Raw genomic sequence first — 57,671 nt, 5'->3', positions numbered from 1 at the left:
ATCGTCATGAAAAAGATAATTGCCGTTGCGGTTAACATAGTAGATGTAAGGCACAACGGTAAACAGGTTAATGACCACCCACACCATGCCAAAGTGAGCCAGCCAATTGAACAAAATTTTACGGATGCGGAGTTTCATTTGCTTTCTTTTACCTCAAAGTAAACGAACCAAACAGATACCTTATAATTTATGTGGTGAAACACCCCAAATTTGTGGTGAATGGCGATGATATGTGGCTTTGTTTGTGACACCCCACACTTAAGTCATAAACATACGCTTTTGTCAGGGTGATTTAATCTTTCAGTTTAAAACCTTGCGGTTCAATAAGCAGGTATTAATCTTGCATAGTAATTCAAAAAATCAGATATAAATACAAGTCATATGGATCTTCAACTTAACGGCAAGGTTGCTTTGGTAACCGGCTCAACTGCTGGCATCGGCTATGCCATTGCCAAATCATTAGCAGCCGAAGGCGCCCAGGTATACCTCAACGGCCGCGATCAACATAAAGTTGATGCGGTTGTTGATAAACTGATCAACGAAACCGGCAACAAAAACATTAAAGGCATCGCAGCCGACTTTTCGGATAAACAGCAAATTCAAAACCTACTGACGCAATTACCAGAGGTTGACATCCTGGTAAACAACGTAGGCATTTTTGAGCCGAAAGAATTTTCGGCAATTACAGATGAAGACTGGTTTAAATTTTACGAAGTAAATGTGCTGAGCGGCGTTCGTTTATCACGTGCCTATTTTGATAAAATGATTGCCAAAAACTGGGGCCGCATCATTTTTATTTCGAGTGAGTCGGCGCTGCAAATTCCCGCCGAGATGATTCATTACGGAATGACCAAAACGGCACAAATAGCAATTGCCCGCGGATTGGCCGAACTGACCAAGGGTACTGCAGTTACTGTAAATTCGGTATTGCCAGGCCCAACTCTATCTGAAGGTGTTGGCGATTTTATCACTGCCCTGGCCAATGACCAGGGGCTGACGGAAGCCGAAATTGAAAAGGAGTTTTTCACCAGCATGCGGGGCACATCCCTCATCAAACGTTTTATAACCCCCGACGAAATTGCCAACCTGGTAACTTACGTTGCCAGCCCGCTTTCGGCCGCCACCAACGGCGCAACTTTAAGGGCCGACGGTGGGGTTATAAAAACTGCATTTTAATTAGGCTGAATGTCAATAAAAGTGTAATAAAAATACCATAAAAGTTCCCGGATTTCCATGAAAACCCGGGAATTTTTACGGTAAGACTTAACGAATAATTACTGCTTTTTAGAAGTATCTTTTTTGGCGGTGTCGGTTTTAGCGGTATCGGTTGCTGCCGGGGTTGTTGTAGAAGCTGAATCCATTTTTGTACTGTCAGATGCGCTGGCATCTTTAGTTGAACTACATCCTGTTGCAATTGCGGTTATCATGGTTGCGGCTAATGCGAGACTTAAAATTTGCTTTTTCATAGTTATTGATTTAATAGTGTGTGTCGTTTTTAATGAACATAGTTATTAACCCGATAAGTGTTACATTGTTTAAACAAGTTTGCGCATTAGTTGAAAATAGTTATATTTTTTTGTGAAATAAGTTGAAATTAATTGACATTTTTTGTTTCATTATTGAACTATTTCGCCATAAAATTCAGATATTTAAAAATATGGTCGTATCCGAAAGCCTACTAAAGTGGGCAATGCGCATTTACCCTCCCCTCCTTTTCCAACGAATTTGGGTTGTGCAATTTGATAAAGATTTTAAAGGGGTAGAAGTAAAAATCAAAAAGAGTTTTTTAAACAAAAATTACAATAACTCCATTTTTGGCGGTACCATTTTCGCAGCCGCAGATCCGTTTTATCCGCTGTTATTTCACCAGGTGTTTATCAAAAAGGGGTATCGTTTAAGAGTATGGTCAAAATCGTCTACGATACAGTATTTAAAGCCTGGTTCAAGTGATTTGCATTTTAAAATTATCTTAGGCGAGGCTGAAATTGCTGAGGCTGAGGACATATTGAAGAGTACCGGAAAATACACGGGCCACCACCCTATCGACATTTATAATAAAGATGGTGAAATATGTGTTTCATTAATGAATGAGGTTTATGTGCGTAACCTCGATTTTATCGATCAGAATTTATAATTTTAGCTGATGACTACTTTTATGGATGATAAGCCTTTTATTGAAAAAGGCTTTATGATATCAACAGACAAAAAACTGTTGGATATTGAGCTTATATACAGCTATTTAAATAACGACTCCTATTGGGCGCAAGGCATTCCGCGGCAAAAACTTGAAAACGCTATCGAAAACTCTATGTGCTTTGGCGTTTATAGTCATACTACATTTGCCGGGTTTGCGCGGGTTATTACAGATAAAGCCACTTTTGCCTACCTTTGCGATGTATTTATTTTACCCGAATTCAGGAAAAAAGACCTGTCGAAATGGTTAATGCAAACCATCGTTAAACATCCTGATTTACAAGGATTAAGACGTTGGTCGTTAGCTACAGCGGATGCTCATGGCTTATACGCACAGTTTGGATTTTCGCAAATAAGCAAGCCCGAAAACTGGATGGAAATATTTACACCTTATATAAAACCTCAATAATTAGTTTAAGGAACCGGAGCTTATAATGAATATAAAAAAACTGATTTTTGAGGGCGAGAGTGTTAAGCTCGACTTTAAAAAAACGATTACCAGCTGCGAAAAGATAGCCCGTACTATGGTATCGTTTGCCAATAACAAAGGCGGCAAATTATTAATTGGCGTTGCCGACGATGGCACCATAAAAGGCGTAAAATCCGAAGACGAAGAGCGTTACATGATTACGCGGGCCGCCCACATGTTCATCAGGCCTGCACTGGAGCCTACTTTTGAAGAAATTTATGTTGACGATAAAATGGTTTTGGTAGTGGATATCCCAGCCAGCGATCTTAAGCCACATTATGCTCTTGCAGATGATGGTAAATGGTGGGTTTATGTAAGGGTAAAAGATAAAAGTGTATTAGCCAGTAAAATTGTGCTGGAGGTACTTAAAAGGTCGGCAAGTGATCAAGGCGTTTTGATAGCGTATTCAGATAATGAGAAAACCCTTCTCAGCCATCTGGAGAAGTCAAACCGGATAACTATCAAAGAGTGTAGCGAATTGCTGAAAATGGGGCGCAGACGCACACAACGCATCCTGGTTGACCTTATTCTGTCGGGGCTTATTCGCATAAATACAACCGAAAAAGAGGAATATTATACGGCTTGCTAGTTCGCTCTTTGTCGCCTCCAATCGTTACTTTTGCACCCCTGCAAATAAGTAATGAAAGGCATATACTATAAATACCGGCCATTTTATAACGAGAGTTTAAAGCTGGCTATTCCCGTCATGATATCACAACTTGGCCATATTATGGTTCAGATATCAGACTCAATCATCATTGGCCATTTTACAAATAAAGTATCATTAGCCGCGGTTTCGTTGGTAAACAGCCTGTTTATGATACCACTTGTGGTTGGTATGGGGATATCATATGGCTTAACCCCGCTTATCGCTCAAAACAATGCACGCAAGGATTTTAAGGAGTGTGGTTTATTACTATCAAATAGCTTAATGTTAAACCTCCTGACCGGCGTTGTCTTGTTTTCGGCGATATACTTCGGTACGTTGCCGTTAATTGGCCATCTTGGGCAGGCGCCATCAGTTGTAAAAACGGCTACACCTTATCTTTTCCTGCTAAGTTTGTCAATTATTCCGCTGCTTATCTTCAACACATTTAAGCAGTTTGCAGAGGGTTTAGGCTTTACCAAACAGGCCATGAAAATATCTATTTGGGGCAACGTGATCAATATCTGCCTTGGGGTCATATTTGTTAAAGGCTTGTTCGGTATTCATCCTATGGGTATAAAAGGAGTTGGTTACAGCACACTGATTGATCGTTGTGTTATGGCAATTGTAATGTCCTTTTATGTATTCAAATCCCCCATATTTAAAGATTATTTAAAGAGTTTTGCCGTCAAAAATATCGACCGCCTACGTGGTTTGCAAATCTTGAAAATTGGTGCTCCGGTTGCCCTGCAATACATTTTTGAAGTCAGCGCGTTTGGCGGTGCATCTATTTTAATAGGCACCATTGGTGTAAACCAGCAAGCTGCGCATTTGGTTGCCCTGAACCTGGCCTCGGCCACTTATATGATGGCCACCGGCGTGTCCGCCGCCGCTGCCATAAAATCCGGCAATTACTTCGGGACTAATGATCATAAAAATTTGCGGCTTGCGGCTATATCAAATTATCATATCGTATTGATATTGATGAGTATAACGGCAGTTATCTTTACCGTTGGCCGAAATTATTTACCATGGATAATAACATCTGAAAAAGATGTTATTCTTATTGCTTCACAATTACTGATCATTGCTGCCTTCTTTCAGCTATTTGATGGAACTCAGGTAGTTGGCCTGGGCGTACTGCGGGGAATGGGCGATGTAAATATTCCTACACTTATCACTTTCCTGGCTTATTGGGTAGCCGGTTTGCCAGTAGGTTACCTACTTGGCATTAAATTGAAAATGGGCGTTTACGGCGTTTGGTACGGACTTGTATTAGGATTGGCTATCGCTTCTATCCTGCTTTTTTTCAGGTTCAACGTGATCAGCAAACGTCATAAGGACATAACAATACCAATATTGGCAAACGATTAAAAATACAAGTCAATAGCAGCTTTAAAGGTATTGCAATGTGCATCTACAATATCTTTAATCTGTGGCGAGTAACCACCTCCCATGCTTACTTGCACCGGTAAATTATTGCTGATGCATTGTTCAAAAACAAATCTATCGCGTTTTTTACAGCCATCTTTGCTGAGGGATAACTTGCCCAGTTTGTCGGTGCTCAAAATGTCAACACCCGACAGGTAAAAAACAAAGTCCGGTTTATGTGTACTGATTAACTTTGGCAGTGTTTTATGTAAGATATCCAGGTATTCTTCATCTCCAACCCCATCGGCTAATGGAATATCAAGATCAGATCGTTCTTTTCTGAAAGGGAAATTTTTATCACCATGCATCGAAAATGTGAATACCCTGGCTTCTTTTTCAAATATCTGCGCCGTGCCATTGCCCTGGTGAACATCTAAATCAATAATCAAGATAGAGTTTGATAAGTTACTATCTAGTAAATAGTTAGCAGCAATAGCCTGGTCATTCAGCATACAAAACCCTTCGCCCCAGTTTGTACCGGCATGATGTGTGCCACCGGCTACATTAAAAGCAATCCGGTTATTTAAAGCGGCTAAACAACCATCAATAGTTCCTTTAGCGATTCTTACTTCACGCTCAACCAGTTGTGCCGATAAAGGGAAGCCTATTCGCCGCTGTTCTTTTGATGGGAGCGTTAAATCGCGGAGTTGTTTCCAGTAGCCTTTATCATGAGTTTTGATTATAATATCATCCGATAAAAGTCCCGGGGAGAAAATGTCATCGGGTTTAACAAGCCCTTCGTGCACTAACTGTGCCGGAATCAGTTCATACTTCAACATCGGGAAACGATGCCCTTCGGGCAGCGGATGTGCGTATATCGGGTCGTAGGCTATCTTGAACATGGTAATTAACCCAGGATCTCTCCAACGTGTTTCTGGATATTTTCGCAAATATTATCCAGGGGCAGATCATTGGCATCGTATCCAAACGGGTCTTCAATTTCTTCGGCAAGTAACTCAATACTGGCAAAAACAAATAGTACAAAACCAATAATTGGTATAGCAAGATATTTCATCTCAAATGCCCATGTAAATGGAAGCGTCATGATATAAGTAAAGATGAACTTCTTGATAAAAACGTTGTATGAGAACGGTATCGGGGTTTTCCTGATCCGCTCACAGGCACCGCAAATATCTGTAAATGAAGTAATTTCTGTAGTTATGCTAAATAATTGCTCCGGGTTGATATTACCCTGTTTGTTAAGTGCATAAATACGCCCGATAATGGCAGATGCCACCTGGTTAGGCACATGTTTTTCGGCGTCGATAACAATAAAAGCTTGCTCTTCTGATATATAGATATCCCGAAGATGATTCCGTAACACTCTTGCGTACAACGGGATCAGGTAGTTAAAAAACGCCCACTCATCTTTACCTACCAGGAATTTTAGTTTTATTGCCAGGTTACGGCTGCTATTTGTCAGGCTGCCCCATACCTTCCTGCCTTCCCACCAACGGTCATAAGCCGAATTAATCCGGAATGCCAGCAGTAACGATAACACAAATCCTACGGTTTGGTGCACAAAACTTACTTTTTTGAGCAGGCTGCTATCTGGCAGGTGCCAAAAATCTATCAGTAAATAAATAACCACCCCTGCATAGGCGCTAACTGCAATTATCAGTGGCAGAAGTTCACGTAAGGTATCGGCTTTGTTAAGCTTAAAAATAAAAGAAAACCACTCTTTGGGATTGTAATAAACCATATCTCAATAATCTATTTTACAGCTTCGATGGCACTTGCCAGGTGTTTTGCTGTATGATAAACGTCCTGGAAAGAATTATATAATGGCACAGGACTTAAGCGAATCACATCCGGTTCACGCCAGTCGCCAATTACGCCATGATCTGCCAGGTATTTAAAAATCGCTTTGGCATTTTGGTTGCAAACTACCGATAGCTGGCAACCCCGCATAATTTCATCTGCCGGCGTAATGATGTTAAAAACATTACCATTAAGCTCTTTATTAATCTCCCCGATCAAAAACTCCAAATAGCCCGTTAGCGCAACACTTTTCTTGCGAAGGGCATCAATATCACCCACATCGTCAAAAATCGCCATAGAGGCCTTAAATAAAACCAAAAGGATTATGGGGCTGGTGCTCACCTGCCAGCCATCGGCACCTGATGCTGGATCGAAGCCGGGGGCCATCAAAAAGCGTTTATCGGCACGGTAGCCCCACCAACCGGCAAAGCGGTTCATTTCCTTATCTGTAAAATGTTTTTGATGTACAAATATCCCGCTAATGCCTCCGGGGCCGGAATTCATGTATTTATACGAGCACCAGCAGGCAAAATCAGCTCCCCACTCGTGCAACTTCAAAGGCACGTTACCGGCTGCGTGCGCTAAATCGAACCCGGCGTAAGCGCCGGCTTCATGGGCAGCCTCAGCTATAGCCTGTAAATCAAAAAACTGGCCCGTGTAGTAATTAATCCCGCTAAACATCACTAACGCCAATTCATCAGCGTGCTCTTTTATGCAGCTTAAGATATCTTCGGCACGTAAAGTTACTTCGCCCTCACGCGGAAAAATTTCTATAATAGCAGTTTTAGGATCAAGGCCATGAAACTTTACCTGGCTTTCCATGGCGTATTGATCTGATGGAAAAGCTCCGGCTTCCATAATAATCTTAAACCTTTTACTATTTGGTTTATAGAAGCTTACCATCAGTAAATGAAGATTTACTGTAAGTGAATTCATAACAGCAACTTCATTTTCATTTGCACCGACTATAGCAGCCACTGACTTTGCAAGCGGCTTGTGGTACTCCAGCCAGGGATCATTTCCCTGAAACCAACCCTCAACCGCAAGGTTTTGCCAGTTTGCCATTTGATCGGCTACATATTGAGCAGCAGATTTTGGCTGCAAGCCAAGAGAATTACCACAAAGATAAATAGCGTCTCTTCCCCTATGTTTCGGGATCAAAAAACGATCTCTGAACTCTTTCAATGGATCGAGTTCGTCCTGCTGAATTGCAAATGCTAAGCTATTTTGGTAGTTCATCGCCCAATATTACAAAAAGGCTATTTAAAGTGGGTTATTTATTGGGTTTACTCACGTATTTATTGCCTTTTATGTAAAAACGATACGGTAAAAACGCATCTTCCCCCGCATAACTTACGCCAATACGTGGGCCAATGGCAATCTGGTCATCAGTAAAATTAAGTCCACGGTCTTCTATCCAAAGCGTATCGCTTTGCAGGCTTATCGCATTAATATTTCGGGAGATACCTAATGCCTTAGCCACCGAGCCTGGCCCCGCAGTAATAGTGGGCTTAAGTATGGGCATATTGCGCCTAACCTGCATGGCCTCAATGCCTTCGGTAGGGTTTATTGCACGAATAAGTATAGCATGGGGTGTACCCTCAACAGAAGTAACTATGTTAAACATCTCATGAATGCCATAGCATAGGTAAACATAGGCTATACCACCTTGCATAAACATAGTTTTGGTACGAGGGGTTATCCGGTTGCCGTAGGAGTGAGAAGCCTTATCAATAACTCCGTTATAAGCTTCTGTTTCAACAATATAACCACCGGTAGTTACACCGTCTATACAGGTAAACAGGTACTTGCCAAGCAGGTTTTTACTGATGGCAACTACATCATTCCCGAGGTAATAGTACTCATTTAGTTTCATTGTTGATAAAGGATTGGTTTTAATAACGTGTTTATTTCACCGGCTTTATCAAAAATCATAATATGGGTGCCGCCTTTTACAATGGTGGCGCCTTTTATTTTTTTGTAATCGAAAACCAAATCTTTATCGCCGGTAATGTGGTAGGTATTTGGTGGGACAATATCATTTTTCCATGCTAAAATAGCACCCATCGCCCATTCGATAAACACCGGTGAAGTACCTTTCAACATCTCCATGAACACCCTTGCATCATCTTTAGTCATCCCTCCGAACACCGGCCTGATCATAGAACCCATCGAAGTCATTAATTTGCCCGGGACAAGTTTTTGAATCGGCACATTTTTGAAAAAGCTAAAATAGCCTGGCGCCTCATCGCTGGTTTTGATGCTGGATATCAGGATCACCTTTTCCATTGGTAAAACCTTGGCAATTTCTACCGCCAGCATCCCTCCCAGCGAATTGCCGATCAATACCGAATCTGGTTTTATATTATATTGATCGATAAGCTTTTGGGCGTACATAGCTAAAGTATCAGCTTTGCTTGGCTCTATCCAGTTTATCGGGATAACTTCATGGCCGTGCAGGTCGATATTCTTGTAAATCCGGGTGTCGGCACCAAGTCCGGGAATAATATAGATCTTGCTCATTAAAACTTAATCAGCTTTACTATTTGCTCAAGAAACAAAGCATCGGTTTCATCAAACTGATCCAATAATTCGCTATCAACATCCAGCACACCTACTGCTAAATCGTTATTAAATACCGGCACCACAATCTCCGACCGGGAAAGCGAGCTGCATGCAATATGCCCGGGAAACTCCTCAACATTCGGCACTATTAATGTTTTGGCCTGCTCCCATGCCGCGCCGCAAACACCTTTGCCCAATTTAATGCGGGTGCATGCCACAGGCCCCTGGAAAGGGCCTAAAACAAGCTCGTCGTTTTTTACCATGTAAAAACCCACCCAAAACCAATTAAACTGCTCTTTTAAAGCTGCGCTGATATTGGCCAGGTTGGCCACCAAATCAGTTTCGCCATCAAGCAAAGCTGCTATCTGGGGTAGCAACGTGGTGTATTGTTCTGTTTTATCGGTCGATGTGGTTATGTTTAAATCCTCTGCCATAACGCAAAGATGGATAATTTGATAGCAAGTATTTTAGTGAAAAAGTCAATTTTTGCATATTATTTACAATGCAAAAAGCACCGACAATACTACAACTATCAAACACCCATCTTCAAATTTTCAAATCAATTAAATATTCCCTTTCTTCAACTCGTCGGCTGCAAAATTTGCTGCCCGGGCGGTTAACGCCATATAAGTTAAGGATGGATTTTGGCATGCCGACGAAGTCATGGCCGCGCCATCGGTAACAAAAACATTTTTGGCATCCCAAACCTGGTTATGTTCATTTAATACCGATGTTTTAGGATCGCGGCCCATGCGGGCGGTGCCCATTTCGTGAATGCCATCGCCTATGTTATGCCCCCTGTCGCTCGTTTTTACGTTTTTAACGCCGGCACTTTCCAGCATTGCTTTAGCTTCTTTTACAATGTCGATACGCATCTTCATTTCATTTTCCCGGATAACCGCATCCATAGATAAAATTGGCAGCCCCCATTTGTCTTTGCGGGTTTTATCAAGTGTAATTTTGTTATCGTGATACGGCAGCAGTTCGCCAAATCCGCCTATACCTATTTGCCAGTCGCCGGGTTCGGTAATAGCTTCTTTATATTGAGCGCCAATATTCATCTCGGCAATCTCACGGCTCCAGCCGGTACGGCTTGCCGCGCCCTGGTAACCAAAGCCACGCAGGTAATCGCGCTTATCGCCAAATAAATTGGCAAAGCGCACAATATAAATGCCATTGGCACGCCTGCCGTAATAATACTTGTCTTCAAACCCTTCAACCGAGCCTGATGCACCCAAGTTATAATGATGATCCATAACATTATGACCCAGTTCGCCACTGCTACTGCCCAATCCATCGGGCCAGATATCGGTAGCAGAGTTCATCAATACCCATGCACTGTTCAGAGCCGAAGCGTTTACAAACACTACTTTGGCGTAGTACTCATACGTTTGGTTGGTTTCGGCATCCAGCACCTCTACCCCTTTGGCTTTTTGGGTATCTTTATCATATAATATCCTGGTGACTATACTGTATGGCCTTACGGTTAAGTTACCGGTAGCCAAAGCGGCGGGCAATGTTGATGATTGCGTACTAAAATATCCGCCAAAAGGGCATCCCTCCCAGCACCTGTTCCTGAACTGGCATTGGGTGCGGCCAGGTATGGCGGCTGTTAAGTTTGCAGTCCGGCCAATAATCATGTGCCTGGTATCGTTATAATTCTTTTTGAGCCGCGCAGCTACATCTTTCTCAACCCAGTTCATGTCCATCGGTGGTAAAAAATGTCCGTCGGGTAATTGTGGCAATCCTTCTAACGACCCACTTATGCCGGCGAATTTCTCCACGTGGTCATACCATGGCGCCAGGTCTTTATAACGGATAGGCCAGTCAATAGCCCAGCCATCTTTTGCATTGGCTTCAAAGTCAAAATCGCTCCAGCGGTAGCTTTGGCGCCCCCATAAAATAGAGCGGCCACCCATTTGGTATGATCGCCACCAGTTAAACGGCTTAACCTCATGATAAGGCGCTTCCTGCTCATTAACCCAGTAATCCATAATAGCCTCCTGGGCGCCCCAGTTGCGTGAAATTACCGGGCGGGCCTTCCGCTGTTCCTGGGTTACGGATCCGCGATGTTCAAAGTCCCAGGGGTCTTTGGCAGCTGTTTTGTAATCTTTAATGTGATCAAACTTTCCGCCCCGTTCAAGCATAATGGTTTTTAAACCCCTGCCTGTTAATTCTTTAGCCGCCCAGCCGCCGCTGATGCCCGAACCTATAACAATAGCATCATAAGTATTACCGGCTTTAGCGCTGCCGTTTACATTGTTTAATGGCATAATCTCAAATTGGTTATGAGTAAAATAAGAAATGGTTTCTGTATTGGATAAAACAATATTATCAATTAATATTAACTAAAGCAATCGATTGAAATATTTTTTATCTGAACCTGAATGGAGTGCCGGTGCTTTCACGCAGACTTCACATTGAGGCCAAAATTTTCTATTTTTACCGTGTCACATTAGTCTTTTATGCTTCACATCAGCCAACTCTACATATACCCTATCAAATCCCTTGGCGGCATCCCGGTTAATTCGGCCGAAGTTACCTCACGCGGTTTTAAATATGACAGGCGGTGGATGCTGGTTGACGAACAAAACCGCTTTCTTACACAACGTGAGCATCCCCGGATGGCCTTAATAAAAGTAGCTATTGAAGCCGATGGCTTATTGGTTAGCCATCAGTTATATGGTTCGATAAAAGTGCCTTTTATATACAGCTCAGTTGCTAAACAAAGTGTAACCATTTGGGACGACATTACCACCGGCGTGTATATTAGTAATGATATTGATCATTGGTTCAGTACCGTTTTAGGTATAAAATGCCGGCTGATTTACATGCCCGACGACAGTGAACGTGAAGTTGACCAACGCTATGCCCAACCGGGCATGATCACTTCTTTCGCGGATGCCTATCCCTTTTTACTCATCGGCCAGGCTTCACTGGAAGATTTGAATAAACGCCTGCCGGCTGCTTTACCGATGGATAGGTTTAGGCCCAACATTGTTTTTACCGGCGGCGATGCCTTTAGCGAAGACGTAATGAACCATATTACCATCGCCGGCATCAGTTTTTATGGCGCTAAACTTTGCTCACGATGCGTAATGACTACCATCAATCAGCAAACGGGCGTAAAAGCTAAAGAACCGTTGAAAACGCTGGCTACCTATCGCTTAAAAAACAATAAGATCCTTTTTGGGCAAAACCTGGTACACCGGGGCGCGGGGATTGTTGCCGTTGGCGATAACCTTGATGTGTTAAGTACGCATAACGAGGACAGATTTATAATAGAAAAAAAGAAGTCAGTATTATGAAGCCAACCGTCACCATTGAATATTGCCCCAAATGCGGCTGGATGCTACGGGCAGCCTATATAGCCCAGGAGCTGCTTACCACTTTTACTGATGATATTTATGGTGTAACCCTGCACCCAAGCGAAATAAGCGGAAGATATTCTATTTTTATTGATGGCGATGTAATTTTTGACAGAAAAAAAGAGGGGCGTTTTCCTGAAATTAAAGAATTGAAGCAATTGGTGCGTGACAGGGTTAATCCCGAAAAAAACCTTGGACATTCGGATAAAAAATAAAGATTTATCAAAAAATATCGGGGTTTATTGCAATTGTGTATTCAATTAACAGCGCTTTTTTTCAATAAAAAGAAATACAATACATCATATCTCCCCTTTTTCCGTCTTAACATCCATTGATTTTACATATTTTTCTGCAAACTGTAATTTTATTATAACAAAAAAGGTAAATAAGATAGTATCGTTGTACTCTATAGTTTTAGTGGAATATTTTATTTAATATTGTTTAACTTTTTGAGTTTTTATCTTTTAAAATGCTTTCCAAAAAAACAAAGTACGCTATTAAGGCATTGGTGATCCTGGGCAAAAACATAGATCAACCGCCGATGCAAATTTCGAGAATCGCCGAGGCAGAACGAATTCCCAAAAAATTCCTGGAGCAAATCCTGCTCGACCTGCGCAACGCTGGTTTCCTGTATAGTAAAAAAGGGGCAGGTGGCGGCTACAGCCTAAACCGCGATCCGAAAGAGATTTTCCTGGTAAGCATTATGCGCATTACCGATGGCCCCATAGCTATGGTGCCCTGCGCCAGTCTCAACTTTTATCACAAGTGCGATGAGTGCCACCAGGAAACCACCTGTGGTATCCGCGATGTGTTTGTTGATGTGCGGGATGCTACGCTAAAAATCCTGAGCGAGACCAGTATCGCTGACATTATCACCCGCGAGCAGACGCTCATCAACGTGTAATGTCATCATAAAACTGTCAAATAACAGTTTTTTCAATTAAATTCTACCATTTCCCTATACTATGTATATATTTGTGATATAAAACATAATGAGCCCTATTAATACACACACTTATATCCACATGTACTGCTGTTTAACCGGCGACAGGACACGGCTATAATTTGTATTACCCACATACGCCTCTTTAGCCAAAGCCAAAGGGGCTTTTTTATAATTGATTAAAAAAATAGCTTATGCAAAGCTTCAGAACAGAACTGGAGAACCCAATAGTAGAGCAGGATATCATTGACCTGGAAAAAAAGATCAGAGCTTTTCGCGAAGGTAAAATACACGACGAAAAATTCAGGAGCCTTCGTTTGGCCCGTGGCGTATATGGCCAACGCCAGCCAGGTGTACAAATGGTGCGTATTAAGCTGCCATTTGGTAAGATAACCTTTAAGCAACTGCTTAAAATTGCAGATATATCTGACGAGTACGGAAGCCGTAATTTGCACCTTACCACCCGCCAGGACATCCAGATCCATTATGTAAGCCTCGACCGTACACCAGAGCTTTGGGCCAGGCTGGAGCAGGATGACATTACACTGCGCGAAGCCTGTGGCAATACCGTAAGAAATGTTACCGCCTCTCCTACCGCCGGCATCGATCCGTTGGAGCCGTTTGATGTTTCGCCTTATGCACATGCTACTTTTGAGTACTTTTTGCGTAACCCTGTTTGCCAGGAAATGGGCCGTAAATTTAAAATCTCGTTTTCGTCAAGCGATGCCGATACCGCTTTCTCATATATTCATGATATTGGCGCCATTCCTAAAGTAAATGCTAATGGCGAACGTGGCTTCAAGATCCTTTTAGGCGGCGGCTTAGGTGCACAACCTATATTGGCAAGCATTGTAGAAGAGTTTTTACCGGAAGATCAGCTGATCCCTTACATCGAAGCCATCATTCGGGTGTTTGACCGCTATGGCGAACGTAACAACCGTAATAAGGCCCGGATGAAATACCTGATCCAGAAGATTGGATTGGAAGAAGTTTTACGTTTAGCTAAAATTGAAAGGACTGCCATTAAAGTAAAAAGCTATCCTGTTAATCGTGATACCATTGCGTTACCCGCGTTGTCGGCAACGGCCGAATACCCTGATGTAGAAATCAGCAACCCATTCCGCTACGAACAATGGTTGGCTACCAACGTTTTTGAACAAAAGCAAAAAGGTTTTTACGGCGTGTATGTTAAAGTGCCGGTGGGTGACATCCCATCTGATACTGCCCGCGCCCTGGTAAAGGTTTTAGAGCCGTTAGTGGCTAACGAAATCCGCATTACCCAAAACCAGGGTTTACTATTAAAATTTGTACGTAAAGAAGCGTTGCCTGCTTTATATGAAGGTTTAGCTAAGCTGGAGCTTGCAGCGCCTGGCTTTGATACCTTAGCCGATGTTACTACCTGCCCCGGTACCGATACCTGTAACCTGGGCATCAGCAACAGCATGACCATGGCTCGCGTGCTTGAAGATTTAATTTACAATGAATACGAAGAGTTCATTTTTAACCGCGACATCAAAATAAAAATCAGCGGTTGTATGAACTCCTGCGGTCAGCATGGCTTGGCACATATTGGGTTTCATGGCAGTTCGCTTAAGGCTGGTACAAAGGTATTGCCCTCGGTACAGGTAATGCTGGGTGGCGGCACCGTAGGCGATGGTGTAGGCCGTGCGGCCGAAAGAGTAGTTAAAGTACCGTCAAAACGTGCAACCGACGTATTAAGAAAGATCCTTGACGATTACAAAGAGTTTTCGCCGGAGGGTGAAACTTTCCACGCCTATTACGACCGCCAGGGTAAAGATTATTTTTACCGCCTGCTGAAACCGCTTGCAGATTTAACAACCCTTACCGATGATGAATTTGTTGACTGGGGCCACCAGGAAACCTATGTATCTGCTATTGGTGTAGGCGAGTGCGCCGGTGTGGTTATTGATTTGGTTGCTACCCTTCTTTTTGAATCGGAGGAAAAAATGGGCTGGGCAAACGGTTCATTTACCGAAGGTGCATGGTCTGATGCTATTTATCATTCGTATAATGTGTTTATCAGTTCGGCAAAAGCTTTATTGCTTGATAAAGGCACCAACAGCAGCACGCAGGCTGGTATCATTAAAGAATTTGACGCACAGTTTGTGGCAACCGGCGAGTTTGATTTACAGGGAACCTTCAATGATCTGGTATTACAGATTAACCAAAATGAGCCATCGGCCGAGTTTGCTGCGGCATATTTAGCGCAGGCCGAGGAATTTTTAGGAAAAAGCAAAGCGCAAAGAGAGGCATTGGTACAATAATGACTGATAATACAAAACAACCCCAAATAACTTTGGTGGGCGCAGGCCCCGGCGATGCCGACCTGATTACCGTTAAAGCCATTAAAGCGTTAAAAACAGCCGATGTTGTTTTATACGATGCCCTGGTGAACGAGGAATTATTGGGCAATGCGCCCGAAGCTTCGGTGAAGGTATACGTAGGTAAACGCTCCGGCGATCATACTTATTCGCAGGAAGCCGTAAATAAACTGATGGTTGATTATGCCATCAATTACGGGCATGTGGTAAGGTTAAAGGGCGGCGATCCATTTGTATTTGGCCGCGGGTTTGAAGAATTGGATTTTGCCGCGTCTTATGATATCCCAGCCTCGGTGGTCCCTGGTATCTCCAGTTCCATAGCGGTAGCCGAACTACAAAACATCCCGGTAACGCACCGTGGTTTAAGCGAAAGTTTCTGGGTGATTACCGGTACTACAGCAAACGGAAACATCTCTCCTGATTTGTATGATGCTGCCAAAAGCAAGGCAACGGTTGTTGTGCTTATGGGCATCAGTAAATTGGTCGCGATTACCGAAATATTTAAAAGTGAAGGAAAAAGCAAGCTGCCGGTAGCAGTAATTCAAAGCGGCACTACCGCAGACGAAAAAGTTGCCATTGCAACCGTTAATACCATTGTTGACGCGGTTAAGGAAAATAACATCAGTTCGCCGGCTATTATAGTGCTGGGCGAAGTGGTTTCATTGCACCCAAAATTTCAGTTGATTAAAGAAATTTATGACGTTGTTGCCAAAGGATAAAAGCTTAAATAAGATTGAGCACGAAGATATCGGCGGAAACCAATTGTTCCCTGTATTTTTGAAGCTGAATACCCTGCATACGGTATTGGTGGGTGGCGGCAATGTGGGCCTCGAAAAGCTAACAGCTATTTTAAACAATAGCCAGCTGGCAAGAGTAACCGTAATATCAAAAACATTTTTGCCAGAGATTCATGAACTTACCGCACGGCATAAGGGGTTAAACATTGTTCAGAAATCATTTACCGACAACGACCTGGATGCTGCCGAGGTGGTAATTGCTGCTACCAATGATAGCGAACTTAACAAGTATGTGCGTCAATCGGCACATGACCGCAAACTGCTCATCAACGTGGCCGATAAGCCCGAACTTTGTGATTTTTATTTAGGTTCGATAGTGAAAAAGGGCGATCTGAAACTGGCCATATCAACCAACGGTAAATCGCCCACAGTAGCCAAACGTTTAAAAGAAGTTTTAAACGAAAGCCTGCCCGATGAGCTGGATGCCACCCTTCAGCAAATGAGCGAGCTACGGAACACTTTAAGCGGCGATTTTGCTGATAAAGTTAAACAACTGAATGATGTAACTTCAGTATTGGTTAAGCCAAAATCGGTTGTCATCAAAAATTTTATCTGGCTTATCTGGTTAACCATTATTGCTTCATTAGCTATTGTTATAACCGCTTTATACTTCAAGGAGCCGGCTTTTAAAACCTTTGTGGAAGGTGTGAACCCACAATTCTATTACTTTTTAGGTGCAGGGTTTGTGTTCGCAATGATAGATGGAGCCATCGGTATGTCGTATGGTGTTACATCAACCACATTTTCCCTTTCTATGGGTATCCCTCCTGCTTCGGCAAGTATGGGCGTCCACCTGTCCGAGATCATGAGCTGCGGTATTGCCGGATGGATGCATTACCGTATGGGCAATATCAACTGGAAGTTGTTTAAGCTATTGGTGATTCCGGGTATTATCGGTGCTGTTACCGGCGCTTATCTTTTATCGTCGCTTGAGCATTACAGTATGTACACCAAACCCGTAGTATCCGTATATACCTTAATACTGGGCATTGTAATACTATCTAAAGCGTTTAATGTAAAACGTAAAAAATCAGCAGATAAGGTAAAACGGATCTCGTTACTGGGCTTAGGCGGCGGCTTTATCGATGCGGTTGGCGGCGGCGGCTGGGGTTCAATCGTGTTATCTACTTTAATTGCAGGTGGCCGCAGCCCGATATTTTCTTTAGGTACTGTAAAGTTATCGCGTTTTTTTATAGCACTGATGGGCTCCATTACTTTCATTGCCATGGTAAGCAGCGATCATTGGCAGGCCGTAGCTGGTTTAATACTGGGCAGCGCGTTAGCAGCGCCAATAGCGGCAAAAATTTCAAATAAAATTTCAACAAAAACCATCATGGTGTCAGTAGGCATTATTGTGATTTTGGTAAGTATTAAATCAATTGTCGCCTTTATTACAAAGGTTATCTGATATGGACCAAACATTTGAACATATAAATAAGATTACATCAGGCATTGGCCCTGTTGAAGCGCTGACTAAGCTGGCTGAGCTTTATCCCGGCGAGATTGTATTTTCGACCAGTTTTGGATGGGAAGACCAGGTGATCAGTCACATGATCTTCGCCAATAAGCTTCCAATCAAAGTATTTACTTTAGAAACAGGCAGGCTTTTCCGCGAAACCTATTCGGTTTGGGCCAGCACTATGGACAGGTATAAACAACCTATTCACGCCTACTACCCTAACCACGAACTATTGGAGCAAATGGTAAACGCTAAAGGCCCAAACAGCTTCTATGAGTCGGTAGAGAACCGGAAAGAATGCTGCGGCATCCGTAAAATAGAGCCGCTTAAACGCGCTTTAAAAGGCAATAAGGTGTGGATTACCGGTATCCGTGCCGATCAATCGGCCAACCGCCACGATATGCACGATGTGGAGTACGACGAACAAAACCAACTGGTAAAATATCACCCTATTTTCCATTGGACGCTGGATGACGTAAAAGCCTACGTTAAACAATACAATATCCCTTACAATTCCCTGCATGATAAAGGCTTCCCGAGCATAGGCTGTATGCCATGCACCCGCGCTGTTGCCGAAGGCGAAGATTTCCGCGCCGGTCGCTGGTGGTGGGAAGATCAATCCAAAAAAGAATGCGGGTTGCATGAGGTGACTGCAAAATAAAACAAGCCCTGATAATAATATACTTACGCCAATCGGTCAGATGACAGGTTGGCTTTTTGTTTGCTTTGTTTTAACTAATAGAACGTTTACCTTTAAACATTCTTGTAAAACCATGAAACTGATTAAAATATTATACCTATTCGGGTTGTTCAATTTTGGGAATAGGTCGCACCTGCCCCATGCTAATATTCAAAAGGCGCAGCAATCGAAAACCTTTCCCGAATCGTTGAATACGGCCGTTTTTACAACAAAATTTGTTATAGCAGATCATCATGATATTACAGTTGTGAGACGTGAGGCGGAAGATGGTGCACTAATGTTTTTTAGCGCAGACAAATATGAAAATTATGAAAGTGTTGCCAAAATAGTAGGTCTTGGCCAGTTGATAAAAATCGACAATACTATTCTGCAATTAAGCGATTTAAAAAGAGGGTACTATGCTCATCGTAAATCCAAAAAAGATGCATGGATAACAGAAAAAATAAGGCCTTAATGTACAAGGGCAGGATCTTTTAATGCTGATTATTCATAAATAACACTAACGGCTAAAGAAATAGAAAAATTATAAACAAAACCGTTATGAAAGTTCAAAAACAGCCTATGTTATAGCATGCGATCTCAATGATAGAGCCCGTCCTTATTAAAGTACGGGCTCCGTTGTTTGTTTACTTTGGCCTTTTTTATAAATTGTCATAGCTTTGATAAAACCGGGCTTTATAAGTAAACATATTTTTCTATTATTGTTTAATGAGAAGAAAAGACGACATTCTTTGGAAAGGGATCCTCGAAGATGTTTTTGATGATTTTCTGCGGTTTGTAAATCCTGATGCCGTTGACGTATTTGACCTGGACCGGGGGTTCGAATTCCTGGATAAGGAATTGGAGCAGGTTTTCCCGCCTGAAAACAATGAGTATTCCCCAAAGGTAATCGATAAGCTGGTTAAAGTATTTACCAAAGCAGGCAAAGAAGAATGGATTTTGGTGCATGTGGAAGTACAGGGCCAATATCAAAAAGATTTTGCCAGCCGCATGTATACTTACTTTTACCGGATACTGGACAAATATCAAAAGCCCATAGTTGCCTACGCCATATTTACCGAAGCCAATACAAAAGAAAGGCCAAACCATTTTGCTATAGACTTTATGGGCACCAGCTTACGTTACACATTTAATACCTACAAAATAGCCAGCCAAAGCGATGAAGCACTGCAAGCCAGCGATAACCCTTTTGCCCTGGTAGTGCTTACAGCAAAGGCGGCGCTTGCAGGCAAAGACCTGAAAAGCAGCAGGGAGCGTGACGAGTTGCTACTGAACTTAAAGCTTAACCTGACCAGGTTATTGTTGGCCAAACAGATAGCGAAAGAAAAAATACGGGTGCTGATGAATTTTTTAAGGTATTACATACGCTTTGAAAATCAGGATATAAACACTAAATTTGAGCAACAGGTAGAAATTTTAACAGAAAGGAGCAACACCATGGGCATAGAAGAACTTTTATTGGACAGGGCTGAGAAAAAAGGTAGAAATGAAGGTAGAAATGAAGGTAGAAAAGAAGAAGCTGTTGCTATTGCCCGCGAAATGAAAAAGGAGGGTTTGCCTGTTGCCCAGATCAAAAAATTCACCGGGCTTTCGGTTGAGGAAATAGAAAAATTGTGATATACTCTCAATTGAGAATGAGCAATCCTTTGTAATGGATACCTTCAGGGCGTTTTAAATCTTCCTGATATCCCAAACAACCACATACCAGTCGCCAAATTCATCGCGGTGGGTGCCGGCTATTTCGAAACCCATTTTTTGATGCACTTTTAACGAGTTGACGTTTCTTACTGCTATTTCGGTAATGCAAAGTTCATAATCATCGCCTACCAGGCTGGCTGTTGCGTTATAAAGTTTGCTTAAAAGTCCCAGCCTTCTGAAATCTTTATCAACACACACCTGGCCTCCCACAAAAAATTTGTACGCGGTTAAAACTTTGCCCTGAAACAGGCTTTTATTAAATTCCCTGAACATAGGTTCAAGACTGGGCAATTGTTTTTCCATAGCCGCTGTCATGGCCAGGTTATAACCAATCACTTTATTTTGATGCAAAGCAATAACCTGTGGTATTTGCGATGCCATTTGCTGTAATAGTTCAACTGTATGCTCGGCAAAAACAAAGCCTTGCTGATCCTGCTCCTCGGCAGTTAATGATTTGTATAGATTTTGATTTTGAAGCGCTATAATTTGTTCAAAATGTTCGGTTGTAGTAGCTGCCTGGAAAGTTATTGCCGATAGGATATCCTTATTCATGATTTGGTAAATTTCTTTATTTTAATTGATTTTTTACAACTATAGCAAAATTGAACCATCATATGGGGCGTGTTCAATTTGTATCAATTATAAAGAATAGCAAAAATAAAGTTATTGTTATTTCACCCGGTCTTCATCGGCCATTTCGAGCCGTCCATCCTTATTTACAAGATATTTAGAAAATTTTTTAGGCCGTTCGGCTTTATTGTTCCGGGGTGAAGGCCCGCGCAGAATTAGTATCAGCACGCATAACAGTGCAATGGTAGTTAATACAGCAATCATTATAGAATAGATTTTTGACCACAACCGCGAAGGTTGCAATTGCCTTATTATAAAACATAATGATTGGTAGAGACCTTTTGTAGTTTAATACCGGGGCGATTAATTCCGGCAGTTAAACTATCTCATACCCTAAAATACAAAATTGGAGCAAAAGTAAAAAGGGCGTATGACCATATTTTAATTAATAAGAATAAAAATGGCTTTTTTATAGCTTAAAGCCTTAAGTGCCTGCTTAAAAAAAGATCATTTTTGACTTTTGAGTTTCGGCTAATATGGGCAATATATTCTTGCCGCATAGGTAAGAATGTAATAACTGCTGATTAACAACCAATTAGAGCCTGCCGGTTATAAAAATATAAATTGCGGGTGTATACTTTAATTTAGGTAGCTTTGAATTGTTATGCGGTAATATTATTCGCGGGAGTAGCTGTCCCTTATTACCTTAGTTTCAAAACAACAAATTACATAAATAAATAAGATCAGGGTATATTGTTTCCCTGTTCTTAAAAATCTTAAAAGCCCCTGTAAACGATTACCTACAGGGGCTTTATTTTTTATATAGATAAGCATATCATGGAAGAAAGAAAGTATTTAACTACCTGGAAAAGGTACATGCCGGTTATTCGTTTACATTTGAAGAAAAGCCTGACCGAGGATCAGCAATTCAAGTTAAACATCACCGATTTTGAATCGGCCGGCGATCGCGGGAAATCCGGTTACACGTTCAACATCAACATGGAAAACGGTAAAGTTACCAACAACATCAGCGGATCGGCCGTGGCGCGCGATCTTTTTGAAGCCATCAAAGGCGATGATGCGGTTAAGGCTATGTTATTAGATAAAAACGTTAAAATAAGCGTTGGGAAATCTTTTGTATTGAGCATTAAAACCACTCACCTATCTACCTACCGGTAGAATAGGATAAGCCAAAAGCTACTGAAAATCAGCAATTAACACGATAATATTAAGGAAGTAACCAACAGGCTATTTCCTTTTTTTATGCGATTTATTTTTTGTTGATTTAGCTTTTGATGACGATTTATGGGATTTAACCGAAACCTTCTTTCCCTTTTTAGATACTTTTGAATGGGCTTTACGATGACGGCCGTGCTTTTCGGCCACAGGCATTTTCCTGGCAATGGGAGCAAAATCAACCGCTTCCGGGTGCGCCTCCAGATCGAATGGGTTAAAATAGTAAATATCTGCCGCATCCCAATTTTTTAGGCCTGCCCGCACCCTTTCGGTAAATGCCATTTCATTTTTGACCTCGGGTGCAGCCCATCCGGCCTCAGCCAATCCGGCTATACGTGGGAAAAGCATAAAGTCAAGACGCTTTTCTGATGCTATTTTCTCTGTCCAGATATTGGCCTGCACGCCGATGATTTGGTTTGACGCAAGCTGATCTGCAGCCAATTGCCTGTCGGGGAAGTTATAAATATCTGTATACCTGTTAAATACACCTTTCCAGTTGCGGCCGGAAATGTGGCTGCCATCCTGCAAAAAATCAAAGTAAAGCGGCAGGCGCGGACAAAGCACTACCTGGTAATTTTTTTGCAAGGCAAGGCTTAGCTGACCGGGTAAATTTTGTCTCCACCAAAATATGATAGTTTTGCCGGGCGGAAGATCTGTTTGAGCGGCCTCGTCCCAGGCTAATATTTTGCTGCCCAGGCTGGTAACGGTATCTGTCATCCGTTTAAAAAAGTAACGTTCCAGGGCGCCTACATCCTCAAAGCCTTTATTTTGCATCATGCGGGCAATGGCAGTATCCAACGACCAGGCTTTTATACCCAAAACTACCTCATCGCCGCCCAGGTGCATCATTTTTGACGGAAAAATAGCGGTTGTTTCCTTAATGATATTGGCTAAATACTGGTAAGTTTCTTCTTTGGCCGGGTTAAAAGTGAAGTTTGGATAACCAGCTACGCTCCCACCCGAATATTCGGGATAAGCTTTATTAGCGGCGGTGGCATGGCCGGGCATATCAATCTCAGGAATAACAGTAATAAAGCGTTGTGCTGCATAACTAACTACCTCCTTAATGTCATTTTGTGTATAATACATCGCTGGGGCTTCTGCCGATGTATCGCTGTAATCACCTGATCCGCCAACGGAGGTTAACCTGGGATATTTTTTTATTTCGATGCGCCAGCCTTGTACATCGGTTAAATGCCAGTGGAATTTGTTGAGCTTGTAGTAAGCCATCCAATCCAATATTTGCTTAACCTTTTGCTTACCAAAAAAATGCCGCGATTCGTCCAGCATTAAGCCACGCCATTGGTAACGGGGCGCATCGGTTATTTCTGCAGATGCAAGGCCGACATTCTGATACTCACGGGCATCCGTTGCATCTGTTGACGCAAGGGTAAGGTTATCACTTTCTTTTGGATGATCTTTAATAATCTGCAACAGCGATATTAACCCGTAAAATATACCTTCTTTACTTGACGATGATATGGCTACCCGGCCGGGTGTAATTTTTAATGAGTATGCGCCAACAACCTGGTTTGCGTTGGTCAATACAAGCTTAATGGTGCTTTTTGAATCCCCGTTATTTATGCCTGGCGATAAGCCTTTTGCCTTAAACGTTTCTTTTTGAAAGTAAACGGCTAAAGCGGTTAATGAAGTATCGCTTATACCGATGGTAGTATGGCTGTTAAAACTAAAAGTCCCGGTACCATTTACAACCGACCGTGGCTGAGGGATTACATTAAAATTTTGTGCTTTTAGATATCCGGAAAAAAAGAGCAGCGCTGCTAAAAATTTAAATTTCATTAAAAATAAGTCAAAATTATTCAGGGCCTGCTATGATAGCGATTTTATGCTAAATCGGGGTAATTTATTTGCAATATGTGAATTTGGGCACTTGTCTGCTTTATTTAAACACATAGCGTAAACTTAAACGCGGGAGACGCAATTATGCGCCTCTACAAAAAAGGGGCTGGTCGCATTATACGACCGGCCCCAATATTTGGCAATAAGCTGATGAAGCTAAACTACCCTCCTAATCAACTTAATCAACCATTAACCAAATTATTTCCATCCGCCACCTAATGAGCGGTAAAGCTCGGCGGTTGCACTTAACTCGTCTCTTTTAATAGAGGCCAGTTCCAACTCGCCTTGTAGTACATTGCTTTGGGCTGTTATTACTTCAAGGTAATTGGCCAGGCCGTTTTTAAACAACATGCTGGCGTTGGTTGTTGCCTGTTGCAGTGTTTTTACACGGTTTGCGGCCATAGCTTGCTCCTGTTTCAGCTTATCAATTTTAACCAGGGCATCAGATACTTCGCCAACAGCATTTAAAACCGATTGCCTGAATTGCAGTACTGTTTTTTCGCGGTCAATTTGTGCAACTTTGTAAGTGGTACTTAATTGTTTGTGCTCCAATAATGGTGTTACAACACTACCAGCAACTATACCAAATAACGACGCAGGAATATTAAACCAATTGCTGGCCTTAAAGGAGTTAACGCCACCGCTTGCAGTGATCCGTAAAGCAGGGTACATTTCGGATTTAGTAATGCCGACTTTGGCGTTGGCAATGGTTAAAGCCAGTTCCTGTGTCCTGATATCTGGCCTGCGGCTGATGATAGCCGATGGTACCCCGGCAGTTAAAGTCTCGGGGAACTTAACATCATTTAATGTGCCGTTGCGTTCGATAATATCTGGCAGTTTGCCTGCCAAGATACTAAGGGCGTTTTCCTGTACGGCTACATTACGTTCAAACTGTGGCACCAGCTGGGCGGCTGCCTGTTGCTGTGCTTCGGCCTGTTGTACTGCCAGTAAAGTTACCTGGCCGGCATCATATTGTAAACGGATGATCCTGATTGTACTGTCATTTAATTTTACATTCTTTTTGGCAATATCCAACTGGGCATCAAGCATCAGCAGGTTATAATAACCCTGCGATACACTGGCAACAATATTGGTTTGGATAGCCTTTTTAGCTTCGGTTGTTTGCAGGTATTGTGCAAGCGCCTGGCGACTTTGGTTACGGATTTTGCCCCAGATATCGGCTTCCCATGATAGGGCAAGGTTTGCAGAGTAGTCTTCAATGTGTTTGGAGCCTAAGCCATACTGTTTAATGCTTAATCCGTTAATGCTGTTGTCGCTTGGGCGACTGCTGCTGGCGGTTACGTTCAGTGCAACTTCGGGTACATAGTTCCATTTTACCTGTTTAAATAATAGCTGCGCCGCATCAATGTTTTTGACCGCTATCTGCATGTCATAGTTTTTGGCTATTGCGCTGTCTATCAGTTTTTGCAGGGTTGCATCGGTAAAAAAGTTCTTCCACTGTATATCAGCTATGCTGCTGGTATCGGCAGTGGTTATGGCTGCGGCGCTCCTGAAAGCAACCGGTAGCTCTGGTTTGGGTGTTGCCACATCCTTTGATACTTTACAGGCGCTTAAAAAAGCCGTAAGTAATACAAAAGCTAATGGGGTTATATAACGTTTCATTTTTTTAATATTAATAGAATCAAGAGATTAGAGTCAAGAATCAAGACAGGCTCAACAACTTTTTAAAGTTTTGATTCCTGGCTCTTGATTCTTGATTCTCAAAAATTAATTATTCTGCAGTTCCATTTTTTCAGCTTCGATAGCATGGCCATTTTTATGACCTGGCTGTACTCCGCCGTTTAATACTGCTACCGGCACACCGCTAAATCGTTCCTGGAGTGCCTGGAATATTACAAACAACACCGGGATAATGAACAATCCTAAAATAACTCCTGATACCATCCCACCTGCGGCACCAATACTTATGGAGTGGTTACCCTGTGCAGATGGACCAGTTGCAATACTCATCGGGAATAAACCGAATACGAAAGCCAGCGAAGTCATGATAATCGGGCGTATCCTCAGCCTTGCTGCTTCAATTGCCGATTCAACCAAACCATGCCCGGCCTTGCGTCGCTGCACTGCAAACTCAACAATAAGGATGGCATTTTTGGCTAACAAACCGATGAGCATGATCAAGGCTACCTGTACGTAAATGTTGTTTTCGATACCGGTTAAACCTAATACCACAAACACACCCAAAATACCTGTAGGGATTGAAAGGATTACTGCCAATGGCAATATGTAACTTTCATACTGTGCTGATAATAAGAAATATACAAATATCAAACAAAGCATAAATATAATTGCCGACTGACCGCCCGAAGCAATCTCCTCACGGGTTTGACCAGCGAACTCGTAGGCAAAACCCGACGGTAATTGCTCCTGGGCTGTTTCCTGGATGGCCTTAATGGCATCACCGGAACTAAAACCCGGTTTAGGGATTGCGTTGATCTCGATAGAATTGAACAGGTTGTAACGTGAAGCGGTTTCTGAACCATACACACGGGTTAGTTTAACCAATGTATTGATAGGTACGTTTTCACCGGTTTTGTTTTTAACAAACACCCTGTCAATGGCTGAAGGGTCTGTTCTGTCAGCAATATCAGCCTGAACTACCACGCGGTAATATTTACCAAAGCGGTTAAAATCTGATGCCTGGGCAGTACCAAAATACGCCTGCATGGTTTGTAAAATATCTTTAACATTTACGCCCAACTGACCGGCCTTTTCGTCATCAACTTCTAATTGTAACTGGGGATAATCTGCTTTATAAGAAGTAAAGGCATAAGCGATAGCCGGTTTCTGCATCAGCTTTCCTATAAAGTTATTGGCAACGCCGCTAAACTTATCCAGCTTGCCGTTGGTTTTATCCTGTAGCATCACGTCAAGTGCTTCCACATTACTAAACCCGGGAACTGTTGGAAAACTGAACACGAAGAAGGTACCGCCCGGTATGCCACCTAATTTCCCTCTTACTATATTTTGTATATCATCAATATTTTTAACAGGGCCCCTTTCTTCATTAGGTTTTAACAACAGGAAAATTACCCCGGCCGATGGACTGCTGGATTGTGTTAAAAAGTTAAAACCAGATAACGCGGTAACAAACCTTGCTGATGGTAAAGTTTTCAGCTGATCTTCGGCCTGTTTAAAAATCTTATTGGTACCACTTAACGAAGTTCCGGATGGTGTATTAACAGCTATGGCCACAAAGCCCTGGTCTTCGGTAGGGATAAAGCCCGTTTTTGTTCTGTTTACCAGGTAAACTGTAGCTGCTATTACCAACACAAGCCCGCCTATACTCAACCATTTTTTACGGATAAGGAACTTTAAGCCCCCAACGTACCTGTTGGTCATATAATTAAAACCACCATTAAAGCCGGCATAAAATTTATCTACAAAGCTTTTCTTAGGTTCATTATGACCATCTGCGCTATGTTTGTTCTTTAAGAACAAAGCGGCAAGTGCAGGGCTTAAGGTTAAAGCGTTAACAGCCGATATAATGATGGCTATGGCCATAGTTAACGCAAACTGCCGGTAAAATATACCTGTGGAACCTACCATGAAGCTTACCGGTAAAAATACGGCAGCCATAACCAGCGTAATAGACACAATGGCGCCTGTAATTTCGCGCATAGCCTCGGTAGTTGCTGCTTTTGGAGTAAGACTTGGGTCGTGTTCCATTTTGGCATGCACCGCCTCTACCACCACAATGGCATCATCCACCACAATACCTATGGCCAACACCAATGCAAACAAGGTTAAAAGGTTCACAGAGAAGCCAAAGAGGTTCATGAAGAAGAAGGTACCGATAATGGCTACCGGAACTGCTATAGCCGGGATCAGGGTAGACCTGAAATCCTGCAAGAATATAAATACTACTATAAACACCAGTATAAAAGCCTCTACCAGTGTATGTTCAACCTGGTTAATTGACTCATCAAGGTCGGTTTTGGTGCGATAGAACTGATTGTATTTGATACCGGCTGGGAAATCTTTAGATAACTTAACCATCAGCTTATCAATCTCAATCTGAATTTGGTTGGCGTTTGAGCCCGACAACTGTATGATACCAATAATAATACCGTCGTGCCCGTTCAGGTTACTTACGCTATTATAAGAATAGGCACCCAGTTCAACACGGGCTACATCTTTTAAATGCAATACAGAACCATCCGCATTTGCACGGATAGCAATATTCTGATATTCCTCTGGTTTGGTAAGTTTACCTTTATATTTAATTACGTATTCAAAAGCCTCGTTACTGCGCTCACCAAATTTACCCGGCGCGGCTTCAAGGTTTTTGTCCTGTATAGCTGCCATTACTTCGGCGGGTGTAACTTTGTAAGTTGCCATTTGCGCAGGATTAAGCCAAACACGCATGGAGTAATCCTTAATACCACCAAATATGCTGGCCGAACCTACACCCGTAATACGTTTAATTTCGGGCACAATGTTAATCTGTGCATAGTTGGCCACAAAAGTTTGATCATATTTTTTAGGATCCTCCGAGTAAATAGCCATGGCACCGATGAAGCTGTTTTGTTGTTTGGTAGTTGTTATACCATATTGTACAACTTCGGCAGGTAACTGGCTTGTGGCCTGCGAAACACGGTTTTGAACGTTTACAGCTGCCTGATCGGGGTTGGTACCCTGTTTAAAGTAAACGGTGATGCCCAATGTACCGTCGTTACTGGCGGTAGATGTCATATAGGTCATATTTTCCACACCGTTAATAGCTTCTTCTAATGAAGGCGTAACAGAACGTAAAATAGTCTCGGCATTAGCGCCCGGGTAAACAGCCGATACCAATACCGCCGGAGGGGCGATATTCGGAAACCGCTCCAGGGGCAGTTTTGTTAAACCAAGTACACCTACTATCACCAATAATATGGAGATAACTGTGGAAAGTACCGGTCTTTCTATGAATTTTTGAAACATGATTTTGCTATTTAATAGAGTTAAGAATCAAGAGTCAAGAATCAAGACAGAAAACCTGTCTATCGTCTATATTCCAGCCTTAACCCGTTTCTATACTAATTTTAATTCTCTTTGAGTTAAGAACTAAGGGTAATAAGCCTAATTTTGCAGCTTCTTGACTCTTGATTCTTAACTCTTGATTCTTATTTTAAAGCAGCAACCTTATCAGCAGCTTTTTGAGGTGCTATTACCATACCCTCGGCTAAGTGGTCCATGCCGCTCAGTACAATCTGGTCGCCGGCTTTAAGGCCATCTTTAACCAGGTAATTTTCGCCGCTTTTGCCTACAATGTTGATAGGTACTTTTTTCACTTTATTGCTATCGGCAAGTGCGAAAACAAACACTTTATCCTGCATTTCAACAGTAGCCGATTCAGGCACAATAAGCGCATCGGTATGTTGTAAGCTCAAGCGTACTTTACCTGTATTGCCAGCACGTAATAAGCCATTTGGATTGGCAAAGTTTGCCCTGATAGTGATGGCACCCGTGTTTTTATCAAACTGGCCGTCTATCACATCTATTTTACCTTGTTTGGCGTATTCGCTGCCATCAGCTAATAATAATGATACTGCCGGCAGGTGCTGCAATTTGTCTTTAAGTGTAGTACCAGGGTATTGTTCTTTAAAGGCTACGAAATCTTTTTCGCCTAAAGAGAAGTAAACATGCACATCGTGTACATCAGATAATTGTGTTAATGCTTCAACATCCTGCGGCGTAACTAAACTTCCTTGTTTTTTCAGTAAACGACCGATGTAGCCGCTAACCGGTGCTTTGATTAAGGTATAGCCTAAATTAATTTGCGCGGTTGATACATTTGCCTTAGCCGATTCGATATTGGCTTTAGCAACCTGCAGGCTGGCTTTCGCGGTTTTTAACTGGTAATCAGATACTACCTTGTTTTCAACCAGCGGTGTAAGCTTGTCAACTTCAAGTTGTGCGTTGCCTGCGGCAGCTTCGGCCGCGTGTAAGCTGGCCAGGGCGTTGTTTAAGGCGGCGCGGTAAGGCTGCTCATTTATTTTAAATATGGGCTGGCCTGCGCTTACAAAAGCACCTTCGTCAACAAATACCTTGTCTAAAGCGCCGCTTACCTGCGGACGAACTTCTACGTTAACAGTACCTTCAATAGATGCAGGGTATTCCTGGTAAGTAGTTTGTGTACCCGATGCAATTGCGGCTACGGGCAATGCTGGCGGTGGCGGTGCCTGCTGCGTTTGCGGCTTGGGCGAGCAGCCATATAATGTGAGTGCTAAAAGCGCTAATGGGATAATTTTCATGATACTTAATTTTGAGGGTGATAGATTGTGATTCATTTTGTTGCCTTGCGGCTGGTAGATATATGTTGAGTTAATTGTTTTCATTATTGAAATACTATATATGTGCTATTTTTATTGAAATGATAACCTTGAAATTTTAGCCTCAACCTGTCCTCTCCAAAGGAGAGGGTTCTTGATTTGCATCTTTTTAAAGTCCTCTCCTTTGGAGAGGATTTAGGTGAGGCTAACCTGTTATTGTGCGTACCTATTAACGGAGCTAACGCTTTGTAGAGGAAGCGTTGCCGTTTTTGGTGTTAGATACCCTAACACTATTTAGTAACGCTATGTAAAAGTTGATATCCATGTTATTATTTATTTATTGTTGTGTTTATTTTAATTTAACAGTGTTAAATAATTTAACGATGTTATTATCAAGGCAAAAAATTACTCAGGTTTTATCGACCTGATGATACCAGTGATAGCATCCATTAATACCTGGCGATTGATATCGTCGGATGAGCCGCGCCTTAATAGGTTGATAGATACCAACCCGTGAACTACCGACCAGAACGTGTAATATTTAGTGCAGATAATATCCGATTCGGGATTGTCAATACGCATTACTTTGCCAATTACATCGGTGAACAGGTCCCACGGCATAACAGATTCTTCCAGTTTATTTATTTCATCGCAACAACAATTAGTAGTAACGCCAAACATTATCTGGTAAAGCTCTTTGTTGGCAAAGGCGAAATTCCAGTAGGCAAGCCACATAGCCTCCAATTGTTTTTCTGGCAGCACATGTTGTTCGTGCGCTGCCCTGAGGTCTTTAGCTAATAACAGGTAGCCTTTGCGGGCAAGCTCCAGCAAAATAGCTTCTTTATTAGCGTAATATTCATATATAATAGGTGCGGTGTATTCAATTACATCGGCAATTTTACGCATACTTAAAGCCTGCCATCCCTCCTCTTTAACAATCTGGAGAGCGGCATCCAGGATATTGATCCTGGTTTCGTCTTTTAAGCGTTGAATACGTTCTTTACTGGCCATCTTATTTACGCCTTAAATCATTTAACAGCGTTAAGCAAATATACAGCTGTTTATTTAGGCATAGTACCATCCATTTGTCAAATTGAGATCATGGAATTGTCAGGAGGATGGGGAAAGAGTCAAGAATCAAGAGTCAAGAATCAAGACAGCTGCAAAAAACCATCTCTTGAAGATACGGCATCCGCTCACACCTGTATCTGAAAAAATGAAAACCCTTTGCTCTTTTAGAACAATATAGTTCGTTTATGATTAAAACTTCAACGGTCTTGATTCTTGGGGGAAAGAGTCAAGAGTCAAGAATCAAGACAGCTGCAAAAAAACATCTTTTGAGGACACCGCATCCGCTTACAACTATATCTTAAAAAAAAGAAAACCCCTTTACTCTTTTAGAACAATATACTTCGTTTATGATTAAAACTTCAACCGTCTTGATTCTTGACTCTTGATTCTTGGGGGAAAGAGTCAAGAATCAAGACAGCTGCAAAAAACCATCTCTTGAAGATACGGCATCCGCTCACACCTGTATCTGAAAAAATGAAAAACCCTTTACTCTTTTAGAACAATATACTTCGTTTATGATTAAAACTTTAACCGTCTTGATTCTTGACTCTTGATTCTTGACTCTTATTCTTCACCCTACTTTTTCACCAAATAGGCCAGTTGTCCCATATGGTAGCCCTGGTGAACTGTTCTGTTGATGAGGATATTCAGTTTGTTGCGATGGGGTTCTTTTGCAAAATCTTCGGCAGGTATGGCGCTGTGTTTGGTAAACCAATCTTCGGGTTGCATGGTGTCAAACTTTTGTTTAAGGGTGGTATTTACGTTGCGCCAGGCAGCTTTAATATCGGCTATAGGCGGTTTTTCCAGCCCGGACGTATCGGAGTTTTTTAGGAAGATCTCGTCCAATTGCGGGTAAAGCCGCTCGCCAAGTTCTAAATAGGTAAAAAGGCTGTCGCTTACCGCGGTCAAATGTCCTAAAAGATAGGTGCCACTGTTGCGGCCGGGCGCGGTAAGGCCGGCAATTTGCTCGTCGGTTAGTTTATCCAGCAACGCGTTAAGGCGGGTGTTTTGCAACTCCCAGTTTGATATTGCTATTTTAATGAATAAAGCGGTGGTTGTTTCCTGTTGAATTTCCATAGTCGGATTTATTTTGATAAATATAACATTGTGTCATTGATAAATTGACGCTTATTCTTCAGCCCAATGTCACAAGTTGTAAATACAGAAATGAGATAGCCTTATGACTTCCGACTTAGTGCTGTTGACTTAACAATAGGTTATTTTGAAACTACCTGCCAGCCATTAAATGGCTTTACTGTAGCACAATTTGGGCTGCCGTCTTTGGCGGTTCCGGCTACGTTGGTTTTAAGCATTAAAGCCGGATCCGCATTTAGCTGATCGATGACCTCCCAGGTTATTCCGGCCATTGGTATTTTAAGCCTTCTATTCCAGGGGCTAAGCTGCCCGGCCAGCGTGCCGATATCCAGGTAAATAAAGTTACCCATATAGGGGCCTTGTATAAATGGGCCGCCAAACCTTGGCAAAGCATCTTTTACCCTATCCCCTTTTGTGGTTACTGTTAAATAAAAATGCAGGTCGCCCGAATCGGTTTGCTGGATTTGTACAGTTTCATATTTATTGCCAGATCCCTTTTGTAAGCCAAAAGCCACCCCGGCGGTAGGCTTTTCAAGGATAATATGAAGCGATAGTTCCATGGTTTTATCAGATTTTGGTTTGTATCAATAAACAACGGTTAAGATACTGAAATCGCGAACCATATCTTTAATCCCTAAGTGTGATTTTAATATCATTCAATTTGTCTGAACTCGGATTAAGCAGATTTTTCGGATTATTGGGGTTTTAATTATCGTCTGAAACCCGAATTAAGCGAATTTTTAGAATTTCCCGAATTAGCTTTTTAAATTCTGTTAATTCTTTAATTCTGTAAATTCAGGTTCAGACCAAACCGCTAATCATTTAATTGCTTTATGTAGTCCAAAAACATATACAACGCCTTCTTCTTCTCTACGGTTAAATCAAAATCAATTTTCACCATCAGGTAATCAACAATATCAAAGTCATCGCGCATGGGTAGTTCCTTGAACAGATCCTGCCTATGGTCGAGGCCGTATTTAAGGGCGGCGTTAAATTCCTGCATAAAATCATGCGGGATTGGTTTGTTGGCTATCCAGCCTGCAAACATGAACGGCAGGCCGGTAAACTTTTGCCATTCTTCGGCCAAATCGTATACATATTTATACTGATCTTTTTTACCAAAGGTGCGGTCGCCAATTTGAACAAAAGCCGTATCTGGCTCGGTCGAAAGGCTGTAGTTTGGCGCCCCCTCAATTAACTCCGGACTGATTTTCCAATAGTTTTTGAGCAGTATGCGTGCCAGGTTGTTAGATGAGCGCGATTCGGGATCAAGCTGCAGGTATTTAATATCGTGTACGGGGCAATTACTAAATATGAATACCGAGTTTACTGCGCCAACGGCACCAATGCAGTAATCGGATACTATTTCCCAGTTGGGCAGGCTTAATGTGGCCGCCACAGGGATAAGGCCGATGTCTACTACATCATCAATGAGTTTTTGGGCACAGTCAGTCGGTGTGTCAAGACTTAGTGCTATTTTATCTACAAAACCGGTATGTTGAAGGCCGTATATAAAGGGTTTGGTATTGGTGTAGCTTACTGCTGATATTCTGATCTTTTTCACAAGAAACGTTCTCTTTCAGGATTGTTTTAAATGTTCGGCATTGTTAAAATCTACAATAGCAAACTGTTCGCCATCATAAACAACTTTGTATAAAACCAAATTTTGATGCGGAAAGTTATCCATTTCGCTCAATGGCTTGCCGGTTAAAATACAAAGTAATAAACGCATGGCGCGGCCATGCATGCAAACCAGCACAGTTTTTTCTTCGGGATGGCTCATGATCACCGCTAAAGCTTCACGCTGGCGGATCTCCACTTCGTTGGGGCTTTCGCCGCCTTCAAATTTGCTATCCAGGTTTCCATCCAGCCAATCGCGCATAATCTGCAAAAAGGCTGCCTTATTTTCCGGCGTGGGCAGCTGACCTTCATGAATGCCCCAGGCCAGCTCATCAAGTCCGGGAAGCTTTTCAAAAGGCAATCCGCCATCCAAAAAAGACTGAATGCTTTGCTTTGTACGTTTTAGCGCCGATATATATGCTTTATCGAAAGGTACATCTTTATAAGCCGCAAAAAACTGTTGTGCCTGTTTGCGTCCCTCATCGTTCAGGTCGGTATCAACACCCCTGCCCTGGATAATTCCCAGCTTGTTGTATTCGGTTTGGCCGTGACGTACTATGTATAAGATTTTTTGCATTTTTTTATTGAAGCGTAAAGCTTAAAGCAGAAGGTTTAAAGCTTCGTTTTAGCAAAAAGCTGAAAGCATAAGGCTTAAAGCTTTTTTATATTATTGTTATATTATTTATGCGGACGACTCGAGGCCGTCCTTTTCTTTTTCGCTTTCAGCTTTTAGCCTTCCGCTTTAAGCTTTTTTGTTTTTGCTTTTAGCTTTAAGCCTTCCGCTTTAAGCTAATTTATTACTGGCAGCTTGTAATATTGCGGCTTGGGCTGGGTTTCAGGAAATTCAAAATCATTATAATCGGTAACTACATTGTAAAGTGTATCGCGCTCTATAGGGTACCGGCCTACATGTTTAATCAGTTCCACCAATTGTTTGGTGCTCATACCGGGGTGCTGCTCTTCGGCGCCTGCCATCGAGTAAATTTTGGTGGTGTCATCCAGGGTACCGTCAATATCATCTACTCCAAAATTGAGCGAAAGCTGCGCCGTGGTGCGGCTGATCATAGCCCAATAGGCCTTAATGTGATCGAAATTATCCAAATAGATCCTCGCGACAGCATAATTTCGCAAATCTTCAACAACAGTTGATTCGGGTACGTGGGACATCTGGTTATCCTGGTTGCGAAATTTCAACGGGATAAATGTTTGAAAGCCGCCCGTTTTATCCTGCAGCTGGCGTAAGCGTTCCATATGGTCAACCCGGTGATGGAATTTTTCGATATGGCCGTAAAGCATCGTAGCATTTGAGCGGCCACCCAACTTATGCCATTCCTCGTGTATGGCCAGCCATTGGTCGCCAGTACATTTATCTTTTGAAATCAGATCGCGAACCTCCGGGTGGAAAATCTCGGCCCCTCCGCCCGGTATCGAACCTAAACCGGCCTCCATCATCAGGCGCATGCCCGTGGCGTAGTCAATTTTGGCTTTTTTGAAAATGTAGTGGTATTCAACCGGCGTTAACGCCTTGATGTGCAATTCGGGGCGATGAGCACGTATGCGGCTGAAAAGTTCCTGGTAAAAAGGCACATCGTATTGCGGCAGCACTCCGCCAACTATATGTACTTCGGTTACCGGTTCGTCATCGTATTTGGTTACCATGTTAAACATTTCGTCCATAGTATACTCCCAGCCCTCGGCTTTTTGTTTAAGCAGGCGCGAGTACGAACAAAATTTGCAATCGTAAACACAAAGATTGGTAGGCTCGATATGGAAATTACGGTTGAAATAAGTTTTATCGCCATGGCGCTTCTCGCGGATGTAGTTGGCTAAAACACCAAGGTAACCAAGGTCGCCCTGTTCATATAATGTAACACCTTCATCAAAGGTAATCCTTTCGCTGCGTTGTACCTTTTGGGCAATGTGCTTTAAATCAGCAGGCAGATCTGGATTTTGTAATAATAACTGTAAATTATGCTCAGCTTCCATTCAAAAAACTTTGAACAAATGTAGTAAAAAAGCGGAAAGCTTAAAGCCAAAGGCCTAAAGCAAGGGGCATCTTTACAATAAGATTATGAGGGGGAAAAACTTAAAGCCGAAGGCTGAAAGCAAAAAGCTAATGGGGAAAGCCGAAAGCTAAAGGCTGAAAGCAAAAAGCTTAAGACAAGAATTCGAGGAGCTTTTGGCATTCTGCTTTCGGCTTTTAGCTTACAAGGTTGTTATAGCTGTAATGTTTATCCCTCTAAAGCAATCGTCGGCGCAATTACGCGGCACATAACCGCAGTCTGAAATGAGACCGTTGTTTTTTGCTTCAAATATGATGTCATTAGTTGTAGCATCAACTTTAAGCCATTCGGTGCGCGCCTTTAAGTAAATGCCATCCATCGTAAGTGCATCTGTGGCATCATTTGGGTGTGTATTTATGGTGGCAGCATCTTCATGCCAGGTTTTAACGGTATCGACTTTATTGGTGCCGTCGTTACGGGATTGTACCCGGATATAGTCACGCGAAACAACCTTACCATTGTTTACGGCTACTTGGATAGTAACTCCAAAACCTACCCACGAACCAAAAACTGTTGTGTAGGAATAGGAATTTTTCGAGCTGCTTTTAAAGCTCATCCAGGCTTTATAGCTGGTGTCATACTCGCTTTGTTTAGCGATGTTTTCTTTTTTACAGGCGGTAGCTGATAATAACAGGATAATAGTGAGTAGGTGCAGGTTTTTCATAAAGCTTTTTTAACCATTACGCAAAATTTAAATCAGTCGCTACAGTAAATCACAAATAATCTTATTTACTTTGAAACGATAACATCAACGACAATGAAAACTGAAACTATAGCTATACACGCAGGCAACCATATAGACGGATCATCAAAAGCCGTAATACAACCCATTGTTATGTCGACTACTTTTGAACGTGGCGAAGATGGCGGCTTTCCCGGCGGGCATATTTACAGCAGGGCATCAAACCCCAATCGGGCCTTGCTTGAAAACGTTATAGCCAAATTAGAGGGCGGCGCCGATGCCGCCTCATTTTCATCAGGCAACGCGGCGGGCATGTCGGTATTTCAGTCGCTGGCGCCGGGTACTCACATTATTTGCCCGGATGATATGTACCATGGTTTGCGCAATCAGCTTAAAAACCTCTTTGTGGGTATTTTAACGTTTGATTTTGTTGATGTTAATGATATCGAAGTTTTAACCCAACACATCAGGCCCGAAACCGGGCTGATTTGGGTTGAGACGCCATCAAACCCACTGCTCAAGATCACCGACATACAAAAAGTGGTTGCCTTTGCCAGGGCGAACAATATTAAAGTAGTGGTTGACAATACTTTTGCCACTCCCATTTGCCAGCAACCATTAGCTTTGGGTGCCGATATGGTAATGCACTCGGCCACTAAATATTTTGGAGGCCACAGCGACCTGATGGGCGGCGCATTAATTACCGCCGAGAAAAGCGACTGGTGGGCCAAAATACGCCAGGTACAGGAAATGGGCGGCGCTATCCCCTCCCCAACCGATTGTTTCTGGCTAGTACGCAGTATTAAAACCCTCCCGTACCGGGTTAAGGGCCATGTACACAATGCGCAACTATTAGCTGAGTTTTTAGAACAGCATCCCAAAGTAGCAAAGGTATTATACCCTGGCCTGCCGTCGCACCCGCAGCATCAAATTGCCAAAGAGCAGATGCTGGCCTTCGGCGGTATGTTATCATTTATAATTAAGGGCGATGAAAATGATACGCACAACATCATCAATAAATTAAAAATATTTACACGGGCAACCAGCCTGGGCGGCGTGGAAAGCTTAATTGAGCACCGCGCAACCGTAGAAGGCCCCGACACTAAAACACCAAGGAATTTATTACGTGTTTCGGTTGGGTTAGAACATATTGATGATTTGGTGGACGATTTGGAGCAGGCGCTTTTTTAGGTTAAAGGCAAAAGGTGAAGGGTGAAAGGTTGTTCGGAAAAGCGTTAAGTTCATGAGTTCAAAAGGTGGTTTTGAGTGATAACTTCACCATTTCCTCGGCATATTGATTTGTTTTATGGCCGCCAATCCATGTGGTGATTATTGGTATTTCCTTGTAGATCGCCGCAATTCGCCTTTCAAATTTCTCGCGGCCTTTCTGGAATTTATTGGGATTTCTATAGTAGTACTCAATTGCACATAAGCGAGTGGCCGGATTTTTACTAAAAAGCAGCATATAATCTATTTCTGGGGTCAATTTGCTTTTCACAGTATCAAAATTTATCCGGTTATCTAAAAGCATAAAACCAGCATAGTTCATCGCGATGTAGTAACCAAAGGTAACACCCGAAAAAGGGGTCATTAGAAATCGGGCCTTTTTATTTTTTGAGGCTATTTTGACGCTGTCGTTTAGTGGTTTTGACATCGCATCGTAATTAAAATAGATTGGATTAGCATGTATTTTATCCTTAAATTTTAATAAAGGAGAACATATTTTTTTATAACGGCTGTTTAACCGGGCGTCATAAGGTATGCTGGCATCTAACATATAGCTTATCAGTGAATCTTTAAAAAATATAAACTGGTAACTGATACGCAGATAGCCTGCTTCGTAAACACTTGAAACATCAGCGTAACCAAAGCCAATATCCTCCATTGTATGTTTTGACGTAATTAGCAGATCGAGTACGCCCGCAGGATTGGTTTTATAAATATCGGCCAGTTTTTTTATAAACAGGGAATCATTAAAAATAAGCTGTTGGTTTACGTCTTTCACTTTTGCTTCCTCCTGTCCAAACAACAGCGTTGTTGAGCAGCAAATGAAGATTATAAAAGCGAAAAACTTATTCATGTGGCGGTTTATTGGCGATACAAGATAATAAAATTTGGTGTTTAAATAAATATCCCCTTTTCCTCAGCGGTAGGTATCTTTCACAGACCGCAATTCCAGATATTGCCGGTTGGGCCAGGCGACCCGAATATCTATCGGAAAGATGCCCATGGGGACACAGACATCGGAGCAAGAACTTTTCTCCTTTTACCTTTCACCTTTTGCCTTTTACCTTTCCCTTCAAATAAAATTTGGTATTTTAATAAATATCCACTTATATTTGGGGCATTATTTGGTAGCGATACCATAGTCGATCAATTCTCCGCATAGTTCGGGTATTGATTTATAAAGAAGCGGCGAGAGATCAGGCTCAATGACCCGCTGGCAACCCTTCAGTTTTGAAGAAGGTGCCAATTCCTGTCCCGGCAAATAACACCGGGGGATATAAATTTATAGCCATGAAAAGTTTAATTACAATTACTAAAAGCAACATTTTTAATACCCAAAACGGTAACATACAACGTATTAGCCCAATTATTGGCAATATTTGTATGTGTTGCTGCTGTTGATGCTTTAATACGTCCCTTTTTTCAATCCCTGAAAACATACGTGTTGTAAAACTGATAAATATTTTATCAGCTTGCTAAAATCCATCTAAACAACAAAATTTAATTATAACCTTTCAAAATCTACAACTATGTCAGCCTTAAAATTCGAAACCTTACAATTACACGCCGGCCAGGAAGTTGATCCTACTACAGGCTCACGCGCGGTACCGCTTTATCAAACTACGTCGTACGTATTTAAAAGTGCCGAACACGGCGCCAACCTGTTTGCATTAAAAGAGTTCGGGTTTATTTATACCCGCTTAATGAACCCCACTACCGATGTGTTTGAAAAACGCATAGCCGCTTTAGAGGGTGGTGTTGCAGCTTTGGCCACGGCATCGGGCCAGGCAGCGCAGTTTATAGCGTTAAATAACATATTGCAGGTAGGGGATAATTTTGTGACCTCGCCATTTTTATATGGCGGCACATACAACCAGTTTAAGGTAGCTTTTAAACGCCTGGGCATTGATGTTCGTTTTGCTAAAGACGATACAGCCGAAAGCCTGGAAGCCTTAATAGATAATAAAACCAAAGCTATTTTCCTGGAAACCATTGGCAACCCCGGCTTCACTATTGCCGATTTTGATAAAGTTGGCGATTTGGCCAAAAAACACGACCTGCCGCTAATTGTAGATAATACCTTTGGTGCAGGAGGCTATTTATTTCGCCCGTTGGAGCATGGCGCAAGCATAGTGGTACAATCAACCACCAAATGGATTGGCGGCCACGGTACCAGTATTGGCGGTGCAATAGTTGATGGTGGCACTTATAACTGGGGCAACGGCAAGTTTCCTCAATTTACCGAGCCATCCGAAGGTTATCACGGTTTGGTTTTTGCAGATGTGTTTGGCATAGGCGGCCCATTTGGCAATATCCAGTTTATTATTCGCGCCCGTGTGGAGGGATTGCGTGATTTTGGCCCTTCGCAATCGCCATTTAATTCATGGCTGAATATACAGGGACTGGAAACACTATCATTACGGGTGCAACGCCATGTAGATAATACACTGGAACTGGCTAAGTGGCTTGATCAGCATCCGCAGGTAGCATCGGTAAATTACCCGGGATTAGAGTCGTCGCCGTACCATGAGTTGGCAAAAAAATACCTGAAGAATGGTTTTGGTGCGGTGTTGTCATTTGAAATTAATGGCGATAAAGCCGATGCCGGTAAACTGATAGATAGCCTGAAACTGGTAAGCCATTTGGCCAATGTGGGCGACGCCAAAACATTGATCATTCAGCCATCGGCAACAACACATCAGCAGCTATCTGATGCCGAACAGCTTTCGGCAGGGGTTACACCAAATTCGTTACGGGTAGCGGTGGGTATTGAACATATTGATGATATTAAAGCAGATTTTGAACAGGCATTTGCCAAAATAAAAGAGGCGCAGGCCGAATTAGCGTAGTGGTGAGTAGTGAGTGGTGAGCGGTGAGTGAATAAAAACTCACCATTCACTACTGACAACTCACTTCTATCAACATGAATAGAAGAATGAATACAGAAACATTTAAGTACACACAAACTTTTGAGCTGGAATCGGGCGAACAACTACAGCAACTGGAGATAGGTTTTCATACTTATGGGCGCCTAAACAAAGAGAAAGATAATGTGGTATGGGTATGCCACGCCCTGACAGCCAATGCCGATGTTTTTGACTGGTGGAAAGGTTTTGTGGGTACAGGAAACAAATTTAACCCCGAAGAGCATTTTATAGTTTGTGCCAACATTTTGGGCTCGCCATACGGCACAACTAACCCCTTAAGCGTAAATCCGGCAACAGGTGAGCCATATTTTTTAACATTCCCTCAATTTACCATCAGGGATATGGTAAAGGCGCACCAGTTATTAGCCGACCATTTGGGCATCGGCAATATTCATATCCTAATTGGTGGCTCATTGGGCGGCCAGCAGGCCATTGAGTGGGGTATTATCGAACCAAACCGTATCAAAAACCTTATTTTGATAGCCACCAACGCGCGCCACTCTCCATGGGGCATCGCGTTTAATGAGTCGCAACGTTTGGCTTTAACCGCCGATGCAACTTTTAACAATAATACGGTGGACGGTGGACAAGCCGGCTTAAAGGCTGCCAGGAGCATAGCTCTACTCTCCTACCGTACCTATAAAACTTACGGTATTACACAGCAGGAAGATGTTGATAGCAAAACCGATAATTTTAAGGCATCAACCTATCAGGATTACCAGGGCCAAAAGCTGGTGAACCGGTTTAATGCCTACAGCTACTGGTATTTAACCAGGGTGATGGACTCGCACAATGTAGGTCGCGGCCGAAATGGCGTGGAGAAAGCATTAAGCATCATCAAAGCCCGTACATTGGTTATCGGTATTAAATCGGATGTGTTATTCCCTATCGAAGAGCAGGAGTACCTGTTTAGGCATATCCCCAAATCGGCCTTTGCTGAATTGGATTCATTTTATGGCCATGATGGTTTTTTAATTGAAACAGAAGCATTAACAAATATTATCACGTCGTTTTTTAAAACCGATGTAAAAGGAAAAATTATAGAATTGCAACGTACAGCGTAATGAGTAAAAAGTTAAGTATAGGATTATTTGGATTTGGCGTAGTTGGACAGGGATTATATGATATCATCAAGACAAAAAATTTAAACATCGAAATTGTAAAATTTGCAATAAAAGATCCGCATAAAAAGCGGTCGTTACCGGCAGAATTTTTTACCGCAGATAAGGAAGAGCTGCTAAACAACCCGGATATCAATACCATTGTTGAACTGATTAACGATACCGAGGCAGCTTTCGAAATTGTATCAAGAGCATTAAGCAGTGGCAAAAATGTAGTTTCGGCCAGTAAAAAAATGATAGCGCTGCACCTGGATGAGTTGATTGAACTGCAGCATAAACATGGCACATCTTTATTATATGAAGGCGCGGTTTGTGGTAGTATCCCCATCATCCGCAACCTGGAGGAGTATTATGATAACGAGTTGCTGCACTCCATCAGCGGTATTTTTAACGGATCATCAAATTATATCTTATCAAAAGGATTTATTGAGGGGCTTGATTATAACAGGGCCCTGCAACAGGCGCAGGACCTTGGTTTTGCCGAAACCGATCCCACCAGCGACGTAGGTGGTTTTGATGCCAAATATAAACTGGTGATAGCAGCCGCGCACGCTTATGGCGTGGTTGTAAAACCCGATGAGGTTTTTAATTTGGGGATTCAGAACCTGGCCGCGCATGATTTACAATACGCCCGCGAAAAAAACCTGAAAATTAAACTGGTACCTGTAGCCAAGGAACTCGACGATAAAAATGTAGCTATGTTTGTGCTGCCGAAGTTTGTGAACAGCAGCGAATTTTTATACAACGTGGAGTACGAATATAATGGAGTAACCGTACAGGCCGCCTTTGCCGATCAGCAATTCTTTTTTGGTAAAGGGGCAGGTGGCCACCCTACCGGTTCGGCGGTGCTATCTGATATAGCCGCGTTGCGCTATAGCTACCAGTATGAGTATAAAAAAGCAAAGGAAAAAACCGGGCTTCAATTTACCAATAACGTGGAATTTGATATCTATTTAAGGTATGATGACGAGCGTTTGGTAGAAGATTTGAAATTTATCTCCATAAAAGAACGCTATTATTCGGGCGATTATAAATTCGTTATCGGAAAAGTTAATTTACAAAGCCTGATCGATAATCAATCGCACATAACTGAGAGTAAGGCATTTGTTGCCTTTGCCGGTCAGCTTACCGGGGTTAGCCTGGCATTGGTATAAAGCAGGTACGAAAGTCCTGATGTAGATTTTGTTTTGTTTCTTTTACAAAAAAGGCCCCAACCAGGGGCCTTTTTTATATCGAGAGATTTATATTTTTTTTACTTCGCAAAAAATGCGGCAATGCGTTTGCCAAAGGCAACGGTTAAAATACCTACCAGCACTTTTGTTACAGATGACATGACCGCGTTTTGATCATTTTCGCTGGATATATTGTATAACCGATAAAGCAGGTCAGGAACTGTGTTAACAATAAGTAAGCCCCCGATGATGACAAGCGCTATCTCATAAATCACTTTACGCTCAGCAAATAATTTTACGTTTTCTTGCTTGTCGGCTGCATCAGTGATGAGCCGGGTAATCAATTTTGTTCCGGCTATCAAAAAGATCGACAAGGCCAGCAGGAATACAAAATTGACGATGTTTAACCAAAACAAGTTCATTTGCTCGGTAGCGTGGTCGGCCGCCGCAATCGCGCTGAAACTTTTTAAAAACGTAAAAAAACCGGGAATTTTGGATAGGTTGGAAACCAGCAGGTAAACACCAAGGATTTTTATGGTTATTTCATAAATATCAGACTTCTTCATTTTTTAATTTAGGGTATAGTTTATAATTAATCGGGACGACTAAGATAAACAAATGCCCAATATATGTATGAAAAACCGGCTTTAATCCAAATAATAATGCCTTATCTGGTTTAACCCATGATCCAGCTCATAAACCCATGGTGTGGCGGTAGGTATTTCCAGTTGGGTTACCTGCTCGTCGGTAAGGCAATCAATATATTTAATTAACGAACGCAGGCTATTGCCATGGGCAACTACAATTACTTTTTGATTACGGCGCATGGCGCTTACAATAGCTTCGTTCCAAAACGGCAGTACCCTATCCATGGTTTCGCTCAGGTTTTCGGTTAGCGGTAATTCACGATCAGTTAAATCTTTATAACGCAAATCATGACCTGGGAAGCGTGGATCATCACGGGTTACGGCAGGTGGATGCTCGTTAGGGTCGCGACGCCATTTTTGAACTTGTTCGGCACCGTATTTGGCTACAGCTTCATCTTTGTTCATCCCCTGCAAAGCGCCGTAAAAACGTTCATTCAACCGCCATGATTTTTCAACCGGGATCCATAAATGATCCAGTTCTTCCAGTATAAAATGCATGGTTTTGATTGATCGTTTTAGGTAAGAGGTAAAACCAACATCAAAGTTATAGCCGTTCTTTTTTAGGATCTGCCCTGCTTTATGAGCTTGCTGGTAGCCATTTTCGGATAAATCCACATCTTCCCAACCGGTAAAACGGTTTTCGAGGTTAAAAACACTTTCGCCGTGGCGTATCAATACTATTTTTTGCATAGGTATTTGCTTAACGCAAAAGTAAGGCAGAGTTGTAAATAAAATTGTAAAATATTCATAAATCACTTAGCTTGCGTTATAAACCAACTAATACTAAACCAATATGATCCCTACTACACCTGCCCCTGTAAAGGATGGCATCGCTAATCCGGCGCCGCTTGGGCTTTGTGCCTTCGGTATGACCACCGTTTTGTTAAACATCCATAACGCCGGCTTTTTTGAAATGAACAGCATGATACTGGCCATGGGCATTTTTTACGGCGGCCTGGCCCAAGTTATTGCAGGTGTTATTGAGGCAAAAAAGAATAACACCTTTGGGTTAACCGCTTTTACCTCCTATGGATTTTTCTGGCTATCGCTGGTTGGCTTAATAGTTATGCCCAAACTGGGCTGGGCTACAGCACCGTCTGAAGGTGCTATGTGCGCTTATTTAGCGGTTTGGGGTATATTTACGTTGCTATTGTTTTTTGGCACGCTAAAATTAAACCGCGCGTTGCAGTTTGTTTTTGGCTCGTTAACCATATTATTCTTTTTATTAGTAGCAGGTGATGCAACCGGCGATGCCACCATTAAGCACCTGGCTGGTTATGAAGGTATTATTTGTGGCGCATCGGCTATTTATACAGGTATTGCCAATGTATTGAACGAGGTTTACGGTCGCGTTGTATTGCCAATTGGCCCGGTAAAGGTTTAAAATAATCTTGCTAAATTGCGCAGGTGAAAGATTTTAAAAAATACTACAGCATACCGGCAACGCCCGACGAAATTTATATAGCCCTTACCAACCCCATCACTATTGAGTTATGGACAGGTGAAACCGCCCAAATGAGCACCGAACCAGGTTCGGAATTCTCCATGTGGGACGGTAGCATAGTCGGCAAAAACATAGAATTTGAGCCTGGCAAAAAAATTGTACAGCAATGGTATTTTGAAGGTAAATCTGATGATTCGATAGTTACCATAAAACTACACCCCGATAAGCAAGGCACATCTGCCGAAGTTAGGCACACCAACATTCCCGATGAGGATTTTGATGATATTGCCGATGGCTGGACCCATAGCTACTTTGGCGGATTAATAGACTTTTTTGAAGGCGAGTAATAAACGCTCTGAGCATCTTGCTTAATGGCAGATATTAAACATAAAAAGCGATGGCTATAAACCATCGCTTTTTATGTTTTAAAATAAGCTCCTTAAATTTCCCCGGAACCTTAATAGATTTTATTGTCGTTATATCTCCACCGCCGGATGAACAAACACCTTCGATTTGATATCGGCGCCGGCTTTACCAAGCGTAGCGGCTACCGAGCAATATTTGTTTAATGATAGTTCGACCGCGCGTGCTGCCTTATCCTCATCAATATCACCATAAAGGTGAAATTCAATCTCGATATCCTGCCATAAAGATGGCTCTTTGCCGGCTTCACGTTCGCCATTAACTACCATTTTATAGTCCTTTACTTCCTGGCGTTGTTTTTTTAGTATGCTGATAACGTCAATTGCAGAGCAACCCGCCAGGCCCATTAATAGCATTTGCATTGGGCGTACGCCAAAATCCTGGCCACCGCTTTCGGGGCTGCTATCCATTTTTACAGTGTGGCCAATGGAATCAACGGCCTCGAAGCCGAAATCGCCATGCACACGTTTAAGTTCTATTGTGGCCATAGTATTAAATTTATAATGATGCTAAGTTAGGTAATTGTTGGCGTTTGCAAATAATAGCTGATGATTGTTTACGCTGTTATTACCAAAAAAGTTTTAAGCCAATGATTTCCTGTCCTTTACCGGGATAACCAATTTTAAACCCGACCATATTTCGTCTACCGCACAAACTTTTACATCTACCAGTCCTATTTTAAGCGCGAAATTCCGGATCACGTCTTCAGTAATATCGGTAAGCACCTTTGATGCTTTTTTGGGCCACGATACCCAGATCATGCCATCGGGTTTTATCTGCTTCATCAATAACGGCAAGCTGGCTAAAAGTTCCTCATTACTTTTGGTAAAAAAATGGACCAGATCTTTTTTAATACCGGCGTCATCCACAAAGTAAACGTCGGCCGGCATGTCGGTAAATAACTGCATATAATAATCGGGCGCGTTAATCAGCATTACATTTGCCAATGTTTTTATACCCAGTTTTTTTGCTAATGGAGTGCCGGAGTATCCTGCCATATCATCAGATGGTTTTTAAATGATGCATTAAATGTTCAACATAATCACTAGCCAGCCATTCAACGGTTTGCAGGTTGGGTTCACCTTTGCTGTTATCGCAGCGGGCAGTCAACCTATCGGGCGGGTAATTCTCCCAAACCCTTATTATTTGCCTGTTAAGTAAAATCCATAGGTCAAGCAGTTCTTTAACATCAACATCCTGGTAATGTTGTACGGCTACATAAGTATCCTGCTCATAAACCAGTTTAAAATTCTCTTCATAGGTGCAGCGTACAAAACGCTGCAGATTTACCTGGGCGCTGTCAATCAGGTGCCCAATGACCTCTTTTTTAGACCATTTATCGGGCGCGGGTTTTAAATCCCAATTATCATCGGGCGACCTGGTTTGCAAAAAATCAGTTATAGCGGTGTTTAAAATGGCCGAAGTAGTAGTCATTGCATGTTTTGAATTAAGTATTTAAAGATTGTTATTTCATATTGAAATACAAAACCATTAACTTCAAAGCCTTAAAGACACGTATGGCCCTTAATTATATCTGGATTGCATTTTTTTTGATCGCTTTTGTTGTAGCACTCATCAAGCTTATTTTTTTTGGCGATGTAGAGGCTTTTAAACTGCTGGTTGACGGCATTTTCAATTCGTCAAAATCATCGGTAATGGATATTGCCTTACCATTGATTGGTGCTATGGCTTTTTGGCTGGGTATATTAAATGTGGGCGAAAAGGCTGGTGCAATAAATTTCCTGTCGCGCCTGGTGGGGCCGTTTTTTAGCCGCCTGTTTCCGGATGTTCCTAAAAAGCACCCGGCCGTTGGCCAAATGCTCATGAATTTCTCGGCCAATTTACTCGGGCTCGATAATGCGGCTACCCCCCTGGGTTTAAAAGCTATGGGAAGCCTGCAGGAGTTAAATAAAGATAAGGAATCTGCATCAAACGCACAGATCATGTTCCTGGTGCTGCATACTTCGGGCCTGCAAATGCTGCCGGTAACAATTATAGCGCAACGTGCCATTTTAAATGCCAAAGATCCCGCAGATATATTTTTACCATGTGTTATTGCAACCTACGTAGCAACGGTTGTTGGTTTACTAATTGTAGCCATAAAACAAAAAATAAATCTTTGGGATAAGGTTATCATTGCCTGGCTGGGTGGAGTAACTGCTTTTATCACGCTAGTAATATGGTATTTTACAACGCACTTAACTAACGAAGAAATAAGTATCGTATCTAAAGTAGTTAGTAACTTTTTATTGTTTTTTATCCCGGTAGTATTTATCGTAGGTGGATTGATAAAAAAAATAAATGTATTTGATGTTTTTGTAGAAGGCGCAAAAAGCGGATTTGAAACATCGGTAAAGATAATCCCTTACCTGGTAGCAATGTTAGTAGGTATTAGCGTATTCCGTAGTTGCGGCGCGCTGGATTATATGAACGAGGGTTTGCGTTGGGTTTGTATAAAGGCCAACCTTGATACCAGGTTTGTAGATGCTATGCCCGTAGCCTACATGAAACCGCTCAGCGGATCTGGTTCAAAAGCAATGATGATAGATGTAATGAAAACCTTTGGCCCCGATAGTTTTGCAGGCCGCCTGGGCAGTGTATTCAATGGTTCGGCCGATACTACATTTTATATAGTTGCACTATATTTTGGTACCGTGGGGATAAAAAAATCGCGGTATGCCATACCTGCCGGTTTACTTGCCGATGCAGCCGGTATCATAGCTGCAATATTCATCTCTTATTTATTTTTTGGAAATTTAAAGTAAGCCCGGTGCCCCTATCATTCATTATTAAGCAACGTCTTTATTGCTGTTGCCGGCAATTATTTTGCTGTTTTTTGACGGAGAATCTCCGATCCTAAAATTTTACTTTTTGCAATAAATTCAATTATTATTTGAAAATAATTGTTAATTTTGGTCAATCTATTGAATTTTAAGCAATTATCTACAGTAAAAGCAAGTGAATGAATAAAATATTTACTACAAATTTATTTTTTTTTGCTTTATTTAATTTAGTTGCTTTTGCCGCTTCTGCACAAACTATAACTATCGGTAATGTAGATGCCGGCCCCTATGCGCCGGGGTCGACAATAAGCGTTCCCATCCAGGTAACGGGGGCATGCACCGATCCTACAAATACCTACAATCTTTACCTTTCAAATGCCGGCGGTAGTTTCGCGTCGCAAAAGCTAATTGGCAAGTTTACGGGCAACTATGCTACTTTTGTAAACGGCATTATACCCACGGGCACCAGTCCTGGCACCGGGTATTTGCTTAGGGTATCGGCCACCAACCCATCGGTTACAAGCGGGGCATCAACAGCAATTTCAATTGTTGCCGGCACCGGCACCGTGGCGGCGTTAAATTCGCAATCTATTGATGTTAATTACCCCGAGGTATTTGGTTCATGTTCGGGTTCTAATAACTCATTATATAATTTTATAAATACATCAACAGCAGGAGCCACGGTTACCGCGAGTTTTTACAACGAGCTTTCGCAGGTAACTGAGGCATCGAACCTTAATTTTACCAATAACGGTAATTTTACGGCTAAAACCGCCAATTATACCATTACCGTTAAAGCAATTACGGGGGGGATTGCAGGTACATATACTTATAGCCTGATTAACAACCTGGTTAACAACAGCTTTGGGGTTGAGGGGAGCACTACAGCCTGCCTGGGCAGCGGGGCCACCAATTTAACATACAATATCGATCCCAACATCATCAAAAACAACTACCCGGGTTTACTTTATAACGTTTCGTGGGGCGATGGTACACCATCGGTATCTTACACCTATTGCCAGATACTTGCCGCGGGTGGAAAAGTTTCGCACGAATATGTTAAGGCATCGTGTGGGAACATAGTTAAAGGTCAAAATAATTCGTTCGAAGTAAAGCTTCAGTTAATAAGCCCGTTTTGTGGCAATGTAGGTACGCCTGTTGCCAGTTACGCAAAGGTTATAGCGCCGCCGCTAAACCTGCCGGTTGTACCGGTGGCTGCCTGCTTAAATACCGCGGTAAAATTTGTAAACAATTCATTTCCGGGAGATGACCCCAACAGCACATCAACAAACTGCTCAAACACCAAGGCCCGGTACACCTGGCTTGTAGATGGTGTAACCAAACAGGTGAATTACAAACTAACTGATGCTTTCTTTTACACTTTTACAACTACCGGCGTACATAAAGTAACCTTACAGCTGCAAAATAACACAGGATCATGCGCCGTTGCCGATGTTACGCAGGATATTTGTATCCAGGAGCCTCCTGTACCGGCCTTTTCGCTGCCTGTTAACTCGGGTTGCATTCCCCTTACGGTTACGCCGGTAAATACCTCAAAAATTGATTCAAACTGTAATAACACCAATAAATATGTTTGGACGGTTACAGGCCCAACGCCTGTGGCTTACGCAAACGGAACAAATGCAAATAGCGCCACGCCCCAGTTTTTATTCAATAAAACCGGTGTTTATAATATTAAACTGGCAATCTCAACTGTAAGTTGCGGCCTGATAACCGATGCATCTGTACAAACGGTTGTAGTTGATGATACGCCTACGGCAACATTGTCAAAAGACACCGTATTTTGCGGAACAAATACTACACTTAAGTTCGATAATACCAATAACAGTGCTACCAAAGTAACATTTTCCGGATCGGCGCAAAACACCGGCGCAACCTACAAATGGACTATAACCGGCGGTGCCTTTACATTTGTGAACAACACCACCGATGTTTCACAATACCCGGTCATAAAATTCAATGATTTTGCTAAGTATACCGTTACTGTAACTAATACCAACATTTGCGGTCTGCCGGCTACCAGCAGTCAGCAATTGGAATTTATTGCTTCGCCAACAGTTACTGCGGGCACCTACCCTGCTGTTTGTGCAGGAACCGATATCAGTTTGAACGGTACATCAAATACCCCTTCAATAAAAATGCGCTGGGCAGGCGGCACCGGCACATTTACCGACCGAAATTCGGCCCAAACAGTTTATACACCATCTGCGGCCGAGATAAAAGCAGGCAAGGTTACCCTTATTTTCCAGGGGATAACTACGCTGGCTGCACCCTGCGATACCATATCCGACCCTACAACAATTATCATCAATAAGGCCGATTCAATTACCAGCAAAAATGCAGTAACCTCGTGCCCGGGAAAACCCCTTAGCTACAATATTACCGCGGGTACACCCACAACAACCTTTACTTGGGTGGTGGATGCTTCAAAAACCAGCCTAACCGCGGGTGGTTACACGGCAAGTGGCAGCGGTAGCTTTATTAATGATATTTTAACCAACAGCGATTTAAACGGCAACGCAACGGTTACCTATAACATCATATCAACCAGCCAGGGTTGCGTTAGCGAGATATTTGCGCTTACGGTAACCATACCACCAACTGTTGTTACTGCTTCATTCACACAGGACAACAGCACGGCCTGCGGTAACCTGCTGGTTCAGTTTACCAATACATCAAAACCTATTAACAGCGTTTTTTTATGGGATTTTGGCGATGGATCAACAGACACGGGGATTAATCCGCAACATACCTTTTTGGCAAAAACCGACGGACGCGATACCGTTTATCATATCAGCCTGAGCATTGTAAGCAACTGTAGCATAACCGCTCCACATCTTGATTCGGTAAGAATAAGCCCGCAAAAACCTGTAGCGAGGCTAATCCCCGATAGAGTTGAAGGTTGCTCCCCGTTTATCGTAACCGGCAAAAACTCATCGCCCGGTAAAAACTTGCAATACACCTACTACCTGTACGATGGCTCATTAATGCTGGAATCAAAAACATATACCGATAAAAGTGATTTTAAATTTGATACACCATTAAATACTACCCGTACAAAGCAATATACCATATTTATGATTGCCCAGGATTATTGTGGCAATACCGATACCACCCTGAAACGCACCATAACAGTATCGGCCCCTACCATTACGCCTGATATGTTTTTTCTGGATAATAAAAAAAGCGGTTGCAGTCCTTTGAATTTAACGTTTGTAAATAATTCGTCGGGTGGCGATACATTTTATTATACCATTTATGATGATAAATATAATGTAGTAACCAACGTAGCTGCCGGTACCGATAACCTGCCGTACGTTTTTACCAAACCTGGCATGTATTATGTAACCATCACTGCTTCAAGTTCATGCTCGTCTGGCGTTGAGTCGTCAAAATCAACAAACCGGGTGATGGTATATGACGTACCAAAGGCAGGCTTTACAGCCTCAGACACCACAGGCTGCCGTAACGTTACCGCATTTTTTACCAACACTACATATGCCGATCCTAATACTCAACCGGTAGCCCTATCCTATACCTGGTATTACGGAGATGGCGCTACAGCAACCGGGTTTACGCCGCCACCACATACTTACAACTTTAAAAACTCGCCATACACGGTAAAACTTATAGCCGTTAATCCCTTAACTGGTTGTGCAGATAGTTTGATTAAAAAGGACTATATAAAAGTTACGCCGCCGCCGGGTACTGCTTTTACAGCAAACCCCGATACCATTACCAGCATACCAAACTATCAATTTCAATTTGTTGACCAAACTACCGGATCGCCGGCCAACTGGATGTGGGATTTTGGAGATGGAACTGTCAGCGCGCTGCGTAACCCACCACATACTTATGCAGATACCGGAAAATATAAGGTAACACTGGTAACAAGCACCAAAGATTTTTGCGACAGCGCGATAACACATTATGTACGCATAACCGGCATTCCCGGCGAACTGTATTTACCCAATGCGTTTATGCCCACCAGCGGCACAACCGAATTAAGAAAGTTTGGGGCAAAAGGATCGGGTATTAAACAATGGCACCTGCAAATATTTAACGGCTTTGGCCAGTTAATTTGGGAAACCAGTAAACTATCGGCGCCTAAAGGCACTCCGGTTGATGGCGACGGCTGGGATGGTACTTTTAAAGGGGTACCTGCAGAGCAAGGCGTTTATATTTGGCAGGCTTCGGCAACATTCATCAACGGCAGCGAATGGAAAGGAATGTCGTACAATAACTCATTACCCAAACGAACGGGTGTTGTTCATTTAATAAGATAGATAATGCGCGCTTTGTTTAAAGGAGGTGTTTTAGGATTGTTAATGTTGCTGTGTGGCAGCATGGCTGTTGCCCAGGACCACATGTACTCGCAGTTTTTTAATTCCCCGGTATATCTTAACCCTGCATTAAACGGCCAGTTCCAGGGCGATTTACGCATGAACCTTATTTATCGCAACCAGTTTACATCGGTGCCGGGCGGCTTTAATTATCTAACAGCATCTGTAGATTATAATATACCGCAATTTGGCGGCGGGGTTGGTTTAATATTTACCCGGGGAAACGAGGGCACTGCCGGGCTTACAAAAAACAATATCGCCGGCATTTACTCCTATAGCGTTGGCTCTGATGATTTTGTGTTATCCTTTGGGGTACAGGCGGGCGTAACCAACCGCTCGGTGGATTATGGTAAATTGGTATTTAGCGACCAGATTGATCCCCGCTTAGGATATATTCCCGGCTCGCCAACCAATGCCGAGTCGCCAAGATTCGACAACCGCTTTTATTTTGATGCCGGCGCCGGCATAAACCTCGCCTTAAGCGATTTTAACATTGGCGGCGCGTTACAGCATATCAACCGGCCCAATGAATCGTTTACGGGTACGCCTGCAAAACTACCTATGCGCGGCACAGCACATTTAAGCTATAGATGGGACCTTAACAAGGATGAGAACCTTGATGAAGACGAGAAATCATTTTTTATTCCATCGGTTGTGTTTTATAAGCAATCGGCGGCACAATCAATAAATATCGGACTGCAATATAAAAGGCATAACCTTAATGCCGGCTTATGGGTGCGAACCTCCGGATCAGGCGGGCCAACGGCTATCACGTTTTCGTTAATATTTGATTTGTTTTTAAGTAAAGAAACCGGAGAGAAGTTCAGGTTGGGTGTAAGCCATGATGCACCAATTTCGGGCCTCAACTATAGCAATACCAGCGGCACAACCGAAGGGAGTATTGGTTATGAAACCACTTTGCCCTCGCGTACAGATACCTATCACAAATTTGAAGGTGCAAGGCGCTGTTATGATTTTTATTAAGAATTTTATTTATATCTTTATCTGTTATATATCCTGAATTACGGTGGAGAAAATCTATCACAAAGCAAGACCTAACCAGTCTTATCTTAAAGACAAGCGGCATAAAAAGAAAACAGCCATGATAGGTGTCTGGGTGTTGGTGCTTTTTGGGATCATTTTTATGATGATAGTGGTAAAATTTGCCACATCAGGCGGCTCATCTGATATGCTTACATTTACGATGTTCCCAAGCAGTGATGACGCGTACCAGGTAGCCAAGCAATACATTGCCCCTACCATCAAATCAGGCAACTTAATTTTTTCCGAAGATCATTATCAATTCGCCAAAAAGTCCGATTCGGTGTTTGTTATCAAATCATATGTAACTTCGATTGATGAGAAAGGAGAAAAAGAAAAAACCAATTTCCAGATCACCTTAAGATACGACGGAGGCCCCAAGGCAGTACAGGATAACTGGACGATGATTGATATGAATAAAGTAACAGAATGATACTTTATTTGCCAGGTAGTTTATTGGTAACACGCTGATATATTGCCTTATTATTTTATTCAAGAAATTCGCCTGAAATAATTTTGTTAAAAAATGTAAACCGGCAGGCAACCATTAGCAAAACAAATACGTGTTAGTTGCAGATAAGGAAAAATTTAAACAGGTAGCCCGTATATATGGGAGAAGCAGAACTACAACAATTGATTGCAGGCTGTTTACAGCATAGCCGTAAAGACCAGAAGATGCTTTATAAAGCGTTTTATGGCTTTGCTATGAGCATATGCCTGCGATATGCCGGCAACAGGTACGAAGCTTCTGAAATTATGAACCAGGGCTTTTTAAAGGTGTTTACCAATTTACAAAAATACGATACCAGCCGCCCGTTTATTGCATGGGTTGGCCGCATTATGATGAACACTTCTGTTGACTACTACAGAAGTAACCTGAAGCTCTCGCTCACGGATGACCTTGATGCAGCCGAGGATATTGGACATAACGACCTCCCCGACCAGAAGCTGAATTACGATGATCTTATCGGCATGGTACAACAACTGCCAAACGCTTATCGTACGGTGTTTAACCTGTTTGCAATTGAAGGGTTTTCGCACGAGGAGATAGCATCGAAGCTAAATATAAGTACAGGTACGTCAAAATCGAACCTGTTTAAGGCGCGTGAAAAATTGAAAAATATGGTGATTAATTCCGGCCGGCTTCCGGAAAGTAATTCGGGGAGCGGGCTGCAAACCATTGTGGCTATTGGCACTATAAGTGTCAGCATGTCGGTACTGATAGAATTGATAATGAAATGAAAGAGAAAAACGAAAATAAATTGGATCAATTGTTCAGGGACGGGTTATCCGGCCCTGGAGACCACTTTGCTTTTCGGGAGGAGGATTGGGATTCAATGGAGCAGCTGCTGGATAAAAAATCCAATACAAAAGCGGGCTTCTTCCGTATTATGTATTATGCATCCGGCATTGCGGCTTTGCTGCTGCTTGCATTAGGTTTATACTTTTATAGCAAAAACGATACTACAGATCCAGCTAAAATACACGGAAAGGTTAATAAAACAGGCAATAGTCAAAAGCAGCCGGGTTCGCCTGATCGGGGTAATGGCAACGACAGCCTTAGCAATAAATCTGATAACCTTGCGGTAACCGAACCTGCCGGGCAATCCAATACCGTTAAGTCTGCAAAAAAAGATACGGTTAACAATAAAGCCGAAAGCATGGCTGTAAACAATTCGGCCAATAACAACCGGGGCTCAAAAGTTAAAGTAAACCCGGGAAGTGATCTTAACAATAAAGCTACTAACATGGCTGTTAACGATGCACAGCCCAAAAACAACGCCCCAAAAACGGAAACAATTAATAAAGCCATACCAGGCAGCAATGCACCCCAACTGGCCGATAATAAAACACCATCGGCAAATAAAGCACCCGGTGGCCAAACAGCTGGTATTGATACACCTGGTAACAAGGGTAAAGTAGCCCCGGCAACCAGCCAGGTTGAAAACAATATAGCCGCAAATCAAAATACCGATACGACAGCGAACAAGAAGGCTGAACGGGAAGCAAAAAAACAAATGGCTATTGTTAAAACATCGGCAATAAAAAACAGGCCGCAGTTTTCTATTACTGTATTGGCGGCTTCTGACGCTAATGCGGTAAATTCATTTGGGCATAGCCAAACGGGGACCAATTATGGATTACAGTTTTCGTTACGCGTTACAAAAAAGCTAACTATAAGTACCGGTGTAGCCTACGCTATTAAACCGTATTCATCAACGCCTACCAGCTACTCAGCCGATTCTTACAATCCTTCAAGAACGCCTACCAATATCCAGGCAAATTGTAAGGTGCTTGATGTTCCGTTGAACCTTAGCTACCAGTTGTATTCAAAAGGAAATAACGCTATTGGTGTTGGTACGGGGGTATCATCGTACTTTATGCTGAAAGAAAATTACAGGTTTGATTATGCGGCCGAAACAGGCTGGAAGCCCTATAACCTGGAAGTACGAAATAAAAATACACACCTGTTTGGCGTTCTCAACGTTAATGTTAATTACCAGCGGAGAATAAATTCGAAGTTTAGCGCGGTTTTACAGCCTTACATGAAACTACCGCTTACCGGCATAGGCAATGGCAAAGTCGACCTGAAATCAACAGGCGTTGCCCTTGGTATAAACTGGAACATTGGTTCGGCGTTGAAACCGTGATAGTCCTAAGTCTTAAGTCCTAAGTCAAAAGTCACTTCCGGCTTCAGACTTAGAACTTTAGACTTAGGACTTCAGACTTAACTAAGAGCCTACTTTTAACCAGCCCGTAATGCTCATTCGGGGTTTTTGAGTACATAAAACCTCGTGAACAAGCTCATTACTTTTAAAGAATACCGTGCGCCCGTTTTCAGGGCCGATGTTCTGCTCATGATTTAAATGGTGTATACGCAATTCGCCACCGTCGGCGGCTAACCAGCCTGTGTTTAAATACATGATCATTGAATATTTACGGCTATCGTTATTCCTGAACTGATCGAGATGTTTTTTGTAGAAAGCTCCTTTTTCGTACAAGGTATAATGAAATTCATAGCCTGTGATACCGGTGTAACAGGTTTTATTGAGATAGGCAACAAAGCTATCCATCAGGTCAAAAAAATCATTTTCGCAAGGGGTGTCATGCTTGCGGTCGAGCCAGTAAATGTGGTCGCCCCTAACCTTAGTGTCATGGTTCACGGCTTTATCGTTACCGGTTCCGGCAGATAACAGTAAGCTTGATTTAACAAGGGCCAGCAGGTTAAGCTTAAGATCGGCAGCAAGCGTGTCGCTTAAAAAATGATCGGCTATGCCAACCTTATCAGCCAGGTAACTATCGATAAGGCAATTGAATGTATCTTCCAATAAAGGTGGGTTAGCATGGTATCCTGCAAACGCAGGCATGTTGTTAAAGATACTCTTTTTTGCCGTACGCGGGCCATAAACTGCCCTTGCTCACAGGGCAAACGCATTAAAATTTCAGTAGCATAAGTAAATATTTAAGATCCCATGCGGCAATGTTCTTTTTTCTTCGGATACTGATGTTCTTCGTTTGATCATTTTTAAGTATATTTAAAGCTACCTTATTGATCAGGGAAAAGTTTTGGGCTGCGTGTTTGTTCCTTTTTCTGTCGGCATCTTCGTGAAAGACAACGTCAAGCGTCCAATGCAGCTTGTTTTCTATCGCCCAATGTCGCCGTCGCCGGATATT

57 protein-coding genes and 1 riboswitch (1 of these 58 running past the window's edge) are annotated in these 57,671 nt (G+C 42.4%); of the genes, 27 read left to right on the top strand and 30 right to left on the bottom strand.

Annotation, left to right across the window (positions count from 1 at the left end):
* Positions 1-138 carry the beginning of a sensor histidine kinase gene (locus AC1DXF_RS23580; protein ID WP_477451158.1) on the bottom strand. The gene continues 915 nt to the left of window position 1, outside the view, so only the first 138 of its 1,053 coding nucleotides appear in the window; the start codon lies at positions 136-138; its stop codon lies beyond the left edge, outside the window.
* A 243-nt stretch (positions 139-381) separates the two neighbouring features.
* Here AC1DXF_RS23580 and AC1DXF_RS23575 point away from each other — a divergent pair, with 243 nt between their 5' ends.
* Positions 382-1,176, top strand: a complete 795-nt coding sequence (locus AC1DXF_RS23575; RefSeq protein ID WP_477451157.1) for an SDR family NAD(P)-dependent oxidoreductase — start codon at positions 382-384, stop codon at positions 1,174-1,176.
* A gap of 98 nt (positions 1,177-1,274) precedes the next feature.
* Here the strand turns inward: AC1DXF_RS23575 and AC1DXF_RS23570 are convergent, their stop codons facing one another.
* A complete protein-coding gene (locus AC1DXF_RS23570; RefSeq protein ID WP_477451156.1) occupies positions 1,275-1,466 on the bottom strand; it encodes a coproporphyrinogen III oxidase in 192 nt (63 codons plus the stop codon).
* A 191-nt stretch (positions 1,467-1,657) separates the two neighbouring features.
* Here AC1DXF_RS23570 and AC1DXF_RS23565 point away from each other — a divergent pair, with 191 nt between their 5' ends.
* From AC1DXF_RS23565 to AC1DXF_RS23550, 4 genes are read left to right on the top strand one after another with little or no spacing between them, the layout of a single operon-like run.
* Positions 1,658-2,134 (top strand): DUF4442 domain-containing protein, encoded by a 477-nt coding sequence (locus AC1DXF_RS23565; protein ID WP_477451155.1) that lies wholly within the window; start codon positions 1,658-1,660, stop codon positions 2,132-2,134.
* A 9-nt stretch (positions 2,135-2,143) separates the two neighbouring features.
* Positions 2,144-2,602, top strand: a complete 459-nt coding sequence (locus tag AC1DXF_RS23560; protein ID WP_477451154.1) for a GNAT family N-acetyltransferase — start codon at positions 2,144-2,146, stop codon at positions 2,600-2,602.
* Positions 2,603-2,627: 25 nt separating this feature from the next.
* Positions 2,628-3,251, top strand: a complete 624-nt coding sequence (locus AC1DXF_RS23555; protein ID WP_477451152.1) for an AlbA family DNA-binding domain-containing protein — start codon at positions 2,628-2,630, stop codon at positions 3,249-3,251.
* Positions 3,252-3,302: 51 nt separating this feature from the next.
* Positions 3,303-4,682, top strand: a complete 1,380-nt coding sequence (locus tag AC1DXF_RS23550) for an MATE family efflux transporter (protein ID WP_477451151.1) — start codon at positions 3,303-3,305, stop codon at positions 4,680-4,682.
* Here AC1DXF_RS23550 and AC1DXF_RS23545 read toward each other — a convergent pair.
* From AC1DXF_RS23545 to AC1DXF_RS23515, 7 genes are all read right to left on the bottom strand, one after another.
* Positions 4,679-5,581, bottom strand: coding sequence for a histone deacetylase family protein (locus AC1DXF_RS23545; protein WP_477451150.1), 903 nt, complete (start codon positions 5,579-5,581; stop codon positions 4,679-4,681). The two genes, AC1DXF_RS23550 and AC1DXF_RS23545, sit on opposite strands and share 4 nt — an antisense overlap.
* A gap of 5 nt (positions 5,582-5,586) precedes the next feature.
* Entirely contained in the window at positions 5,587-6,441 is an 855-nt protein-coding gene (locus AC1DXF_RS23540; protein WP_477451149.1) for a bestrophin family protein, read from the bottom strand.
* A gap of 11 nt (positions 6,442-6,452) precedes the next feature.
* Positions 6,453-7,739 (bottom strand): kynureninase, encoded by a 1,287-nt coding sequence (gene kynU / locus AC1DXF_RS23535; protein WP_477451148.1) that lies wholly within the window; start codon positions 7,737-7,739, stop codon positions 6,453-6,455.
* 34 nt (positions 7,740-7,773) lie between these two features.
* Positions 7,774-8,376 (bottom strand): DNA-3-methyladenine glycosylase, encoded by a 603-nt coding sequence (locus AC1DXF_RS23530; RefSeq protein ID WP_477451147.1) that lies wholly within the window; start codon positions 8,374-8,376, stop codon positions 7,774-7,776.
* Positions 8,373-9,023: an alpha/beta hydrolase gene (locus AC1DXF_RS23525; RefSeq protein WP_477451146.1), complete on the bottom strand. Its 651-nt coding sequence runs from the start codon at positions 9,021-9,023 to the stop codon at positions 8,373-8,375. The genes AC1DXF_RS23530 and AC1DXF_RS23525 overlap by 4 nt, the downstream gene beginning before the upstream one ends.
* Positions 9,023-9,499 carry a GAF domain-containing protein gene (locus AC1DXF_RS23520; protein WP_477451145.1) on the bottom strand — a complete coding sequence of 159 codons (477 nt, stop codon included), beginning with the start codon at positions 9,497-9,499 and terminating at the stop codon, positions 9,023-9,025. The genes AC1DXF_RS23525 and AC1DXF_RS23520 overlap by 1 nt, the downstream gene beginning before the upstream one ends.
* Positions 9,500-9,628: 129 nt before the next feature.
* A complete protein-coding gene (locus AC1DXF_RS23515; RefSeq protein WP_477451144.1) occupies positions 9,629-11,338 on the bottom strand; it encodes a GMC oxidoreductase in 1,710 nt (569 codons plus the stop codon).
* Positions 11,339-11,530: 192 nt separating this feature from the next.
* Between AC1DXF_RS23515 and AC1DXF_RS23510 the strand changes: the two genes are divergently transcribed.
* From AC1DXF_RS23510 to AC1DXF_RS23470, 9 genes are all read left to right on the top strand, one after another.
* The gene (locus AC1DXF_RS23510; RefSeq protein ID WP_477451143.1) at positions 11,531-12,373 is read left to right on the top strand and encodes an MOSC domain-containing protein; all 843 of its coding nucleotides are present in this window, start codon (positions 11,531-11,533) and stop codon (positions 12,371-12,373) included.
* Positions 12,370-12,648: an Rdx family protein gene (locus AC1DXF_RS23505; RefSeq protein ID WP_477451142.1), complete on the top strand. Its 279-nt coding sequence runs from the start codon at positions 12,370-12,372 to the stop codon at positions 12,646-12,648. Before AC1DXF_RS23510 ends, AC1DXF_RS23505 begins: the two co-directional genes overlap by 4 nt.
* Positions 12,649-12,902: 254 nt before the next feature.
* Positions 12,903-13,337, top strand: a complete 435-nt coding sequence (locus AC1DXF_RS23500; RefSeq protein ID WP_477451141.1) for an RrF2 family transcriptional regulator — start codon at positions 12,903-12,905, stop codon at positions 13,335-13,337.
* A 233-nt stretch (positions 13,338-13,570) separates the two neighbouring features.
* Positions 13,571-15,661 carry a nitrite reductase gene (locus tag AC1DXF_RS23495; RefSeq protein ID WP_477451140.1) on the top strand — a complete coding sequence of 697 codons (2,091 nt, stop codon included), beginning with the start codon at positions 13,571-13,573 and terminating at the stop codon, positions 15,659-15,661.
* The gene (gene cobA, locus AC1DXF_RS23490) at positions 15,661-16,437 is read left to right on the top strand and encodes a uroporphyrinogen-III C-methyltransferase (protein ID WP_477451139.1); all 777 of its coding nucleotides are present in this window, start codon (positions 15,661-15,663) and stop codon (positions 16,435-16,437) included. The genes AC1DXF_RS23495 and cobA overlap by 1 nt, the downstream gene beginning before the upstream one ends.
* The gene (locus tag AC1DXF_RS23485; RefSeq protein ID WP_477451138.1) at positions 16,415-17,923 is read left to right on the top strand and encodes a TSUP family transporter; all 1,509 of its coding nucleotides are present in this window, start codon (positions 16,415-16,417) and stop codon (positions 17,921-17,923) included. Before cobA ends, AC1DXF_RS23485 begins: the two co-directional genes overlap by 23 nt.
* 1 nt (position 17,924) lies before the next feature.
* Positions 17,925-18,635 carry a phosphoadenylyl-sulfate reductase gene (locus AC1DXF_RS23480; RefSeq protein ID WP_477451137.1) on the top strand — a complete coding sequence of 237 codons (711 nt, stop codon included), beginning with the start codon at positions 17,925-17,927 and terminating at the stop codon, positions 18,633-18,635.
* A gap of 112 nt (positions 18,636-18,747) precedes the next feature.
* Positions 18,748-19,128 carry a hypothetical protein gene (locus AC1DXF_RS23475; protein ID WP_477451136.1) on the top strand — a complete coding sequence of 127 codons (381 nt, stop codon included), beginning with the start codon at positions 18,748-18,750 and terminating at the stop codon, positions 19,126-19,128.
* A 254-nt stretch (positions 19,129-19,382) separates the two neighbouring features.
* Positions 19,383-20,291, top strand: coding sequence for an Rpn family recombination-promoting nuclease/putative transposase (locus AC1DXF_RS23470; RefSeq protein WP_477451135.1), 909 nt, complete (start codon positions 19,383-19,385; stop codon positions 20,289-20,291).
* A 54-nt stretch (positions 20,292-20,345) separates the two neighbouring features.
* On the opposite strand, the gene AC1DXF_RS23465 is transcribed toward AC1DXF_RS23470, so the two are convergent.
* Both AC1DXF_RS23465 and AC1DXF_RS23460 read right to left on the bottom strand, forming a co-directional pair.
* Entirely contained in the window at positions 20,346-20,924 is a 579-nt protein-coding gene (locus AC1DXF_RS23465; RefSeq protein WP_477451134.1) for an N-acetyltransferase family protein, read from the bottom strand.
* Positions 20,925-21,041: 117 nt separating this feature from the next.
* Positions 21,042-21,206 carry a hypothetical protein gene (locus AC1DXF_RS23460; protein WP_477451133.1) on the bottom strand — a complete coding sequence of 55 codons (165 nt, stop codon included), beginning with the start codon at positions 21,204-21,206 and terminating at the stop codon, positions 21,042-21,044.
* Positions 21,207-21,779: 573 nt separating this feature from the next.
* On the opposite strand from AC1DXF_RS23460, the gene AC1DXF_RS23455 reads away from it, so the two are divergent.
* Positions 21,780-22,121 (top strand): hypothetical protein, encoded by a 342-nt coding sequence (locus AC1DXF_RS23455; RefSeq protein ID WP_090647651.1) that lies wholly within the window; start codon positions 21,780-21,782, stop codon positions 22,119-22,121.
* 69 nt (positions 22,122-22,190) lie between these two features.
* Here AC1DXF_RS23455 and AC1DXF_RS23450 read toward each other — a convergent pair whose 3' ends face one another.
* The 11 genes from AC1DXF_RS23450 to AC1DXF_RS23400 all read right to left on the bottom strand — a co-directional run bounded on the left by AC1DXF_RS23450 (position 22,191) and on the right by AC1DXF_RS23400 (position 36,829).
* On the bottom strand, positions 22,191-23,978 hold the full coding sequence (locus AC1DXF_RS23450; protein ID WP_477451132.1) for a beta-N-acetylhexosaminidase: 1,788 nt from the start codon (positions 23,976-23,978) through the stop codon (positions 22,191-22,193).
* 258 nt (positions 23,979-24,236) lie between these two features.
* Positions 24,237-25,661 (bottom strand): efflux transporter outer membrane subunit, encoded by a 1,425-nt coding sequence (locus AC1DXF_RS23445; RefSeq protein WP_477451131.1) that lies wholly within the window; start codon positions 25,659-25,661, stop codon positions 24,237-24,239.
* A gap of 105 nt (positions 25,662-25,766) precedes the next feature.
* The gene (locus AC1DXF_RS23440; RefSeq protein ID WP_477451130.1) at positions 25,767-28,985 is read right to left on the bottom strand and encodes an efflux RND transporter permease subunit; all 3,219 of its coding nucleotides are present in this window, start codon (positions 28,983-28,985) and stop codon (positions 25,767-25,769) included.
* A 182-nt stretch (positions 28,986-29,167) separates the two neighbouring features.
* Positions 29,168-30,298, bottom strand: a complete 1,131-nt coding sequence (locus AC1DXF_RS23435; RefSeq protein ID WP_477451129.1) for an efflux RND transporter periplasmic adaptor subunit — start codon at positions 30,296-30,298, stop codon at positions 29,168-29,170.
* Between the two features lie 423 nt (positions 30,299-30,721).
* Positions 30,722-31,327 carry a TetR/AcrR family transcriptional regulator gene (locus tag AC1DXF_RS23430; RefSeq protein ID WP_477451128.1) on the bottom strand — a complete coding sequence of 202 codons (606 nt, stop codon included), beginning with the start codon at positions 31,325-31,327 and terminating at the stop codon, positions 30,722-30,724.
* 636 nt (positions 31,328-31,963) lie between these two features.
* Positions 31,964-32,464 (bottom strand): DinB family protein, encoded by a 501-nt coding sequence (locus AC1DXF_RS23425; protein ID WP_477451127.1) that lies wholly within the window; start codon positions 32,462-32,464, stop codon positions 31,964-31,966.
* A gap of 140 nt (positions 32,465-32,604) precedes the next feature.
* Complete coding sequence (locus tag AC1DXF_RS23420; RefSeq protein ID WP_477451126.1) at positions 32,605-33,042, bottom strand: DUF5990 family protein; 438 nt, start codon at positions 33,040-33,042, stop codon at positions 32,605-32,607.
* Positions 33,043-33,296: 254 nt separating this feature from the next.
* Positions 33,297-34,046 carry a menaquinone biosynthetic enzyme MqnA/MqnD family protein gene (locus tag AC1DXF_RS23415; protein ID WP_477451125.1) on the bottom strand — a complete coding sequence of 250 codons (750 nt, stop codon included), beginning with the start codon at positions 34,044-34,046 and terminating at the stop codon, positions 33,297-33,299.
* A 15-nt stretch (positions 34,047-34,061) separates the two neighbouring features.
* On the bottom strand, positions 34,062-34,679 hold the full coding sequence (locus tag AC1DXF_RS23410) for a histidine phosphatase family protein (protein ID WP_477451124.1): 618 nt from the start codon (positions 34,677-34,679) through the stop codon (positions 34,062-34,064).
* 212 nt (positions 34,680-34,891) lie between these two features.
* Complete coding sequence (gene mqnE / locus AC1DXF_RS23405) at positions 34,892-36,088, bottom strand: aminofutalosine synthase MqnE (RefSeq protein WP_477451123.1); 1,197 nt, start codon at positions 36,086-36,088, stop codon at positions 34,892-34,894.
* 219 nt (positions 36,089-36,307) lie between these two features.
* A complete protein-coding gene (locus AC1DXF_RS23400; RefSeq protein WP_477451122.1) occupies positions 36,308-36,829 on the bottom strand; it encodes a hypothetical protein in 522 nt (173 codons plus the stop codon).
* A 93-nt stretch (positions 36,830-36,922) separates the two neighbouring features.
* Here AC1DXF_RS23400 and AC1DXF_RS23395 point away from each other — a divergent pair, with 93 nt between their 5' ends.
* The gene (locus AC1DXF_RS23395) at positions 36,923-38,038 is read left to right on the top strand and encodes a trans-sulfuration enzyme family protein (RefSeq protein ID WP_477451121.1); all 1,116 of its coding nucleotides are present in this window, start codon (positions 36,923-36,925) and stop codon (positions 38,036-38,038) included.
* A gap of 58 nt (positions 38,039-38,096) precedes the next feature.
* On the opposite strand, the gene AC1DXF_RS23390 is transcribed toward AC1DXF_RS23395, so the two are convergent.
* Positions 38,097-38,927: a hypothetical protein gene (locus tag AC1DXF_RS23390; protein WP_477451120.1), complete on the bottom strand. Its 831-nt coding sequence runs from the start codon at positions 38,925-38,927 to the stop codon at positions 38,097-38,099.
* A 319-nt stretch (positions 38,928-39,246) separates the two neighbouring features.
* A riboswitch (SAM riboswitch) is annotated at positions 39,247-39,357 on the top strand.
* Between the two features lie 246 nt (positions 39,358-39,603).
* Here AC1DXF_RS23390 and AC1DXF_RS23385 point away from each other — a divergent pair.
* From AC1DXF_RS23385 to AC1DXF_RS23375, 3 genes are all read left to right on the top strand, one after another.
* On the top strand, positions 39,604-40,923 hold the full coding sequence (locus AC1DXF_RS23385) for an O-acetylhomoserine aminocarboxypropyltransferase/cysteine synthase family protein (RefSeq protein WP_477451119.1): 1,320 nt from the start codon (positions 39,604-39,606) through the stop codon (positions 40,921-40,923).
* An 86-nt stretch (positions 40,924-41,009) separates the two neighbouring features.
* On the top strand, positions 41,010-42,065 hold the full coding sequence (locus AC1DXF_RS23380; RefSeq protein ID WP_477451118.1) for a homoserine O-acetyltransferase family protein: 1,056 nt from the start codon (positions 41,010-41,012) through the stop codon (positions 42,063-42,065).
* Positions 42,065-43,276 carry a homoserine dehydrogenase gene (locus tag AC1DXF_RS23375; RefSeq protein WP_477451117.1) on the top strand — a complete coding sequence of 404 codons (1,212 nt, stop codon included), beginning with the start codon at positions 42,065-42,067 and terminating at the stop codon, positions 43,274-43,276. Before AC1DXF_RS23380 ends, AC1DXF_RS23375 begins: the two co-directional genes overlap by 1 nt.
* Before the next feature lie 98 nt (positions 43,277-43,374).
* Here the strand turns inward: AC1DXF_RS23375 and AC1DXF_RS23370 are convergent, their stop codons facing one another.
* Positions 43,375-43,860, bottom strand: coding sequence for a hypothetical protein (locus AC1DXF_RS23370; RefSeq protein WP_477451116.1), 486 nt, complete (start codon positions 43,858-43,860; stop codon positions 43,375-43,377).
* 81 nt (positions 43,861-43,941) lie between these two features.
* On the bottom strand, positions 43,942-44,631 hold the full coding sequence (gpmA, locus tag AC1DXF_RS23365; protein ID WP_477451115.1) for a 2,3-diphosphoglycerate-dependent phosphoglycerate mutase: 690 nt from the start codon (positions 44,629-44,631) through the stop codon (positions 43,942-43,944).
* A 103-nt stretch (positions 44,632-44,734) separates the two neighbouring features.
* On the opposite strand from gpmA, the gene AC1DXF_RS23360 reads away from it, so the two are divergent.
* Together AC1DXF_RS23360 and AC1DXF_RS23355 are read left to right on the top strand one after the other, a co-directional pair.
* The gene (locus AC1DXF_RS23360) at positions 44,735-45,325 is read left to right on the top strand and encodes an acetate uptake transporter (RefSeq protein WP_477451114.1); all 591 of its coding nucleotides are present in this window, start codon (positions 44,735-44,737) and stop codon (positions 45,323-45,325) included.
* 23 nt (positions 45,326-45,348) lie between these two features.
* Positions 45,349-45,732 carry an SRPBCC domain-containing protein gene (locus AC1DXF_RS23355; RefSeq protein WP_477451113.1) on the top strand — a complete coding sequence of 128 codons (384 nt, stop codon included), beginning with the start codon at positions 45,349-45,351 and terminating at the stop codon, positions 45,730-45,732.
* 129 nt (positions 45,733-45,861) lie between these two features.
* Here the strand turns inward: AC1DXF_RS23355 and AC1DXF_RS23350 are convergent, their stop codons facing one another.
* From AC1DXF_RS23350 to AC1DXF_RS23340, 3 genes are all read right to left on the bottom strand, one after another.
* Positions 45,862-46,296 carry an OsmC family protein gene (locus AC1DXF_RS23350; protein WP_477451112.1) on the bottom strand — a complete coding sequence of 145 codons (435 nt, stop codon included), beginning with the start codon at positions 46,294-46,296 and terminating at the stop codon, positions 45,862-45,864.
* A 93-nt stretch (positions 46,297-46,389) separates the two neighbouring features.
* A complete protein-coding gene (locus tag AC1DXF_RS23345; protein ID WP_477451111.1) occupies positions 46,390-46,806 on the bottom strand; it encodes a DUF3052 domain-containing protein in 417 nt (138 codons plus the stop codon).
* A 4-nt stretch (positions 46,807-46,810) separates the two neighbouring features.
* A complete protein-coding gene (locus AC1DXF_RS23340; RefSeq protein WP_477451110.1) occupies positions 46,811-47,242 on the bottom strand; it encodes a DinB family protein in 432 nt (143 codons plus the stop codon).
* A gap of 83 nt (positions 47,243-47,325) precedes the next feature.
* Between AC1DXF_RS23340 and AC1DXF_RS23335 the strand changes: the two genes are divergently transcribed.
* The 6 genes from AC1DXF_RS23335 (at position 47,326) to AC1DXF_RS23310 (ending at position 56,647) form a co-directional block, all read left to right on the top strand.
* Entirely contained in the window at positions 47,326-48,573 is a 1,248-nt protein-coding gene (locus tag AC1DXF_RS23335; protein ID WP_477451109.1) for a nucleoside recognition domain-containing protein, read from the top strand.
* 197 nt (positions 48,574-48,770) lie between these two features.
* On the top strand, positions 48,771-52,898 hold the full coding sequence (locus AC1DXF_RS23330) for a PKD domain-containing protein (protein ID WP_477451108.1): 4,128 nt from the start codon (positions 48,771-48,773) through the stop codon (positions 52,896-52,898).
* 3 nt (positions 52,899-52,901) lie between these two features.
* Entirely contained in the window at positions 52,902-53,939 is a 1,038-nt protein-coding gene (locus AC1DXF_RS23325; RefSeq protein ID WP_477451107.1) for a PorP/SprF family type IX secretion system membrane protein, read from the top strand.
* A gap of 43 nt (positions 53,940-53,982) precedes the next feature.
* The gene (locus AC1DXF_RS23320) at positions 53,983-54,429 is read left to right on the top strand and encodes a hypothetical protein (RefSeq protein ID WP_477451106.1); all 447 of its coding nucleotides are present in this window, start codon (positions 53,983-53,985) and stop codon (positions 54,427-54,429) included.
* 176 nt (positions 54,430-54,605) lie between these two features.
* Complete coding sequence (locus AC1DXF_RS23315; RefSeq protein WP_477451105.1) at positions 54,606-55,238, top strand: RNA polymerase sigma factor; 633 nt, start codon at positions 54,606-54,608, stop codon at positions 55,236-55,238.
* A complete protein-coding gene (locus tag AC1DXF_RS23310; RefSeq protein ID WP_477451104.1) occupies positions 55,235-56,647 on the top strand; it encodes a hypothetical protein in 1,413 nt (470 codons plus the stop codon). The genes AC1DXF_RS23315 and AC1DXF_RS23310 overlap by 4 nt, the downstream gene beginning before the upstream one ends.
* A gap of 81 nt (positions 56,648-56,728) precedes the next feature.
* Here AC1DXF_RS23310 and AC1DXF_RS23305 read toward each other — a convergent pair whose 3' ends face one another.
* Positions 56,729-57,364 (bottom strand): 2OG-Fe(II) oxygenase, encoded by a 636-nt coding sequence (locus AC1DXF_RS23305; protein ID WP_477451102.1) that lies wholly within the window; start codon positions 57,362-57,364, stop codon positions 56,729-56,731.
* Between the two features lie 67 nt (positions 57,365-57,431).
* A partial coding sequence (locus AC1DXF_RS23300) for a transposase (RefSeq protein WP_477451101.1) occupies positions 57,432-57,671 on the bottom strand: 240 nt, incomplete at its 5' end.

The sequence above is a fragment of the Mucilaginibacter sp. P2_A5 genome (genome assembly GCF_056404995.1).
This window is presented reverse-complemented; position numbering and strand designations above follow the sequence as displayed.

Coding starts and splice junctions, on each gene's coding strand:
- AC1DXF_RS23410 (WP_477451124.1), bottom strand. CDS start 34,679: ATGCAAAAAATCTTATACATAGTACGTCACGGCCAAACCGAATACAAC.
- AC1DXF_RS23525 (WP_477451146.1), bottom strand. CDS start 9,023: ATGAGCAAGATCTATATTATTCCCGGACTTGGTGCCGACACCCGGATT.
- AC1DXF_RS23515 (WP_477451144.1), bottom strand. CDS start 11,338: ATGCCATTAAACAATGTAAACGGCAGCGCTAAAGCCGGTAATACTTAT.
- AC1DXF_RS23520 (WP_477451145.1), bottom strand. CDS start 9,499: ATGGCAGAGGATTTAAACATAACCACATCGACCGATAAAACAGAACAA.
- AC1DXF_RS23510 (WP_477451143.1), top strand. CDS start 11,531: ATGCTTCACATCAGCCAACTCTACATATACCCTATCAAATCCCTTGGC.
- AC1DXF_RS23455 (WP_090647651.1), top strand. CDS start 21,780: ATGGAAGAAAGAAAGTATTTAACTACCTGGAAAAGGTACATGCCGGTT.
- AC1DXF_RS23360 (WP_477451114.1), top strand. CDS start 44,735: ATGATCCCTACTACACCTGCCCCTGTAAAGGATGGCATCGCTAATCCG.
- AC1DXF_RS23565 (WP_477451155.1), top strand. CDS start 1,658: ATGGTCGTATCCGAAAGCCTACTAAAGTGGGCAATGCGCATTTACCCT.
- AC1DXF_RS23550 (WP_477451151.1), top strand. CDS start 3,303: ATGAAAGGCATATACTATAAATACCGGCCATTTTATAACGAGAGTTTA.
- AC1DXF_RS23325 (WP_477451107.1), top strand. CDS start 52,902: ATGCGCGCTTTGTTTAAAGGAGGTGTTTTAGGATTGTTAATGTTGCTG.
- AC1DXF_RS23395 (WP_477451121.1), top strand. CDS start 36,923: ATGAAAACTGAAACTATAGCTATACACGCAGGCAACCATATAGACGGA.
- AC1DXF_RS23370 (WP_477451116.1), bottom strand. CDS start 43,860: ATGAAGAAGTCTGATATTTATGAAATAACCATAAAAATCCTTGGTGTT.
- AC1DXF_RS23385 (WP_477451119.1), top strand. CDS start 39,604: ATGTCAGCCTTAAAATTCGAAACCTTACAATTACACGCCGGCCAGGAA.
- AC1DXF_RS23480 (WP_477451137.1), top strand. CDS start 17,925: ATGGACCAAACATTTGAACATATAAATAAGATTACATCAGGCATTGGC.
- AC1DXF_RS23335 (WP_477451109.1), top strand. CDS start 47,326: ATGGCCCTTAATTATATCTGGATTGCATTTTTTTTGATCGCTTTTGTT.
- AC1DXF_RS23505 (WP_477451142.1), top strand. CDS start 12,370: ATGAAGCCAACCGTCACCATTGAATATTGCCCCAAATGCGGCTGGATG.
- AC1DXF_RS23450 (WP_477451132.1), bottom strand. CDS start 23,978: ATGAAATTTAAATTTTTAGCAGCGCTGCTCTTTTTTTCCGGATATCTA.
- AC1DXF_RS23570 (WP_477451156.1), bottom strand. CDS start 1,466: ATGAAAAAGCAAATTTTAAGTCTCGCATTAGCCGCAACCATGATAACC.
- AC1DXF_RS23435 (WP_477451129.1), bottom strand. CDS start 30,298: ATGAAAATTATCCCATTAGCGCTTTTAGCACTCACATTATATGGCTGC.
- AC1DXF_RS23560 (WP_477451154.1), top strand. CDS start 2,144: ATGACTACTTTTATGGATGATAAGCCTTTTATTGAAAAAGGCTTTATG.
- AC1DXF_RS23460 (WP_477451133.1), bottom strand. CDS start 21,206: ATGATTGCTGTATTAACTACCATTGCACTGTTATGCGTGCTGATACTA.
- AC1DXF_RS23420 (WP_477451126.1), bottom strand. CDS start 33,042: ATGGAACTATCGCTTCATATTATCCTTGAAAAGCCTACCGCCGGGGTG.
- AC1DXF_RS23500 (WP_477451141.1), top strand. CDS start 12,903: ATGCTTTCCAAAAAAACAAAGTACGCTATTAAGGCATTGGTGATCCTG.
- AC1DXF_RS23530 (WP_477451147.1), bottom strand. CDS start 8,376: ATGAAACTAAATGAGTACTATTACCTCGGGAATGATGTAGTTGCCATC.
- AC1DXF_RS23495 (WP_477451140.1), top strand. CDS start 13,571: ATGCAAAGCTTCAGAACAGAACTGGAGAACCCAATAGTAGAGCAGGAT.
- gpmA (WP_477451115.1), bottom strand. CDS start 44,631: ATGCAAAAAATAGTATTGATACGCCACGGCGAAAGTGTTTTTAACCTC.
- AC1DXF_RS23330 (WP_477451108.1), top strand. CDS start 48,771: ATGAATAAAATATTTACTACAAATTTATTTTTTTTTGCTTTATTTAAT.
- AC1DXF_RS23575 (WP_477451157.1), top strand. CDS start 382: ATGGATCTTCAACTTAACGGCAAGGTTGCTTTGGTAACCGGCTCAACT.
- AC1DXF_RS23375 (WP_477451117.1), top strand. CDS start 42,065: ATGAGTAAAAAGTTAAGTATAGGATTATTTGGATTTGGCGTAGTTGGA.
- AC1DXF_RS23555 (WP_477451152.1), top strand. CDS start 2,628: ATGAATATAAAAAAACTGATTTTTGAGGGCGAGAGTGTTAAGCTCGAC.
- AC1DXF_RS23545 (WP_477451150.1), bottom strand. CDS start 5,581: ATGTTCAAGATAGCCTACGACCCGATATACGCACATCCGCTGCCCGAA.
- AC1DXF_RS23430 (WP_477451128.1), bottom strand. CDS start 31,327: ATGGCCAGTAAAGAACGTATTCAACGCTTAAAAGACGAAACCAGGATC.
- AC1DXF_RS23380 (WP_477451118.1), top strand. CDS start 41,010: ATGAATACAGAAACATTTAAGTACACACAAACTTTTGAGCTGGAATCG.
- AC1DXF_RS23310 (WP_477451104.1), top strand. CDS start 55,235: ATGAAAGAGAAAAACGAAAATAAATTGGATCAATTGTTCAGGGACGGG.
- AC1DXF_RS23485 (WP_477451138.1), top strand. CDS start 16,415: ATGACGTTGTTGCCAAAGGATAAAAGCTTAAATAAGATTGAGCACGAA.
- AC1DXF_RS23340 (WP_477451110.1), bottom strand. CDS start 47,242: ATGACTACTACTTCGGCCATTTTAAACACCGCTATAACTGATTTTTTG.
- AC1DXF_RS23425 (WP_477451127.1), bottom strand. CDS start 32,464: ATGGAAATTCAACAGGAAACAACCACCGCTTTATTCATTAAAATAGCA.
- AC1DXF_RS23475 (WP_477451136.1), top strand. CDS start 18,748: ATGAAACTGATTAAAATATTATACCTATTCGGGTTGTTCAATTTTGGG.
- AC1DXF_RS23315 (WP_477451105.1), top strand. CDS start 54,606: ATGGGAGAAGCAGAACTACAACAATTGATTGCAGGCTGTTTACAGCAT.
- AC1DXF_RS23350 (WP_477451112.1), bottom strand. CDS start 46,296: ATGGCCACAATAGAACTTAAACGTGTGCATGGCGATTTCGGCTTCGAG.
- AC1DXF_RS23390 (WP_477451120.1), bottom strand. CDS start 38,927: ATGAATAAGTTTTTCGCTTTTATAATCTTCATTTGCTGCTCAACAACG.
- AC1DXF_RS23345 (WP_477451111.1), bottom strand. CDS start 46,806: ATGGCAGGATACTCCGGCACTCCATTAGCAAAAAAACTGGGTATAAAA.
- AC1DXF_RS23470 (WP_477451135.1), top strand. CDS start 19,383: ATGAGAAGAAAAGACGACATTCTTTGGAAAGGGATCCTCGAAGATGTT.
- AC1DXF_RS23540 (WP_477451149.1), bottom strand. CDS start 6,441: ATGGTTTATTACAATCCCAAAGAGTGGTTTTCTTTTATTTTTAAGCTT.
- AC1DXF_RS23445 (WP_477451131.1), bottom strand. CDS start 25,661: ATGAAACGTTATATAACCCCATTAGCTTTTGTATTACTTACGGCTTTT.
- AC1DXF_RS23465 (WP_477451134.1), bottom strand. CDS start 20,924: ATGAATAAGGATATCCTATCGGCAATAACTTTCCAGGCAGCTACTACA.
- AC1DXF_RS23305 (WP_477451102.1), bottom strand. CDS start 57,364: ATGCCTGCGTTTGCAGGATACCATGCTAACCCACCTTTATTGGAAGAT.
- AC1DXF_RS23440 (WP_477451130.1), bottom strand. CDS start 28,985: ATGTTTCAAAAATTCATAGAAAGACCGGTACTTTCCACAGTTATCTCC.
- AC1DXF_RS23400 (WP_477451122.1), bottom strand. CDS start 36,829: ATGAAAAACCTGCACCTACTCACTATTATCCTGTTATTATCAGCTACC.
- kynU (WP_477451148.1), bottom strand. CDS start 7,739: ATGAACTACCAAAATAGCTTAGCATTTGCAATTCAGCAGGACGAACTC.
- mqnE (WP_477451123.1), bottom strand. CDS start 36,088: ATGGAAGCTGAGCATAATTTACAGTTATTATTACAAAATCCAGATCTG.
- cobA (WP_477451139.1), top strand. CDS start 15,661: ATGACTGATAATACAAAACAACCCCAAATAACTTTGGTGGGCGCAGGC.